Source organism: Sphaerisporangium sp. NPDC004334 (assembly GCF_053602655.1).
This window is the reverse complement of record NZ_JBSGDZ010000001.1, coordinates 453861-498500: the sequence shown is the minus strand read 5'-3', so window position 1 is coordinate 498500 and position 44640 is coordinate 453861. Positions and strand designations below refer to the sequence as shown.

Sequence of the window (44640 nt, the reverse complement as noted above, 5' to 3'; positions counted from 1 at the left end):
CAGCCCTATCTCCACGGTCACCTTCGGCCCCGACGGACGGACCCTCGCCACCATCGGCGACGGCCTGACCCGATTATGGGACGTACAGACCCGCAGCCTCATCGACGCCCCTCTGCCCGGGTACAAAGGCTGGGTCTCCTCGGTGGCCTTCAGCCCCGACCGGCGGACACTGGCCGTCGGCGACGACGGCACCGTGCGATTGTGGGACATCACCACACGCACTACCGTCGGTGCTCCACTGACCGCCCACAAGAACGCTGTCACCGCCCTGGCCTTCAGCCCCGACGGCAAGACACTGGCCACCGGCGGTTTCGACGGCACCATGCGACTGTGGGACACCGCGACCCGCACCCCCATCGGCACTCCGCTCACCGGCCACACCAAAGCGGTCACCGCCATCTCCTTCAGCCCCGACAGCCAGATGCTGGCCACCGGCGGCTCCGACGGCACCATACAACTGTGGGACACCACGACACGCACCCCCATCGGCGACCCACTCCCCGCCCACGAACACGCCGTCACCGCCATCTCCTTCAGCCCCGACGGCCAGATGCTGGCCGGCAGCGGCCTGGACGGCGTGGCGCGACTGTGGCAGGTCAAAACGCACGCTTCGATCAAGCTTCCTCCCCCCGCCCGTCCCCGTGGCGACATTTCCGTCGCTTTCAGCCCCAAAGGGCAGGCGATCCTGGCCATCGGCAGTGGTGATGGCACCGTGCGATTGTGGGACGCCGCCACCCGGACACTCATCGGCGCGCCGCTCACCGGCCACACCGACAACCGGGTCACCTCGCTCGCCTTCAGCCCCGACGGACACACCTTGGCCACCGCCGGTGAGGACAACACCGTGCGGTTGTGGGACATCAGACTCCACACCTCCATCGGGACTCCGCGCACCGATCAGCCCAGCTGGGCCACCTCACTCGCCTTCAGCCCCGACGGACAGACCCTGGCCACCAGTGACAGAGGCGGCACCGTGCGGTTGTGGGACGCCGCCACCCGCGCACCCATCGGCGCGCCGCTCACCGGCCACACCAGGGCGATCACCTCAATCGCCTTCAGCCCCGACAGCCGAACCCTGGCCACCAGCAGCTTCGACGGCACGGCACGATTGTGGAATACAAGGACCGGCAAACTCATCGGCGCACCGTTCACCGGACACTCCTACGTGATCACCTCGGTCGCCTTCAGCCCCGACGGACAGACCCTGGCCACCAGCGGTGAAGACGGCAGCGCACGATTGTTGGATGCCCGTACGGGTGAACCCATCAGCATCCCGCTCGTCGGCAGCCGCGGATTAACTACCTGGTCCCTCTTGAGCCCTGACGGACAAATTCTGGCCGCCATCAACCGCAAAGGCACGGTGCGGCTATGGCGGATGAAAACGCGCACTCCCATCGGCGCCCCTCTCGCCGGCCACACCAACCCGCTCTACTCGCCCGCCTTCAGCCCTGATGGACAGACCCTGGCCACCGTCAACGAGGACGGCACAGTGCGGCTATGGCGAGTCGCTACCCGCACTCCCATCAGCGCCCCCTTCGCCGGCCACGCCAACGCGGTCGCCTCGCTCGCCTTCAGCCCCGACGGACAGACCCTGGCCACCAGCGGCGAGGATGGCACTGTGCGCCTGTGGGACACCGCGACCAGCGCCCCCATCGGCGCTCCCCGCGACGGCCACGCCAACGGATTCGCCTCACTCGCCTTCAGCCCCGACGGACAGACCCTGGCCACCAGCGGCGATGACGGCACGACACGGCTGTGGGAGGTGGGCATGCCCCAAGACCTGCTCGCAGCCGTGTGCGCGATCCCCGCACGCTCGTTCACCCGCGCCGAATGGGCCCAGTACGTATCGGAGGTGGACTACCGACCGGTATGCCGCTGACCTGACGCGGCCGGCGCCGTGAGCGAGCAACTCCACGACCGTCCCGGTCGGCGTGCGGATCCGCCCACCGGGCACGCGCGGACGATGCCGGACGGCCCGGTGATCGTGGCCCGGAAAGAATTCCCTCTGCCGGATGTAGAGAACGTCGCCACGGCTCCGACTCACCTGTGAAAGCGAAGGGCGAAGCCGCCCGAGAACAGGAGCCGGACATGCGTAAGATCATTTTTTGGGTGCACACCTCGATCGACGGCCACATCGACGGCCCGAACGGCGAGTTCGACTGGCCGGTGATGGGCGAGGAGCTGTCGGCGTACTCCGAGTCGCTGGCCGACCGTTGCGACACCTTCCTGTACGGGCGCGGCGTCTGGGAGGGCATGGTGGCCTTCTGGCCGAACGCCGAGTCGATGTCGGACCACCCGCACGTCCTGAAGTTCGCCCCCCGCTGGCGCGACACGCCCAAGATCGTCTTCTCGAGCACACTGAAGCAGGACGACTGGGCCGTCCGGATCATCGGCGACGACCTCGCCGCGCAGGTCGCCGAACTCAAGCGGCAGGACGGCAAGGACCTGCTGCTCACGGGCGGCTCCGGCCTGGCCGCCGCGCTCACCGACCACGGGCTCATCGACGAGTACCACATCGCGGTGCACCCGGTCGTGCTGGGCGGCGGCCGGCCACTGTTCGTCCCGCGCGACGAACGCCTGGGCCTGCGGCTGACCGAGTCGCGCACCTGCGATTCCCAGGTGGTGGTGATGCGGTACGACCGCGTCTAGAAGTGCTCGAAGCCGGTACATGCTCGCGCGGACGCGGTCCATCGGTGTACGGGACCTGCCGCGATCGACGTCTCATGTCCGAGTGTTCCGAGTGAGTCGCGAATCGGCTTCCGGCACGCGTCTCACAGCCGTCCCGCATACGGTGATCGTCTCCATGCTCACGGAGATGCCGAGAACGAACACAGGAGGCGACACTCGATGGACCGACTGCCTCGCGATCTGCCGATCGTGGAGCGAGACGTCGTGCGACTGGTCGTGCGGGACTCCCTCGACCGGATCCTGCTGTTCCACACCCACGAGATCACCGCCCCAGAACTCGGCCGATGGTGGGAACTGCCCGGTGGCGGCATCGACCCCGGTGAGGACTACCGCCAGGCCGCCCGGCGCGAACTGCGCGAGGAGACGGGCATCACGATCGGCGATGAACAGATCGGGCCGCCGACCTGGACCCGCGACGGCTCGTTCCGCCATCGCGACGTCCGTCATCTCCAGCACGAGGTCGTCGTCCAGATCCGCCTGGCCGGGCCAGGACCCGACATCGACGACCGCGACCGGCTTGACTACGAGAAAGAGGACTACTTCGACTTCCGCTGGTGGCCGATCGCCGAGGTGGTCGCCAGCGCCGACCAGTTCTATCCCCGCTCGCTTCCCCGCCTGCTGACCCGCTTTCTCGACGGTGAGACGATCGACGAGCCCCTGGAGATCTGGACGTGACCCGGTCGCTCGGGATGAGTCCGGTGACGTCGGTGGTCATCCCGCGATGATGGCCGACGTGGATGAGGTCGAGGTCGTCGTCGCCCATAACGAGCGCGCGACCCTGCGCGTCGGCGACGTGTACCTGAAGATCGACGCCGATCAGACGCGCACCGACGTCGAGGTCGAGGCGATGGCCATGGCGCCGATCCCGACTCCGGAGGTCCTGTGGCGCAAGCCGCCCGTGCTCGCGCTCGCCGCCCTCCCCGGGAAGGCGCTCGGCCGCCTCGGCGAGCCGTCGACCGCGTCGCCGGCGGCGTGGGCCGCGGCGGGTGCCGTCGCACGGACGCTGCACGACGCGCCGCTGCCGCCATGGCCCGGTCGCGGCCTCGACGAGATCGCAGCGCGCCTCGACGGCGAATGCGGATGGCTCGTCACGAACGGTGTCCTTCCCGCCGACCTGGTCACGCGCAACCGCCGGATCGCCGAGACCGCGCTCCGGCCGTGGACACCGGTGTTCACGCACGGCGACCTGCAGGTCACCCACGTGTTCGCTGACGGCGACGAGATCACCGGCGTGATCGACTGGTCCGAAGCGGCCCAGGGCGATGCCCTGTTCGACCTCGCCATCTTGACGCTCGGACACCAGGAGCACCTTGGCGACGTCGTCGCCGGCTACGGCACCGACGTCGACCTCGACGTGATCCGCGCGTGGTGGTCACTGCGAAGCCTGCTGGCGGTCCGCTGGCTGGCCGAGCACGGCTTCGACCCGTTCTCGCCAGGCTGCGAGGTCGACGTACTGAGATCCCTGGTGTAAGGCCGCACCAGCCCGACGGCGTGGGAGGCGTTCATCGACGGCGCCAAGAAGGGCGAGTTCAGCTTCTAGCACGGCCTCCCCTGAGCTTCACCAGGCTCCCGCCGCGCGGCGACGCTCCCTTCGAGCGGGCGTGCGGGGACGGAGCCCCTGCCTCGGGGTTTGGGGCGGAGTCCCAGAAGAACACTGTCCGAGCGCAGCGAGGGCCATTTCCCGGGGGACGCGGACGCTCCGAATGAAGACCGTCCGGGCGGAGTGAGGGTCGGATTGCCGGGGGATGGCGGCGGCTCCCGGCCGCGGGCTGGTGGGCGCGGGGGCGGGAGCCGCTTGTCGACGGGGCGTTCCGGCCGTTCGTCAGCGGGCGGGGGTGGCGGCGGGCACCTGCTCCTCGGGGGCCGGGCCGGGGCCGGGGTTGGGGAGTTCGGGCAGGAGGGTGACGACGCTGGGCTCCTTGGGGGCCTTGCCGAGGCGCTCGCGGAGCTTCATGGCCGGCTTCTCGATGAGGTAGAAGCTGACCGTGGCACAGGCGACGCTGCCGACCAGGGTGACCAGCAGCAGCACCCCGAAGTTCCCGGCGCGGAACAGGTTGCCGTGCCAGAAGTAGATGATCGCGATGTGCCACAGGTAGACGCCGTAGGAGATGCGGCCGAGGAACAGCATCACCTTGTTGGTCACCACGGCCTCGATGAACCGCGACCGCAGGTGCGGCAGGGTCAGCGGGGTCACGGCGAGGAAGCCGAAGAGCAGGTACATGACGTGCTCGAGGACGCCCTGGCCGAGGCCGGGGTAGTTGGCGCTGGCCGGGTCGCCGAACGGCGAGACGCAGGCGATCAGGTAGGCGACGAGCGCACCGGCCCAGCAGAGCAGCGGCCACTTGTAGGCGGCGCGGTAGGCGCCGGGCACGTGGTCCATCGACACCTGGGCGGCGGCCGACAGGGTGGCGAGCATCATGCCGGTGGCGATGAAGTCGATCCACCCGGGGGGCCAGTTGCCCTCGATGGGCCAGGCGCCGAAGGACGGCAGGTGCGTCCAGGCGGTCCAGGCGATGCTGATCGGGATGATCAGCGACAGCGAGATCAGGATGCGGCGCACCCGCGCCGCCGGGGTGGCGGCCCTGCGTGCGATCTTGTGCAGGATCCAGGCGATCACCGGCAGGGCGAAGTAGAACGCGATCTCGGTCGCGAGGCTCCAGGTCTGCTCACCGCCGAGGACCCAGGCGTTCTCCTGGTAAATCTGCAGCAGCAGGAACGGCCGCACGACGTCCCAGACCCCATGGATGTTGTCCCGGTTGAGCGTCACCAGGACGACCGCGATCAGCACCCAGTAGGCCGGAAGGCATCGCAGCGCGCGGCGCCACAGATAGGGCTTCACCCGGGGCGTCGGGGTGCCGGCGATGGTGGCCAGAGCGAAGGGGCGATAGAGCAGCATGCCCGACAATGTGAAGAAAATCGGCAGGCTCACCTGAAGCTGGTTGAGCAGGACGCTGAAGACGCCGTTCCCGGTCTCCTCCAGACCGGGGGCCTCGTTCCACCGCATCTGGCCCGCGCTGAAAGCGACGTGGAGAACGAGCACCCCCAGGGCCGCGAGCCCTCGCATTCCCTCAAGATGCGGGAAATACCGGCGCGCCGCGCTGGGGGCCGCTCCAGCGGGGTTTCCCGCCTTCTCTGACACGACCATAGAGTGCTCCTTACGAATTGGTCGACGCCACCAGCATCGTTCCGGCGGTTCCCCGGCGCATCTCACCAATTGCGCAATTTCGCCGCACCCTATTTCCGCGCGCCTTTCATGCCCATGCTCGCGCCGCGTGGGACGGCCGCCCGCCGCGGTGATGAGGGGGCCGGCGGGTCAGGCCGAGAAGGCGCCGGTGATCTCGGCGGCCACGGCGCGCCGGTTGGGCTCGTCGAGCAGGTAGAAGTGGCCGCCGGGGAAGACGCGCATGCGCGCTCCCGCCTCCGCGCGGTCCTGCCAGGCCACCAGCTCGCGCACGTTGACCAATTCGTCCCGGTCGCCGCCGAGCACGGTGAGCGGCATGGTGATGCGGCCGTCGAGGTTGCGCCGCACCAGGCGGGCCGCGAGGGTGAGGTCGGAGCGCAGCAGGCCGAGCACGTACGTGCGCCAGAAGGGGCTGTCCATGATCTCCTGCGGGGTGCCCCCGCCCAGCCTGACGACCTCGAGCAGGACGGCGTCGTTCCACGCCGCCTCCCGCTCGAACTTCACCCCGGCCGGCGGGTGGGCGCTCAGCACGAGCCTGGCGCACGCCCCCGGGTCGGCCAGCGCCACGGCGACCGCGACGGAGACCCCCATGCTGTGGCCGAAGTACACGGTCGGACAGGACGGCAGGCCGGTCAGTTCGGCCAGGACGCCGTCCACCACGGCTCCGGGGTCCTCCGGCGTGCTGTCGTAGCTCTCGCTGAAGCGCCGCTCCCTGCCGGGCAGGGTGACCCCGAGCACGTCGTAGGTGTCGGGGAGGGCCGCGAGCAGGGGCATCAGGGCGTTGGGCCCGGCCCCGGCGTGCGGGAACACCACGACGCGGCCCTCGGGCTCGCCCCTGGCGGCCCGCAGAGCGGCGGTCCACGCCCCTGCCTCGGCGCGCCGCGCCTGCTGCCGGACGCTCATCGGCCGTCCTCCCATCGGTGGTCGGAGATCATCGCCTGGCCACGCCCGCCGGGTGGTACATGCGGCTCACGCAGGCGGAGGCGAGCGCGTCCAGGCTGGAGATCATCATGTCCGGAGGCAGGGAGGCCGCCGCGTAGGCCAGCGGCAGCTCGGTGCAGGCGGCCAGCACCGGGAGCCTCTCCCGGTGCCACAGTCCGCGGGCCACCGTGCCGAGCAGCGCCCCTGCCTGGTGGGAGCGCCCGGCCTTGACCAGCGTGGCGGTGTGGTGGATGGCCTCCTGCGTGCCGCTGCCGGGCAGCAGCAGGCGGTAGCCGAGCGCCTCGGCGCGCCGCTGGTACAGGCCGCCGGCGACGGTTCCGGTGGTGGCGGCCAGCCAGCCGCCCTCCGGGCTGCGCCGCGCGGCCTCCTCCAGCGTCGCGTCCACGATGTGCACGACCGGCGCCGGGAGCGTCCCGGCGAGCCGGTCGAGGTAGACGTGCGCGGTGTTGCAGGGGACGGCCAGCAGGTCGGCCCCCCATTCCGCCAGCCTGGCCAGACCGTCCCTGATGGGCGGCAGCGGCGCGTCGCTGCCCGCGAGCACCGCCGCCGTCCGGTCGGGGATGGACGGGTCGGACAGCATCACGATCCTCGGGTGCTCCTGGTCGGTCGTCCCGGGGACCCGGGCGGCGAGCAGGCGCAGGAACTCGGCGGTCGCCAGCGGACCCATCCCGCCGAGGATGCCGAGGGTCGGCCGCAGTGGGGGCAGCGGGCGCGGTGGGCGCGGCACCCGGGTGCCCACGCCCTCGCCGTCCCGCGCGCCGGTCCTCATGTGACCTCGGTGCCGGCGCGCGACAGCAGCTCGGCCACGCGCCGGGGGATGTCGGCCTCGCGCAGCAGGCCGTGCAGCTTCGGGCCGCACCACCAGTCCAGGCGCAGCCGGCCGTCCTCGACGGCGGCGTTCACCGACAGCACGTACGGGCGGGTGGTGGGCGCGACGGTGTAGTCGGCCTCCTCCCGCGTGGCGAGCCTGAAGGGCGCGCCGGCGGGGAGCAGCCGGGACAGGTCGCCGAAGTGGTCGTACCTGATGCGGGCGGCGGGGCTGGTGCGCGGAGCGATGCCGCAGGGCCCGTCGACGGAGACGATCGCCTTGGTCACGGCGGTCAGCGGGCCCACCTGCCGCACGCCGAGGTCGCGGTCGCCGCCGGCGGTGTGGTCCTGCACGTCGATGGTGATGAACTCACCGCCGATCCACTCGGTCAGCACGGTGGCGATGGCCGACAATACCTTGCCGGCGGGCGGGGCGCCGTCGCCCGCCGGGTCGGGGGCGACGGCGCGGGTGCGGGTCGGGGTGCCGGCGGCGTCGGCCGAGCATCCGGGCAGGATGCAGTCGCCGGCGCTGGCCGTCCACCCGGCGGGCACCGCGGCGGGCGCGCCTTCGGGCTGGGCGGCGGCGGCGCCCAGGAAGGACGCGGCCGTGGGCAGCTCGACCGGCGTCCCGGCCTCCGTCTGGGCCCAGGCGGTGCACAGGTCGTCGAGGATGAGCCGCCACGAGGGGGTGTCGGCGACCAGTTCGTGGACGACCAGCAGCAGCCAGGCGGGGCGGGAGCCGCGGTCGGCGAGGGCGATCTGCAGCACGGGGCCGTCGGTGAGGCTGAGCCGGGCGCGCATCCGGTCGACGGCGGCGCGCAGCAGCCCCGGCTCGGCGGCCTCGTCCAGCCTGGACAGGTCCAGTCCGAGCACCGGCAGCGCCGCGCCGACGCCGCCGTCGCGCTGGCGGCGCTCGCCGTCGCGGTCGAGCAGGCGGGTGCGCAGCGCGTCGTGCTGCAGCAGCAGTTGCAGCACGACCTTGCGGACGCGGGCGGCGTCCGGCCGGCCGGGCAGCTCCAGCAGCAGCGCGCGGCCCCGCCGTTCGACGTCGGCGGAGTGCCGTTCGAGGTAGTCGCGCTGGACCGGCGTCAGCGGGACGGTCAGGTCACCGGCGAGCACCGGCTTGGGGGGCTCGGGCTCCTCGCCGATGTCGGTGCCGAACCGGGTGGGCCGCGGCGCGGCGAGCGCCTCGCGCTGGACGACCCCGGCGGCGCGCGGGATCTCCTCCACCGCCACCCACTGCTCGGGCACCAGGATGTCGGGCAGGGCGCCCGCCACCGAGGCGCGCAGCTCGTCGCCGTCGATCGGGCCGCGGGGGACGTAGTAGGCGACCAGCCGGCTGCCCAGCCGGTCGCGGTCGGCCGGGTCGGCGTACCCGATCTTGGCGAGCATCCGCTTGACCCGGGCGGTGTTGACCGGGGCGCGCAGCTCCTCGTCGGCCTCGGCGACCTCCAGGTGGCCGACGCGCACCTCCCACCGGGTGGGGGCCTCGTAGTTGTGGTAGCCGCGCTCCTGGTTGTGCACGTACACGCCCACGTCGTTGATCATGCAGTTGGAGCTGCAGAACCCGGTGTCCTGGGGCTGGGACCAGAAGGACGAGCGCCGCTGGAGGAACTCGCGGATGCCGGTCTTGGTGACATCGGAGTAGCGGAAGTAGTCGACGACCTCGACCGAGTCGACCGCCGCCGAGGCGATGGCGCTGCCGGTCTGGTGGTAGATCCGGCGGCCGATCGCGAGCTTCGGCTCGATCTCGGCGGGGTCGAACACGCCCTGCTGGTAGAACCACGACAGCCGCTCGTCGATGATCTGCCCGCGCGACAGGCCGGTGACGATGGTGGGGATGCCGCGCTCGTGGGCCAGCTCGGTGCTGAGGTCGAGCAGCGAGCGGAAGCAGCCGTTGCAGACGCTCTTGTGCTGCTCCAGGCTCTGCAGGAAGATCTTGTTCTGGTCGGCGCGGGTCATCGTGAGGTGCTCGATGCCCAGCTCGGCGGTGATCTCCTCGACGTTGTTCAGCGCCGTCTTGGAGATGAAGCCGTTGTCGAAGGTGAAGGTCATGACGCGCAGGCCGAGGTCGACGAGCTGGTGCAGGACGTAGGTGCTGTCCTTGCCGCCGCTGAACAGCAGCAGGCAGTCGTAGTCCGAGCCGCGCGCCCGCGAGCGCTCCTTGATGTGGCGCACCATGTCCCCGGGCTCGCCGAAGTAGGCGTGGATGCGCTCGCGGTTGCCGGCGTACATGGCGCACAGGTTGCACACGCCGTCCCCGTCGAAGACGATGCCGGGGTAGCGGCCGGTGATGCCGCAGCGCACGCACAGGCGCTCGCCGGCGTCGTCTCCGACGCCCTGGAACACCACCGCGCAGTCGGCGACGCCGTCCTGCCGCATGATCGCCGTCTCGACCTCCCGCTCCAGCAGCCGGGCCTGTTCGGGGCCGAGCTCCGCCGCGGCGGGCGGCGTGTCCTGGTCCGAGGGCGTCTCGGTGACGGAGGGCCTGAGGTGCGGCGCCGTCCATCGGATCGATCCGGCCATGTCAGCTCCCGCTCTCGCTCACGAGCACCTCGTGGGTGCCCTGCGCGCCGATGTCGGTCAGTGAGACGAACAGGTCGTCGAGCGGCGCGTCGCGGCCCAGGATGGCGTTCTCGATGAGCGCGGCCAGCGACTCGATGGTCGGCGAGGCGAGGAACTCCTGCAGCGGGACCTCGACGCCGAACTCGGTGCCGAGCCGGGACAGCAGCTCGAACACCACCAGGGAGCTGCCGCCGACCTCGAAGACGCTCTCGCGGACGTCGAGGTCGTCGACGGGCAGGATGCTCTGCCAGACCCGCGCGACGGCCTGCTCGGTGGGGGTGCGCGGCGGGATGTGGTCCTCGCCGGGAAGCTCGCGGCGCAGCACCGGCGTGGGCAGCGCCTTGCGGTCGATCTTGCCGCTAAGCGTGCGCGGCAGCTCGGCCAGCGGCACCAGGACGGCGGGGACGGCGCTGTCGGGCAGCCGGCCGCGCACGTGGTCGCGCAGTTCCTGCGGCTCGGCGGCGCCGGTCAGCTCGACGAACGCGCACAGGTAGGGCACGCCGCCCTCCTCCTCGGCGGCCACCACGGCGGCGTCGGCCACGGCCGGGTGCTCGCGCAGGACGCTCTCGACGCCGCCCAGCTCGACCCGGACCCCGCCGATCTTGACCTGGTGGTCCTTCCTGCCGAGGAACTCGTAGACGCCCTCGGGCAGCAGCCGGCCGTAGTCGCCGGTCCGGTAGACCACGTCGTCGGGGTCGCCGGTGAGCGGGTTGGTGACGAACGCCTTGGCGGTCGCCTCGGGCTGCCCGTGGTAGCCGAGCGAGCGGTAGGGGGTGCGCAGGTAGATCTCGCCGACGCTGCCCGGCGCGGCGGGTTGCCCCATGCCGTTCAGCAGCAGCACCTCGGCGCCCGGGATCGGCCGGCCGATCGGGATCGAGGGGCGTTCGGCGTCGGCCGGGGTGACGAAGTGGTAGGTCTTGGTCATCGTCGTCTCGGTCGGCCCGTACAGGTTGAGCAGCTTGATCCGCGAGCCGAAGCGGCCGAACAGCCGCGCGGCGTCGGCGGGCGGGAGCTTCTCCCCCGACATCGCGACGCAGCGCAGCGACGCCAGCTCGTAGTCGCCGGCGGCGGCCTCGCGGATGACCCCGCGCAGCAGCGAGGGCACGCAGTGCACCAGGTCGACGCGCTGCTCGTCGATCCAGCGGGTCAGCGCGGCGGGGTCGAGCAGCGTGTCCTGCGGCGGGACGCAGACGGTGCCGCCGGTGGTGAGCGGGACGAACACGTCGCGCAGCATGGCGTCGAACGCGGGCGAGGTCAGGTGGCTGACCCGCCACCCGGGCCCGACGCCCAGCAGTTCGGTCTCCCAGCGGACGAAGTGGTCCACGCCGGACAGCCGGCCGACGATGCCCTTGGGACGCCCGGTGGAGCCGGAGGTGAAGAACACATAGCAGGGGTCGTCGGGCCCGGGCTCGTGCGGCGTCACCGCCGCTCCTGTCTCACCGATCTCCGCCGCCGCGACCCGCACGGCGCCGGGCGCCGCGTCGGTGAGCACGGCGTCGGCCAGCGCCTCCGCGCCCGTCCCGACGACGGCGAAGCCGGGCGCGGTGTCCTCGACCATCTGGGTGAGGCGCACGCGCGGGGCGGCGGCGTCCAGCGGGACGAACACCCCTCCGATGCGGAGGATGCCGAGCAGCGCCGCGATGATCTCCCCGCGGTCCTCGGCGAGGACGGGAACGAGCGACTCGGGGCCTGCTCCCGCCGCCCGCAGCGCGCCGGCCAGGCCGTCCGCCCGGGCCGAGAGCTCCGCGTACGTCAGTCGCCCCTGCGGGGACTCGACGGCCACCTGGTCGGGGAACCGCTCGATCGCGCGTCCTACGAGCGAGTGGATCGCTTCGAAGGCCATCCTGCTTCCTTCCTCTCTGCCAGGGACGCTCGTCCGATCCGCCCCCCGGGGTTCATGCGTGGTCGGCCAGGCCGTAGGTGTCCAGCAGGATGCCGAACGTCAGGACGACCAGGAGCAGGTCGTCCCCCAGGTGGGGGTGGACGTCGAATCCCTCGCGCAGGTAACGGGCCTTGAGGTGGTCCACGACGGCCGGGTCGAAGAAGCCCTGCCGCCTGACGCGCTCGTGGGAGAGCGTGTCGTTGATCCACTCGACGTCGCGCCTCAGCAGGTGGGGGCTCCCCGGGGCCCGGAAGCCGAACTTCTCCCGGGCGATGATCTCCGGGGGCACGAGCCCCTGGGCCGCCTGCTTGACGACGTACTTCTCGCCCGCCTCGTTCACCTTCAGGTGCGCGGGCACCGAGGTGGCGAACTCCATGACGTCGATGTCGAGGAACGGGTACCTGGCCTCGACCGAGTTGGCCAGCGACATCCGGTCGCCGTGGTCGGAGAGCAGGTGGTCCGACAGCCGCAGCTTGAAGTCCAGGTAGGAGCGCTGGTTGAGGCGGTCGCGGCCGGCGAGCATGTCCTTGTCGACCAGCGGGTGGCGCAGGCAGTCGAAGTCGTCGAACCGCTCGCGCACGCCCTCGGAGAAGATGTCCATCTTCGACTCGCGCCAGGCGTTGTAGGAGCGCTCGTAGAACAGGCCCGGGTCGCCCCACAACTGCCTGCGCACGTCGTCCTCGAGCGCCTCGTCCAGGCCGCCGCCTCCGCCGCCGCCGCGGCCGAACCGGTCGAACCGGTAGCCGACGTACCCGCCGAACAGCTCGTCGGAGCCCTCACCGGTCAGGATGACCTTGACGCCGTTGCGCCGGGCGAGCGCCGACAGGGCCAGCGAGCAGGTGTTGTAGGTCTCCTTCACCGGGCACTCGGCGTGCCAGACCATCCGCTGGAGCTCGCCGGTGATGTCCTCGGCGTGGAACTCGGCCTCGTGGTGGCGGGAGGCCACCTTCTCGGCCATGAGCCGCTGGTAGGCCGACTCGTCGATGGCGGCGTCGGGGAAGGTGATGGAGAAGGAGTGCGAGGGCGGGGTCGTCCGCCCGACCAGCGCCGCGATCAGCGAGGAGTCCAGCCCGCCGCTGAGGTAGAACCCGACGGGGACGTCGGCCTGCAGGCGGCGCCGCACCGACTCGCCCAGCAGCTCGCGCAGCGTCTCGACGTAGTGCTCGTCCGGCCGGGCGGGCGGGGCGTCGCCCTTGAGGGGGAAGTCCAGGTCCCAGTAGCGCACCTCGCGGACCTCGTCGTCCTCGACCAGCAGGTAGTGGCCGGCGCGCACGCTGCTGACGCCGCGGAACATGGTCCGCGGGCTGACCAGACCGGGGAAGGTGAGCACCTGGTCAAGGCCGGTGAGGTCCACCTCGCGCCCGACGCCGGGGTGCGCAAGGACGGTCTTGGCCTCCGAGCCGAACACGAAGTGGCCGTCGGTGCGCGCGTAGTGCAGCGGGAGGATGCCGACGTGGTCCCTGGCCAGGAACAGCCGGCGCCGGCGCAGGTCGTAGATGGCGAAGGCGAACTGGCCGTTGAGCTTGCGCAGCAGGTCCGGGCCCTCCTCCTCGTAGAGGTGGACCAGGACCTCGACGTCGCAGTCGGTGCGGAAGCGGTGCCCCTTGGCCTGCAGCTCGGCGCGCAGCGCGCGGTGGTTGAAGATTTCGCCGTTGCACACCAGCGCGACCTGGCCGTCCTCGCTGAACATCGGCTGGTCGCCGCCGTGCAGGTCGATGATGCTCAGGCGCCGGAACCCCAGGGCGACGCCCCGATCGAAGAAGGTCCCGCCCGCGTCGGGCCCCCGGTGGGCCAGCGTCCCGGTCATCCGCGCGAGCTCCGGCTCGTCGATGGCACGGCCGTCACGGAGGGCCATGGACCCAGCGATTCCGCACATGTCTCGGGCGCTCCTTCCACGTAGGCAGCTACAGAACGGCAGGGACCGGGCTAGGCGTCGGCGACGGCGGGGACGACCTTCTTGCCGATGATCTCGACCTGGCGGACCGGCTCGGGGCCGCCGATGATGCCGATCGCGGTGTCCACGCCGAGCCCGGCGAGCCCGCGCAGAGTCTCGGCCAGGTCACCGGCCCCGGCGCCGTCGTCGCCGACGTCGAAGGGGAAGATCACCGTCTTCTCGATGGCGTCGTAGTCGCGTCCCTCGGCCTCGCAGTGCCCGCGCAGCACGTCCAGCTTGTGCGGCAGGTCGGGGCCGGGGTACAGGTTGCAGGCGTCGCCGTACTTGGCCACCAGGCGCAGGGTCTTCTTCTCCCCGCCGCCGCCGATGAGGATCGGCGGGTGCGGCCGGGTGATGCTCTGCGGCAGGTTCAGCGGCCGCGCGAGCCGGTAGTGCTCGCCCTCGTAGGGCCGCTCGTCGCCGCGCTCGCCGTCCCACATGCGGTGGCAGATCTGGATCGTCTCCTCCAGCATCGCGAAGCGGTCGGCGAGGGAGGGGTAGGGGATGCCGAGGCCGAGCGCCTCGTCCTCGTACCAGCCGACGCCGAGGCCGAGCATCGCCCGCCCGCCGGACAGGACGTCCAGGGACGTCACCGTCTTGGCCAGCACGCCCGGGTGCCGGAAGTGGACCCCGGCCACGATGGGGGCGAGCCGGCAGCGCCGGGTGTGCGCGGCGAGCAGAGTAAGGGTGGTGAAGCACTCGAGCATGGGCGCCTCGGGACCGCCCGCGTGCGGGCCCTGCCACACGTGGTCGCCCACGCCGAGGAGCGAGAACCCGGCGTCGTCGGCGGACTGCGCGATCTCCACCAGGGTGTCCGCCACCCGGGCGGAGCCGCCCTTCCAGGAGAAGTCCCCGATTTCCAAGCCAACCTTCACGCCGGTCTCCCTAGGTTCTGTGACAACGTTCTCGCGGGTGTTCTCGCGGGTGGTGCGGGCCGGCCGGCGGCCCGGGGTGGCTCACGCCGGCCGGTAGCGCAGGATGCAGACCCCGGTGTCGAAGACCCGGGTGCCGGCCAGCTTCAGGTCCACGCGGTCCTTGAAGTCCTCGAACAGGTGCCTGCCCTCGCCGAGGACGACGGGATGCACCCACAGCAGGTACTCGTCGATCAGGCCGCGCCGCATGAGGTCGCGCGCGAGCGCGGCGCTGCCGTAGATCAGCAGGTTCTTGCCGGGGAGCCGCTTGAGCCCGGCGATCTCCTCGGCGACGTCGCCGGCGGCGATCCGCGTGTTGCGCCAGGCGGCGCTCTGGAGGGTCCGCGAGAAGACGACCTTGGCGATGCCGTTCATCTTGTCCGCGACCCGGCCGGTCTCCGCGGGCCACGCCTGCGCGAACAGCTCGTAGGTCCTGCGCCCGAGCAGCAGGGTGTCGGCCGCGTCGAGTTGTTCCTCGACGTGGCGCTCCATCTCGTCGTCGAAGACGTCGATGTTCCAGTCCTGCTGGCCGGTCGCGTTCTCCACGTAGCCGTCGACGCTCACGAACATCGACAGGATCACTTCCCGCACGGCGTCCTCCGCCCCGTCAGACCTTGGTCTTGAGGTAGGCGTCCAGGCAGTTGAAGAAGCTGCCCCAGCCCTCGACGGCCAGCGGCACCGTCTCGGCCGGCAGGTAGCCGACCTGGAGGAAGCGCATCTCGGTGCCGCCGTCGCGCTCGGCGAAGGTGACGCTGACCAGCTCCTCGCCCTCGCCCTGCGCGCTGCGCTCCAGGAACTCCGGGTCCAGCGGGTCGCCGAGGGTGAACGACAGCTTCTCCGGGCGCACCAGGTCGCGGTACACCCCGAAGAAGGGCTGCTCGGCGCGCTCGGTCTCCTCGGTCGCCTCCATGACGATGAGGGCCTTCCAGTGGCCGCCCGGCCGCGCGTCGATGGCGATCTCCGACAGCGGGGCCGTGGTGCCCTCCGGACCCCACCAGTGCGTGAAGTGCTCGGCGACCGTCCACGCGTCGAACACCAGCTCGCGCGGCGCGTCGAAGACGCGGGTGATCGACACCTCCTGCAGAGTCGGCGTGGGGGTGGTCGTGGTCTCGGTCACGTGCTTTCCTTCCTGTCGCTGTGCGGAGGGCGGCCTGTCGCGGGGGGCGGGGCCGAAGCCCGCGGCCGGGAGGCCGGCCACGGGCGTGCGGTCGGTACGGTCAGTGCGGTGAGCCGGGTCAGTGCGCCTCGGCCGGCACCCGGGCGTGCAGGCGGACCGGCAGGCTGCGGTGGCCGTTCATGATGAACGTGGGCAGCGGCTGCAGCTCCTCGGCCGGGACGGCGAGGTTGATGTCGGGGAAGCGCTCGAACAGCGTGGACAGGCCGATGGCGCCGACCAGGCGCGCGATGCCGGCGCCCAGGCAGTAGTGCGGGCCGTAGCCGAAGGAGATGTGCTCCTTGTCGGCGCGGGTGATGTCGAACTCGCAGGCGCTCTCCCCGTGCAGCTTGGGGTCACGGCCGGCGGCGAGGTAGTTGACCAGGATCGGGTCGCCCTTGCGGATCAGAACGCCGTCCAGGTCGACGTCGGCGGCGGCGAAGCGCAGCGGCAGGCTGGCCAGCGGAGCCTCGGCCCGCAGCACCTCCTCCATCACGTCGTCCCAGGACTTCTCCCCCGACTTCACCAGTTCGAGCTGGTCGGGGTGGGTGAGCAGGTTGGTGACGGCGTTGCTGAGGAAGTTGATCGTGGTCTCCGACCCGGCGCCCAGGATGGCGAAGATGGTGTCGGTGAGCTCGCCCTCGGTCAGCTTGCCGCCGTCCTCGTCGTCCCGGGCGGCGATCAGGTCGCTGGTGATGTCCTCGCCCGGGTTGGCGCGCTTGGAGGCGATGAACTCCGACATCGCGTCCCGCCAGCCCATGAGGATGCCGTGCGCCACCTCCGGGCTGACCGTGGTGTCCACCATCATGTTGATGACCGGCGCGGTCTTGGCCAGCGCGGTCTCGTCCATCCCGATGATGTCGGCGACCAGGCGGGCGGGCAGCGGGTAGGCGAACTGCTGGCGCAGATCGACGACCTCACCCGGCGGCGTGGCGGCCAGCGCGTCGAGGATCTCGTTGGTCAGCTGCACGATGAGCGGCCGGACGGCCTCGATGCGGCGCGGGGTGAACGCCTTGCCGACCAGGCGGCGCAGCCGCTTGTGGTCGCTGCCCCACGAGGTCGAGATGTTGTCCATCGCGACCCAGCTGATCAGCTCCCAGTCGGGCCGGATCTCGCCGTTGGTGAAGGCCGGCCAGTGGGCGCGGGCGCTCTTGGTGACGCGCGTGTCGGTCAGGACCTTGCGCAGCGTCTCGTAGTCGGTGATCGCCCACGCCGTGACACCGCCCGGCAGCTCGATCAGCGTCGCGGGGCCGAGCGAGCGCAGGTGCTCGGCCTCGGCGTGGATGTCCTTGCCGGTGATGTCCAAGGCGACGGGGCAGCGACTCTCCATGAGTGACTCCAAGATCTGGTTCGAAAGAGCTGATCAGGGTGCGCGGGCACCCGTGGGCGGGACGGGCGGGAGCTTCCGGCCGCCGCGGGGACGGCCGGCCCGTCGCGCCCTTCCGGGAGCCGCGGGGCCCCGGCCTGGGAGGGAACGGCTATTCGGGGAGCCTGATGGACAGCGCGTGGCGGAACACGTTCCGCGGGTCGTAGCGCTTCTTGACCTGCTGGAGACGGGGGTAGTTGTCCTTGTAGTACAAGGTGTGCCAGGGGACGCCGGAGGTGTTCAGCTCCGGGTCCGCCAGATCGGCGTCGGGATAGTTGATGTAGGCGCCGTCGCTCAGCTCGTCCGGCCCCGGCACGCCGCCGCTGTGGGCGTAGATGTCGCGGAACAGGTCCCTGATCAGGCCCACGTTCGTGTCGTCGTCCGCCTCGCTCGCCCAGGCGCCGAGATAGGCCGCCTTGAGGATGGAGTCGCGCTGCGCGGTCGCCGTGGCGTCGGGGGCGACGGTGTTCACCTGGCCGCCGTAACCGACCAGCAGCACCTGCGCCGGGTTGTACACCTCGCCGGTGAAGTGCTTGTGGACGGCGGCGATCTGCGCATCGCTGTACCCCTTGCGCAGGTACGCCGCCTTGATCTTGAACCGGCGCACGCCCGGGTTGCCCGGGTCGCCGTAACCGGGGTAGGACGCCGCGTACAGCCAGGGCTGGACCTCCTGGAACCGCATCGCCGGCTCCACGCCGACCCCGGCCGCCACCTCGTCCAGGAAGGCCGTCATCAGCGCCTCGGCGTCGGGCACGCCTTCGTCGATGAGCGCGCCGACCATCAGGCCGGGCGGGGTGTCCTTGTGCGTGCCGTGGAAGTACGGGAACAGCTTCGCCTCAGGCGTGCCGGCGGCACTGTTGTTCTCCATCCAGGTGCCGAAGTTGCGCAGCAGCGTGGTGAAGCCCTCCTCCGACATCCCCTCCCACGACCAGATGGCCACGCCGCTGCGGGTCGCCGCCGGCGCCTTCGGCAGCAGTTCGGCCGGATCGGAGGAGACGGCGTCCGGGCTGCGCATCCAGTAACGGGTCACCACGCCGAAGTTGCCGCCGCCACCGCCGGTGTGCGCCCACCACAGGTCGCGGTGCGGATCACCGGGCTCGCGGGTGGCGATGACGGCCCGGGCCCGGCCGTCCTCGCCCACCACCACGACCTCCACGGCGTACAGGTAGTCGACCACCGCGCCGAGGCTGCGCGACAACGGGCCGAAGCCGCCGCCCGCGAAGTGCCCGCCGACGCCCACCTCGGGGCACATCCCGGCCGGGATCGTGACGCCCCACCCCTTGAACAGGACGCGGAAGACGTGCCCCAGGGTCGCGCCGGACTCGATGGCGAAGGCACGGCGGCCGCTGTCGTAGTAGACGGCCGTCATCTCCGAGATGTCCAGCAGAACCTTGACCTCGGGGTCGGCGACGAAGTTCTCCAGGCCGTGCCCGCCGCTGCGGACCGCGATGCGCCTGCCCGAGGCGACCGCCTCGTCCACCGCCTGCACCACCTGCTCGGTCGTCGTCACCACACGCACGTAGTCGGGGCTGCCGACGAACCGGTGGTTGGTGCCGCGCAGCATGCTGTCGTAGCGGGGGTCGTCCCGGGTGATGGTGGACGCGCCGAGAACGGTCTGGTGCTGTCCGCCGGCCGTGAACGCCTCGGAGGAGACGGCGGTGACGGCCCCGTTGGGATGGCCGTGACTCTGCAGGTCGGTCATTGTTCGTTCCTCCAGTGGCGGCCGGGCGGCATCGACGCCATCGCCCGGCCGAGTCATGGTCGGCTCGGCTTCCCCCAGCCTGCTATCCGCGAGAATGCCCATGCATCTTTGGATGTGCTGTGTTGTTCTCGCCTCGCTCCACTCGGCGGCTCGGGGCGCCCTTGAGGCGGCGCTCTTCGTCGTCATCCGGGCTCTCCACTCCCCGAATGCCCGAAAAACGGCTCGGCCGAAGTATCACCCCCGAGCGCTTCGGAACGGATCGGCCCCAAAACCGGCTTGGGGCGCGGCGGTGTTGTGAGGAGGAGAGAGCGAGTGCGAGGAACGAGCGCTCGTGAACGACGACGAACGGCGCCGCCTCAAAGGCGCCCCAAGCCCGCCGAGCGGAGCGAGGCCGATGAACACAGAAAGCGCAAGGGGCGAGATGCGGAGGTCTGGGGGTGGGGGCAGCATGGGGGTTTGGACGCCGACGCGCCGCGTTTGACGGAAAAGGCCGTCCCGACCCTTCGCACGACCCTGCCGCCGTTTGGAAGGCGGCCGGGCCGTTCAGGCTGCGCGGGTTCTCACCGCCGTTAATCCGACGAAAGGACGAGCACGTGAGTGAGGCGGACCGCTCCGGGAAAATCGTCATCGACGCCTGGTTCTCCGGATACACCTTCCCGAACTTCCTGGAGCCGATCAAACAGCGGGCACGGGAGTTCGAAGAGCTCTACCCGCGTTATCAGATCAACGTGGGCAGCTCCTACTTCCAGAACCTGGCCGCGGACGTCGCCCAGGCCGCGCAGGAGGGCCGCCCGCCGACCATCGCCTCCTATTACAGCGGCGCCACCCAGCTCGCCCGCGACACCCTGACGAAGGACGGCAGGCCGCTGTTCACCTCGGTGGAGAAGGCGATCGCCGGGCGCACGGAGATCCTCGGCCAGCCCGTCGTGCTGGACGACATGGTCATCGCCGGCCGGAACTTCTACACCATCGACGGAACCTTCGCGGCGATGCCGGTGACCCTGTCGACGATGCACATGTACACCAATCTCACTCTGCTGCGCGCCGCCGGGATCCAGGAGGTGCCGCGCACCTTCCAGGAGGTCGAGGCGGCCTGCGCGGCGATCGCCCGGATGGACGACGCCCCTCCGCACCGGATCAGCTGGGCCAACGACGGCAAGTTCTTCCAGCAGATGCTCGCCCACCAGGGCGGCCTGCTGACCGACGCCAACAACGGCCGCGACGGGCGGGCCACGTCCGTCGACCTGCTGTCGCCGCAGATGATGGCCTTCGTGCTGTGGTGGTCGCGCCTGCACCGGGACGGCCACTTCCTGCACAGCGGCAAGCTCGAGGACTGGGCCGGGTGCGCGCAGGCGTTCAGGGAGCAGCGGGTCGTCTTCCGGTTCAGCTCCTCCTTCGAGGCCCCGTACATGGTCAAGGCCGGCCAGGAGCACGGATTCGAGGTCGCGGTCACCCCGACGCCGTACAACGCCGACTACCCCTTCGCCGGCAACTGGATCGGCGGCGACGGCATCTGGCTGCGCGACGGCCTCGACGAGGAGACCCGGGACGGCGCGCTGGCCTTCATGCAGTACCTCAACAACCCGCGCAACGCCGCCGAGTGGCACAAGGTGTACGGCTCGGCGCCGGTCACCAACGCCGCGGCCGCGCTGCTGGAGGCCGAGGGCTGGTACGACGAGCACCCCTACCACCGGGTGACCACCGAGCAGCTGAACTCGACGACGGGGGTGCCGGGCGCGGAGACGCCGATCGTGGGGCACTTCGCGCAGATCCAGCACGCCATGATGTACGCCCTGGAGGACATCATGGCGCTCGGCGCGGACCCGGTCGAGCGCTTCACCCAGGCGGCCAAGGAGGCCGAGGAACTGCTGGCGGAGTACGGCCGGCGCTGCCTGGTGAACGGACCGCGGCCGGCGCACTGCACGCTCATCGACAGCTGAGATCCCCCCTTCGCTCCATCCGCCCCTCCCGCGGTGAGACGGCCGGCGGTCCGACGAGGACCGCCGGCCGTTCGGCGTCCGGGGCGTGCGAGCGCGAAGGCGTTCCGGCTCAGGTCGTCGATGCAGGGGCGTCCGGTTCAGGGCGTCCGGTTCAGAGGCGTTTCACCTCATGGGTGCCGGACGTGCGGAATGGCCGGCAGGAGGGTTCCCTGCCGGCCATTCGGCGGACGACGATCGCGGGTCAGGCCTCGTACTAGGAGCGCCCGGCCGGGACGCCGATCTTGCGGCCCTCGGTGTGGTACAGCCACATCTGCACCAGGATCAGGTTGAACACCCAACCGGTCCAGCGCGCCGCCTCCAGCATGTAGGTGAACCCGACCTCGAACGGAAGCCGCATCAGGACGTTGACGATCAGCACGCCCCAGATGTTGTTCATGATGATCGCGAAGCTGTAGAGCATGAACCGGCGGTGCAGGTCGATGCGGCCCTTGCGCGCCCAGATCACCGCCGTCACGGTGAAGATGATCCACAGGCTGGTCGCGGCGGCGACGCCGATCTGCCCGACCGGCGGCGCGAAGGGCACCAGGATCAGGCCGACGATGCCGCCGATGACCGCGCCCGCCAGGTACAGGCGGCCGCTCGCGCGGTGGACCGCCGGGTGCTTCTTGCGCAGCCACGGCCACACCTGGAAGCACGCGGTCAGGATGGCCACGGTGCCGCAGATCATGTGCACCACGAGCAGCGGGTAGTAGGCGGGGAAGCCGTCGTGCGGCGGCGTCGGCGCCTTGCTCTCGGGCACGTACGGCGAGATCTGGTAGACCAGGTAGGTCACGACGACGGCCAGCAGGGGAGCGATCCAGGGCCGGCGCCACCACGACGTGGGCGTGCGGGAAGCGGCGGCCGGGGCCTGCGGGCGGGGCGGCGGGTCGGCCAGCCCCGTGGGGACGCCGGCCTTGTCGGTATCCAGTGTCACGGTTGTATTCCTCCTGCTGACGAGGCCCGGCATCGAGCCGCTGAGGTTCTCCCCCCGATGTGGCCGCGCCGGCGCCGCGGTGGGTTTCTCCGCGGTCCCGCCGGCGCGGGGCGCGCCCTAGGGGCGAAGGACGTAGCCGAGGTCCGGCGGCTGCTTGCCGGCGAGCACGTCGCCGAAGACCTCGACGATCGCCTCGGGTCCCTGGGCGTGCTCGATGGTCAGCCACGACGCCGTGCTGGTGAGGAAGCGCTCCTCGGAGGCGGCGTAGCGGGCGTAGTAGTTCTCCGGGCCCTCGGCCTCGGCGACCGCCCACTCCACCGCCGGGGTGAAGAACACCTCGGCCGCGGGGCCGCGCAGGCCGGCCGGCGGGGGCACCTGCGCGCCGGGGTGGGTGAAGCCGATGAGCGTGGTGTTGACCAGTTTGTCGGCGAACCGGTCGGCGACCGCGAGCCGCCAGGTGGCCTCGCCGGTGAGGTCGACGAACACGGCCGGGCCGTCGATGGACACCGACGACAGGTCCTCGTAGGAGGCGACCGTGTCGTACAGGCCGAGGCCGCCGACGAACGCGGCGTTGCGCGCCGAGGTGAAGCCGACCGTCGTCAGGCCGAGGCCGCGCGCGGCGGCCTCCTCGACCAGGCCGACGGCCACCTTGCTGGAGGCGCTGGTCAGCACGACGGTGCCGACGCCCGCCCCGGCCTGGCGCTGGAGCATGTCGGCCAGGTTGTAGGCCGCCGGGTAGACCGGGTGGATGAGCGTGCGCCGCTCGTCCAGCGCGTCGGGCTCCGCGGCCAGCTCGAAGTGCCAGTACCAGGGGTGCAGGAAGTGCCGCTGCGGCGTCAGGTCGGCGAAGCCGCGCGGGGTGACCTGCGGGGCCACCACGTGGTGGGTGGACATCGGCAGGTAGCCGTAGTAGCGGGTGCCGACGGCGATCTCCGGGTGGCGGGACTCCTCGACCCTGGCGTGTCCCCAGACGGGCACGCGGCCGTATCCCTCCGGGCCGGGGAAGGCGTCGAAGAAGGGGATGTCGGATTCACCGAAGCGCGCGTAGGTGGCGTTGTTGGCCGTCAGGCCGAAATTCTCCAGCGCGAGCCGGACCTGGCCCGGCTCGAGGCCAGGAGAGGACGCGTCCCGGATCTCGCTCACCGTCAGATCGTCGCGTTTGTAGACCAGATCCCATCTGTCGGGGTGAGACACAGCCATCTCCTTCTTTCGTCGCGCGCGGGCCGGCGGTCGCCGATGGACCGGGGCACCGGGACACCGCGGGATGGGCACGCGGCCCACACCGCCACATCGTTCTCCGCGGGCTTCACACGGCGCATCTTCTGGATTGCGGCCTCCCTTTTCCGCCGCGCGCGGGCGGGCAACTGCGCAATACGGAATATGTGGGCGGGACCGCAGGACGCCACGCTATTGCTACCGGCTCGTGGATGGTGGCCGCCTGACCGTGGTGAGGCCGCTCGGCGCTACCGGTCGATCGAGTCCCAGTGAGCCCGAACGTCGAAAGGCACGTCCCATGGTTGATTCAACGTTGAAGCAGGGCGAGGCCCGCACCCCGGTCATTCAACCGCAGCTTCCCTCGCTCACCGGAATGCGGTTCGTGGCCTGTCTGTTCCCCTTCGCCTTCCACGTCCTCTGCACGACCATCTTCGCCGCCAAGGACTGGCACATGATGCCCGTGCCCGGCAACCTCGCGTCGTATTTCTGGGAGGGCAACTGGGCGAGCGTCAGCTTCTTCTTCCTGCTGAGCGGTTTCGTCCTCACCTGGTCGATGCGCCCCGGCGACACGACCGCGAAGTTCTGGCGGCGGCGCGTCTTCAAGATCTGGCCGAACCACCTGCTGACCTTCGTCGCCGCGGCCATCTTGTTCGGCACGGTGATGAAGATGACGTTCAGCCCCTTGGCCACCGTGCTCAACGTCACCCTGCTGCAGTCGTGGTTCGCGCCATTGGACATCTGGACCGCCTACAACTCGGTGTCCTGGTCGCTGTCCAATGAGGCGCTGTTCTACTTCCTGTTCCCGTTCTTGATCCGCTACATCGTCCGCATCCGGCCCGAGCGGCTGTGGGCGTGGGCGGCCGGCATCGTCGCGGTCATCTTCCTGGTTCCCCTCGTCGCCACCCTGCTGCCGGGCGCCGGCGGGATGTACCAGCCCTGGACGCAGTCGGCGCACCTGGAGTTCTGGTTCACCTCCAAGTTCCCGCCGGTGCGGCTGCTGGAGTTCGTCCTGGGCATCGTCATGGCCCGCATCGTCATCACCGGCCGGCGGGTGCCGCTCGGCGTCGGCGGCTCGGTCGCGCTGACCGTCTTCGCCTACTTCGTCGGCCCGCACCTGCCGCTGACCTACCCGCAGGCGGCGGCCACGGTGATCCCGCTCGCGCTCCTCATCGCCAACGGGGCCATCTCGGATGTCAACCGCCGGCCGAGCTGGCTGCGCAGCCGGGTCATGGTGTGGGCCGGCGAGGTGTCCTTCGCCTTCTACATGTGCCACCTGCTCGTGGTGATCTTCGGCACGATGTGGCTGACCGGCGGCAAGAGCTACAGCACGCCGGTGGGGCTCGGCATCGTCGCGCTGCTGTTCGTGATCTCGCTGGCGATCGCGGCGGCGATGTTCCACCTCGTGGAGACGCCGATCATGCGCCGCTTCGCCACCTCCCGCTCCCGCACCCGCCACGTCACGGCCGCCACCCCCGCGACCGCGCCGGCCGCCACCCCCGAGCCCCCCGCCCTCACCGGCGCGGGCGCCTCCTCCTCGCCCGACGCCTGACCACCCCTCGCGGACACCGGCGGCCCGTCACCGCGCGGCCGGCGCCACCCGCACCCTCACGACGACGCCCTCCTCCACCGGCTCGGTTTCCACGAGCCACCCGAGGAGGGCGTCGTCACCTTGTGAGTGCCCACCGCACACAGCCTGGGCCCGCCATCTTCTTGGAGTACCAGATCGGCGTTCCGATCGCGCGACGACGTAGTCTGAAGTAGTTCAGATACCATGCGAGTCATGGCGACGAAAAGCTTCCCGTACAGCGCCTTCCTGCGTGGGCCGTCGCAGGTCCTTCCGTCTCTTGATGACGCCGACGTCATCCTGGAGCGTCGAGACGACGAGAACCTCATCCTCATGCGCGCCGAACGATTCGAGGCGGGGGCTTCCACGCTGCGCATCGCGGCTCGTGCCCTTGCGATCCTCGCCCGCCGTAACAACGACCTCGCCGAAGAGGTGCTCACCGAGGAACTGCCGTGGACGACCTGGCTGCCCGACACCGAGCGGCATGTCTGCGTGGCAGAACTGCTCGGCCACCTGGTCGCCGGAGCGGACACGGGCGAGCTCGTTCCTTTCAGCCGCGCACTCACCTCCTGGCGATCCACCGCCATCGCCTGGAGTGATCCGGAAGTCGCCCACCATCTTCAAGGCCCCTTCCCCGGCGACGGCGGTGAGGCCACCCGCCCGGCCGCTCCTTCCCGATGACCGGCCGAGGAGACGAGGTGCTCCGCCCCAAACCCTGGGTGATGCGCTTCGCCGACCGCAAGGCGGCTGAAGGGTGGCAGCACCTCCTCCGCCAAGCGCTGGAGAATTTCGACCGGGCGTGGGTGGCCATAACCAGCGATCCCCGCCACGTCGACAGCCGCCAGCATCCCCCGAAAGGCGCTCTGGGTACCGTCAAGGTGGGAGGCGAGGCGCTGGAGCAGTGGCAGTACGAAGCCACCGCGGGTGGGCGGATCTGGTACGCCATCGACGATGCGCAGCGCACACCGTGGATCACACGTGCCGGCACCGGACATCCGAAGCCGACCGATAGAAGACGGCACTGACGCAACCGCCGCGCACGCTGTCACTGGGCGGGGGCCGGGGCACGCCCTGCGGATCGGCAAGCCGGACGCGATCTTCGGCGAGGCCTTGACGCTGATTCGGATGCACGACCACGCCGGGTGGTCGGGGACGACGAATCGCCGCGGCGTCCTTGGGGGCGCCGCGGCGATTCGCGTTCTTCGGGGGCCTTCCGCGCGTGGGGCGCGGCGGGGTGGTGAAGTCAGCCGAACAGGGGGCGGACCTCGATGCCGCCGCGCCAGGTGCCGGGGCTGAGCTTGGCGATCTCGACCGCGTGGTCGATGTCACGGGCCTCGATCACGGTGAAACCGCCGAGCACCTCCTTGGCGTCGATGAAGGCGCCGTCGGTGACGCCGTCGCTGCGGACGGCCTTGGCGGTGGTGCTGGGCTGGAGGGCGTACCCGGCGACGATGCTCGCGCCGAGCTCCTCGATCTTGCCGGCGTAGGCGCCGTGCGCCTCCAGCTCCTCCTGCGGGGCCTCCGACCAGTCGGCGGGGGTGGGCGCGTAAAGCAGAACTGCGAACTGAGCCATCTCAGGCTTCCTCTCGTTGTCGTTTCATCTACAACGAACCGGCTACCACCGCATGGTGATCACTTATTGGTCGATGGTACGGTCCGAGTCTTTCGGCGTCCGGCGATCGACCGGTTCGGCAGATCGCAGGACGGGATCGAGACGGCGTGGCGCGCGCCCGTGGGGCGCGCGGCGCGTCCCGGTGTCGCCGGGAGCCTCGCGGGCTGCCGCTCCGCCAGGCTCCCGGCGCGAGCGCTAGGACTCGTGTCCGGCCACGGCGACCTCGTCGCGCGACGCCCGCGCACTCGCGTGCGCCTCGCCGCCGGACGCGTCGTCGGACGCGCCGCCGGGCTGGGCCTCGCCGGCCGCCTGTGACGGGCCGCCGGCCTCGCCGCCGTCCTGACCGGCCGGAGGCTGCCCGAAGGCGGGCAGGTCCTTCAGCACGACCGCGTTGAGGATGGCGACGCCGAGGACGACCAGGGCGCTGATGGCGGCCACCACGTGCAGCCCGCTGGTGAAGGCCTCGCGGGCGGGCGCGAGCAGCGTCTCGGCGACCTGCCCCGGCAGGCCGCCGGCCGCGGCCGCGGCCCCGGAGACGCTCTCGCGCGCCGCTCCGGCCGCGGCGGCGGGGACGCCGGCGGGGATGGCGTCGGCGACCTGCGTGCGGTACACCAGGGTGCCGATGGTGCCGACCGTGGCGATGCCGAGCGCGTAGCCGAACTCGTTGGAGATCTGCGCCAGCGACGAGGCCGAACCGGCCTTCTCCGGCGGGACGGACCCGACGACCAGCCCCATGCCCAGGGTGAGCAGCGGGCCGCCGCCGAGGCACCAGACGGCGTAGCCGATGATCATGCCGGCCGCCGAGGTGGAGAAGCTGAGGATCGTCAGGCCGGCCACCACGATGACCAGGCCGCCCGCGATGAGGTGGGCGGGCTTGAAGCGGCCACCGAGCTGCGGGCCCACGGTGACGCTGACGATGCCGAGCAGCAGGCCGGGGAGCAGGCCGAGGCCGGCCTGCAGGGGCGTCATGCCCGCCACGGTCTGGAAGTACTGGGCGATGAACAGCATCGTGGTGCCGGTGAGCGCGCTGTAGAGCAGCATGCTGCCCAGCTCGGTGTTGAACATCTTGTTGGTGAACAGCCGCAGGTCGAGCAGCGGGTCGCTGAGCGCACGCTGACGGCGCAGGAACACCACCGCCATGACCAGGCCGAACACCAGGGCGACGAGCGGGATGGTGTTCCAGCCGGTGCGGGCGAGCTCCTTGATGCCGTAGATGACCGGCAGGACCGCCGCGAGGGACAGCGCCACGCTGGTGAAGTCGATCTTTCCTGCGCCGGGGTTGCGGTACTCGGGCAGCAGGATCGGGCCGGCGATGAGCAGCAGCACCATCGGCGGCACGCCCAGCAGGAAGACCGAGCCCCACCAGAAGTGCTCCAGCAGCACGCCGCCGACGACCGGGCCGATGATCGCGCCGATGGAGAAGGACCCGGCCCACACGCCGATCGCGGTCGCGCGCTGCTTGTCGTCGCGGAACATGTTGCTGATCAGCGAGAGCGTGGACGGGCCGAGGGTGGCGCCGGCGATGCCGAGCACGGCCCGCGCGATGATGAGCGTGATGGCGCTGGTGGAGTAGGCGGCCACGATGGAGGCCAGGCCGAACGCCGCCGCGCCGATGAGGAGCAGCTTGCGGCGGCCGATGCGGTCGCCGAGGTTGCCCGCGGTGATGAGGAAGCCCGCGACCATGAACCCGTAGATGTCCACGATCCAGAGCTGCTGGGTGCTGTTGGCGCCGAGCTTCGCGCTCACCTCGGGCAGCGCCAGGAGCACCACGAAAATGTCCAGGGCGACGAGGATGGCGGGCAGGGCCAGCACCGCCAGGCCCACCCACTCCCGTCGTCCGGCCTTCAGCCGCACTTCGTCGGTCACTATCTTGTCCTCTCTTCGTCGGCCGCACACCAGCGGCGTGGCCGCTTGAGCCGGGTGCTGCGCTTTACAGGGCTGTGCTCGCTATCGGACCGGTCTTCCTGCTCCCGGGGGACGGGACCGTCCCGGAGGACGAGGCGTACCGGCCATGGACTTCCAGCAGCGGCGCCCCCTTCCCCAGGGATCCGAGATCGGGTGATCACGCGGGCGGCGCCTGCGGGGTGGGAGGGACCCGGACGAACGGAGCGCCCAGGGAACGCCACCAGAGGACGCGGCGGGACACCGAGCGGCATTCCCGCACACCCCGCCTGAGAAGAGAGAAAGCGAGGAAATCACCGGACCGCCCTGCCGGCTTAACAAACCGGTCAGAGCGCGCTAGGAAAGGACACACCGACACCAGCCGACGCGATTCACTCCAAACTTGGCCACCGGTGGACGCCATAAGGCGAGACCTCCTCGGTAACTCCAAGTCAAGCCGTCTTGTCATGCTGGTCGGCACGCTCCTTTCCGCCGGCGGTGGCCGGGCCACGGCCATCCGCCCATGCTCTCCCCCAGCATTGTCTCCTCGCTCACCGGGCGGCACTTCTTCCAGAATGCTCTGTCATCGGAAACGTCATCGGAAACGCGCCGTTCACGCGGCCCGCAACGGCGCGGGGGCGGCGGGCCGGGCGGCCCGCAGGGGCACCGCGGGGGCGGCCTGGGCGGCGGGCTCGTGAGCGGAGGCCGCGGCCCGCGCACGGCTCGACGAAGCCGCCTCGACGATGCGTTCGCGCCCGAGGTTGCCCCGGACGAGCAGATCGGCCAGCACGCCGGACGCGGTGGCGCCGCCGGCGCGCAGGGCGCCCGCCGCCGCGGCCAGCTCGAGCGCCATCTCCTCCAGCACGGCGGCGACCGGCTCGGCGTTCTGCAGCAGGATGTCGCACCACAGGGACGGGGCGCCGCCGGCGATGCGGGTGGTGTCCCCGAGCCCCGCCCCGGCCAGCGACAACGTCGTGTCGTCCGCGGCGGCGAAGTGGGCGGCGAGCGCGGCCGAGACCACGTGCGGCGCGTGCGAGACGGCGGCCACCACCCGGTCGTGGGCGCCGGGGGCGACCACCTGGGCCTCAGCGCCGCAGATCGCCACCAGGCGGGCGACCAGCGCCACCGCCTCCGGCGAGGTACCGGCGTGCGGGCACAGGGCCCACGGGCGGCCGGCGAACAGCTCCGCGCGGGCGGCGGCGGGGCCCGACAGCTCGCGGCCCGCCATCGGGTGTCCCGGGACGAAGCTCGCCAGGTCGCAACCGGCGGGCTCCGCCTCGGCGGCGATGCGGCCCTTGGCGCTGGCCACGTCGGTGTAGGCGGCGCCGAGGCCACGGGCCTGCGCGTCGCGCAGGACGGGGACCACGGTGGACGGCGGAGTGGCGATGACCACGACGTCGGCGGGCGGGGCGCCCGGCCGAAGCGGCGCGCCCGCGCCCATGCGCACCGCCTGGGCCAGCGAGGCGGCGTCCCGGTCCGACAGCGCCACCTGCACGCCGGCGCCGCGCAGGGCGAGCGCGACCGAGGTGCCGATCACGCCGGTGCCGATGACCGTGACGCGGCGGACCGCGGGCGAGCCCGGTGTGCCGGCCGCCTTGACGTGCGATGGCGTGGCGCCCGCGATCGTGGTGATCACCATGACGTCGCTCCCCTTTTCCCTGTTCGTCTTCTCGCCGCTTCGGATGATCGGCCGGGCGGGATTTCCGGAGAACCGTCCCGCATCACCAACTGTGCGCCATCAGGGCGCCGGAGAAGGCGGAGAAGGAAGGCAGCAAGTTGCCGACCGCGATCCATTTCCTGTCACCGTCCCACTGGACCTCCACACCGAAACGCCTCCCGCGCCCGGCGGAAAAGCAAGACCCGCACAACGCCCCCATAACGGCCGAAGGCGCGCCACGGAGAGAGGGAAGGCGAGAGGAATGCCAGGTGCTCGGAGAAACGGACATGGGAAAGACCTCACCGGCGTCGTCCCGGTGAGGTCCCCTGTGGTCCCGTGAGCGCTACACGGCGGCGGGGGCGAATTGGCCGGGGGTGCGGCCGGCGCCCGCGGGGCCGCGGTAGCACTGGGCGATGTCCAGCCAGTGGTCGGCGTCGGGGCCGACGGCGGTGACGGCGAGGTCGTCGCGGTGGCGGCGCCGGGTGGCCAGCAGGCAGAAGTCCACGGCCGGGCCGGTGATGCGCTGCTCGGCGTTCTCGGGGCCGAAGGCCCACAGCTCGCCGGACGGGGCGGTGAGCTCCCAGCGGAACTCCACCGGCGGCGGGGTGAGCCCGCGCGCCTGGTAGCCGAAGTCCTTGGTGAGGATCGCGAAGACCACCAGGTGCTTGATGCGGTCGGTGCGCTCCAGGGTCGCCCCGACGGCGTCGGCGATGTCCTGTCCGTGGGCGAACTGCTCCATGATGCCCGCGCAGGTCAGGATGATCGGCGGCAGCGGGTTGACCAGCCACGGCACCACCTGGCCGGCGGGGACGCCCGCGAGCGCCTCGACGACGAACGCGCGTTCCGCGCGCCAGCGGGCCAGCAGCACCTCGGGGGTGTCGCCGGCGTAGTCGGCCAGCGCGGCGTTCACCGCGCCGTTGAAGTCGTGCTCGGCGCCCGCGGCGATGGCCTTGAACTTCTCGGGGTCGGCGGCCGCGGTGCCGGCGATGCGGAAGATGAACGCCAGGTGGGCGATCTGGTCGGCCACCGTCCATCCTTCGGCGGGGGTGGGCAGCCGCCACTGGTCGGGGGTGAGGCCGGCGACCAGGTCGTCGAGTTGCTCACCTTCCGCGGTCAGGTCTGCGAGCACGGCATCCAGTTCGGACACGTGTCTCTCCTCTCACTGGTCACTGGTCACTGGCGGTGGTCGTCGGTCACGGCGGAACACTGGTCACCGGACGTCGGTCAATCCGGATCACCGGTCACGGCGAAGGGGACGGCGTCGTGGTGCGGAGCCAGGCGCCGACGCGGCGGGCCGCGGCGAAGCTCGCCCAGGACGTCAGCTCGACCAGGGCGCGGTCGCCGGGCGTCTCGGCGCGGAAGTCGGCGACGACCGAGGGGTCGATCTGGTAGGACGCCTTGGCGGTCAGCAGCGCGAGCCGGCCGGCCGGGCGCAGGCCGGGCGGCAGGGCGGACACGGCGGCGCCCGCCCAGGCGCGGCTCGGCCCGGGCGGCTCGCCGTCCCAGGCCGAAAGCTCGGCGGTCACCAGCTCGCGGACCGGCTCGGGCACCGAGTGGCGGCCCGCACGGTCCATCGCGGCGGCGGCCCGCGCGAACGCGCCGGCGATGAACGCAGTGCCCTCCGCCCACGCCAGGTCGGCGGGCAGCGGCGCGGGAGGCAGCAGCACCAGCGACGCGCCCGGCGCGGCGGCCCTGCGGGCGGCCGGGCGCATGACCAGGCCGAACATCCTCATCAACGGGCCGCGCGCCCTGCGGGGCACCTGCGGCGGCAGCAGGGACTCGCCGAGGAAGACGTTGACCATGCGGTTGAGGTACTGGAAGGTCACCGCGACCGCGGCCAGCTCGCGGGTCCGCTCCGGCGGCTCGGGCGGGGCGTGCCGGGCGGCCCCGGCGCGGGTGCCGCCGGCGAGCGCCCACGCGGCCACCCGGCGCAGAGCCGGGTCGGCGATCGCCTCGGCGCGGGCGTCGGCGATCTCGCGCGCCGGCCCGCCCGCCACCAGGCCGTCCATGGTGGCGCGGTGCACGTCGACGCAGTAGGGGCAGGCGTTGGCGGCCGACACCGCGGTGGCGACCGCCTCCTTGACCGACCGTTCCACGGTCCCGGCGGCCAGGAGGGACTCGCGCAGGATCCCCCAGGCGGCGGCGAGCGGCTCGGGGGCGGGCGAGTGCAGGACGATCGGCGGGGCCAGCATGCCGAAGTCCCGCCCGGCCTGCGCGTACACGCGGGCGGTCAGGCCCTCGGCCGCGTCCGGGTGCACCGGCGTGACGTGCCGGATCTGCGCCAGCACCCCGGGCAGCGTCACCCGGGTCAGCAGCTTGCCCATCGCTCCCTCTCTCCGCCCGCCGGGACCCGCCCGTTCACCTGCGCATCAGTTCGGGGACGAGCGGGGCGGCGGCCTTGCGGGCGGCGACGCCGCCGTTGGGGGCCGGGGCGCCGTAGGTGACCTCGACGCCGCGCTCGCGGGCGGCGGCGACGATGCCGGGGATGGCCCGCTCGGCCAGGGCGGAGATGGTCATCGCCGGGTTGACGGTGAGCGCTCCGGGAACGGCCGAGCCGTCGGTGACGAAGATGCCGGGGTGTCCGCGCACCTCGTGGCGGTCGTCCAGCGCGGAGGTCGCCGGGTCGTCGCCGATGCGGCAGGACGACAGCGGGTGGACGGTGTAGGCGCCGACCACGTCGTTGGTCCACGCGGCGACCTCGGCCAGCCCGTCCCGCTCGAGGATGTCCTTGCACTCGGCGTCGGCCAGGGCCCAGGCGCGCAGCGTCTGCGGGGTCGGGTCGTAGCGCAGGCGGCCGACACCGAGCATCTGCTGCGACAGCCGGTCGGCGTTGCCGCGGGCCGGCGGCGGGCCGAAGACGCCCTCGTTGTTGTCCTCGATCATCTGGAAGATGATCAGCCAGGAGCGCCAGCGCTTGAGCACTTCCTTCTTGTCCACGCCGAACCAGCTCACGCCCTCGGCGCCGGGGACCTGGGCGAGGATGGTGCCAAGGCCCGGCGGGAAGTACAGCTGCTCCAGCGAGAAGCGCTCGAACTCGGGCAGCGAGCCGTCCAGGCGGTCCCAGTTGGCGACGACCGGCCCTCTGCCGATCTGGTTGGCCTCGTAGGCCAGGCCGTTGCCGCGCTCGAGGCCGAGGACGTCGCGCACCTTGTCCTCGTTGAGTATCGCGGTGTTGAGCCGCTCGCCGTTGCCGGAGAAGTACCGGCCGACCCCGTGCGGCATCGCGCCGAGGTGGGGCTCGCTGCGCTGGAGGATGACGGGGGTGGCGCCGGCCCCGGCCGCCAGGACGATGATCTTGGCGTCGATCGTGCCCTCGCCCGTGGTGAGCCGGTAGTCCTCGTCGTCGACGACCTGGTAGTGCACGCGGTAGCCGCCGTCGTCGGTGCGGGAGATGTGCTGCACCTCGTGCAGCGGGCGGATCTCGGCGCCGTGCGACAGCGCGGCGGGCAGGTAGGTGAACAGCAGCGACTTCTTGGCGTCGAAGCGGCACCCGGCCATCATCCAGTTGCAGTTCACGCACTGGGTCGGGTCGACGGCGACCGGCACCGGGTTGGCCGTGCGGCCGGCGTGGTCGCACGCCGCCGCCCACAGGCCGCCCGCGTAGGAGACGTCGTTCCACCCCTGCTGGTAGATCGGGATGGACTCCGCCACCCGGTCGTACCACGGCTCCAGGGTGTCGCGGCTGATGGCCGCCGGCCACATGCGCCGGCCGATGCTGCCATGGCGCTCGAACACGAAACGCGGCGCGCGGGGCATCGCGGCGAAGTACACGACGCTGCCGCCGCCCACGCAGTTGCCGCCGAGGATGCTCATGCCGTCGCCGACGACGAAGTCGAAGGCCCGGGTGTAGGACGAGCCGAGCTTGAAGTCCTGGTCGAAGTCCTTGCCGGTGAGCCACGGCCCCCGTTCGAGCACGACGACCTTGGCGCCGCCCGCGGCGAGGTGGTAGGCCGCGATCGCGCCGCCGAAGCCGCTGCCGACCACGAGGACGTCGGTGCGTTCGGTGCTGCTCATGCGGGGCTCCCTGAGGGGGTCGTGGCCGGGTGCAGGCGGGCCAGCGGCCGGCCGTAGGTGTACTCGTCGAACCGCCACAGGCCGTCGGGGCCGGGCTTCTCGATGCCCAGCGCGATCAGGCCGGGGTGCCCCTGGGCGAGCGCGTCGGCGGTGTGCATGTGCGCCGCCGAGTCGAAGGCCATGTTGCTGAACAGGGCCAGGCTGACCCACAGGGCCTTCTCGGGGTGGCCCGGCCGCGTCAGCTCCTGCACCAGGGCGGTGCGGTGCTCGAAGGGCAGCGCGACGAACGGCGGGACGGACTCGTCCAAGGTGAGGCCGTGCTCGGCGGCGTAGGCGCCGGCGTGGGCGTCGAGGGCGGAGGAGAAGCCGTCCAGGCTCTCGGACAGACCGGTCGCGTCCCACTCCAGCAGTTCGATGGCGCCGGCCTGCACCGCTCCGCCGCCCTTGGCGGCTCCGGCGATGGCCCGGTCGTCCGGCGAGCGCTTCTCGCCGGGGACGATCGTGTCCGCGAACGCTTCGAGCGTCATCGTCCTGGCGTCTTTCCCCTCGGGGGTTGGCGACGGCATACGGGTTCCCTTCGTCGGTCCCGGCGACGGCTGACCAGTTCAACGTTCAGGCACTCCCGTCCCCGTCGCATCTTCTGAGTTGCTTTCACATTTCCTCCCCGCAGGGGCCTCGGAAAGTGGATATCTGCAGGCAGGGGGGGCTTAGGGGTTGTCGCAGAAGGTTACGGACGCCAATTCTGATGACATGGCCGAGTGCCGTCGATGCATCGTCGTCGAGCGTCGTCTTTCCCGGAAATTCACACGGTGACCGGGTGGGGTCCATTCACTGCAGTGAGGTGTGAGCAGATGACGGAGACTCTCGAGGACGAGTTCTCCCGTGGCGATTCGGGGTCTATTCCGGCAACACCTCCAATGCACGGGAGGAGCAATGGATAGCGCAATCGAACAAGCCGTCCTTCGTGTCGTCAGGAGCATGCACGAAAACCTTGGCGAGCAACTGACCATCAACGACATGGCACGCACGGCGATGTTCAGCAAGTTTCATTTCTCCCGCGTGTTCCAGCGGGTCACCGGATTGTCGCCCGGCCGTTTCCTGTCCGCGGTGCGACTGCAGGAGGCCAAGCGACTGCTGGCGTCCACCTCGTTGACCGTCACCGACATCAGCCACCGGGTGGGGTACTCCAGTGTGGGGACCTTCAGCTCCCGGTTCACCAGCAGCGTCGGGGTCTCCCCGACCAAGTACCGCCAGCTCAAGATCGCCGCGCACGACACGCCGTTCGACGGCCTGGAGGAGCCGCCGGTGACCGAGCAGGTGACCACGACGATCAGAGGGGACATCTTCTCCCCGCTGGAGGACCAGCCGATCTTCGCCGGGCTGTTCCCCGACCGCATCCTCGAAGGCCGGCCCGTCCGCTTCACGGTCCTGCGCCGGCCGGGCCCGTACGTGCTGGAGGACGTCCCGCAGGGCGAGTGGCACGTGATGGCCCAGGCCATCGCGCCGGGCCACGAGGACGCCCTGGACCTCGCCCCCGGCGGGGATCCCGCCGTCTGCATCGGCCGCCACGGCCCGATCACCGTCCGCCCCGGAACCCACACCAAGGTCGCCGACCTGTCGCTGCGCCCGATGCGCCCCCTGGACCCGCCCGTGCTGCTCGCCCTGCGCGACCTGCTGCCGGTGCACGTCCCCCAGCTGATCCACTGATCCACTGATCCACCGAGATCCGGTGACCGAGAGCCAGAGAAAGGCGGGCGCCCCCTCCAAGGGGGCGCCCGCTTTCGTGCGTTCTCCGTCAGGCGGGGTGGACGGTCATCGGCAGGCCGCCCCGCACCCGCAGGGACAGCATGGGCTCGGCGACCACCTCGTGCCCGGGGAGCTGGGTGAGCCGCAGGTCGCGGGCGACCATGGCGATGACGAACGTGGCCTCCATCATCCCCAGGTGGTTGCCGACGCAGAACCGCGGACCGGCGCCGAAGGGGATGTAGGCGTACCGCGGCCGGTTCACCGGCCGGTCCGGGTCGAACCGCTCGGGGTCGAACCGGTCGGGCCGGTCCCAGAACGCCGGATGCCGGTGCAGCGTGTACGGGCTGATCAGCACGTCGGACCCGGCCGGCACGTGGTAGCCGCCGACCTCGTCGTCGCCCTGCGCCTCCCGGGGCAGCATCCACACCGGCGGGTAGAGTCGCATGACCTCCTCGACCACCATCGCGGTGTACCGCAGCCGGGTCAGGTCCTCGAAGACCGGCAGCCGGTCGCCGAGCACCTCGACCGCCTCGGCGCGCAGCCGCTCACGGACCTCGGGGTGCCGGTCGATGAGGTGGAAGGTCCAGGCCAGCGTGCTGGCCGTGGTCTCGTGCCCGGCGAGCAGCAGGGTGACCAGCTCGTCGCGCATGCGCTGCCTGCCGACGCGCGGGTCGGCCTCCTGCCGGGTGGAGCCGATCAGGCGGGAGACGACGTCGTCGCCGAGGCCCTCGGGGCGGGCCAGCCGGTCGGCGACCAGGTGGTCGACGATGCGCTGCAGCTCGGCGCGGGCGCGGCGGAAGCGCAGCTGCTTGGGCAGCGGCACCCACATCGGCACCTTGCTCAGCGTGATGAGCTCGAACATCGCCTGGTCCTGGACGGCCTCGAAGGAGTGGCCGATCGAGCTGAACGCGCCGAGGTCGGCGTCGAGCAGGGTGCGCCCGAGCACACCGAGGCTGAGCCAGGTCATCTCCTGCACGACGTCGACCGGATCGCCGCCGGTGTGCGAGCGCAGTCGCTCCACCAGCCCGGCCGCCTCCGCGGCGATGACCTGGTCCATCCGGGAGATCCGCTTGTTCTGGAACACCGGCTGGATCATGCGGCGCTGTTTGCGCCACAGCTCGCCCTCGCTGGTCAGCAGGCCGTCGCCGATGGCGCGCCGCGCCTGGACCAGTCCCACGCCCTTGTGGTAATTGCCGCTGTTGTCGGCCAGCACATGCTTGGCGTGGTCGGGATGGTTGAAGAAGTACAGAGTCTTCGGCCCGATGCGCAGCCGGGCCGCGTCCCCGTAGGTGGCGGCCAGGTTCATCAGCGCGAGCCGGTCGCCGGCGAGCTTCTTGAACAGCCCCGGCCCCGCCCACAGCGGGGGGCCCGGAGGCACCCGGCGGGCGGACGGCGCCCGCCCGGACGCCTCGCCGCCCTCGCGCGCCGGTCCGGCCTTGGGTCCGGTGAGGGTCACTGCGGCACCTCGCTCCAGTCGGGGCTCATCTGGCGCACCTTGCCCTTGAAGAAGAGCAGGCCGTCCCGGTCGGTCGGCTGCAGCAGGGTGATGACCCTGCCGATGAAGATGGTGTGGTCGCCGCCGTCGTAGGTGCGCCACACCTCGCACTCGAAGCTGGCGAGGGTGCCGGTGAGCAGCGGCGCGCCGGTCTCCTCGCCGGGGACCCAGTCGACCTTCTCGAACTGGGCCGCGCCCAGGGGACGCCAGCGGTTGGCGAAGTGCATCGCCTCGGGCTCCTGGTGCGCGGCCAGCACCGACACCCCGAAGTGGCCGGTGTCGGTGAGGCACTGGTGCATCATCGCGCCCCGGTCGACGCAGACCAGCAACAGGGGCGGGTCGAGCGAGACCGAGGTGAAGGAGTTGGCGGTCATGGCGTGCGGGACGGCGCCGCCCGTCGTCACCACGGTGACGCCGGTGGCGAACGTCCCGAACGCGCGCCGCAGCGACTTCGCGTCCGCCACCGGGCGGGTCCGCGTGGATTGTTCGACGTTCACGCTGTCCTCCTGGCTGACTGTCGGGGGCCGCGCCTATGAGGCATACGGTTCGAGCGCCCGTGCCAAGGCGTCGGGGACCCTGGACGGGACCGTGCGGGTGTTGGGCCCGCGCATGCAGGCGATCCGCTGGCGGCCCCGGGCGATCAGCACCTCGGATCCGTCGGGGTCGAGCCGGACGTAGTCGAAGCTGAACTCGACCTGGGTCTGGGCCAGCTCCTGCAGCCGCATCCTGATGGACAGCTCGCTGAAGGCCGTGATCTCGGCGAAGAACTCGCAGTCGACCTTCAGCGTGAACAGCTTCAGGTCGTCCTGGAGGTCGGCGAGCACCTCCGGCGCCCGCTCCTTGAGGAACATCTCCCGGCAGCGTCCCTGCCAGCGCAGGTAGTTGACGTAGTAGACGTTCCCCACGATGTTGGTCTCTTCGAAGCCGACCGTGTGCAGGTATTCGTAGTACTTGCCCATCGGGCTAGGACCGCCCTTCCGTGTGGGACCGGGCCGCCCGGTGAGGGCGGCCCTTCCGCGTCGAAACCCCCATGCCCTACGACCGTCCCTCGGTGAGGACGGCGAACACGACCGGGCCGGGGGCGTCCCTGAGGGTCGTGACGAGCGTCGAGACGTGACCGCCTCCGCAGGCGAGCACCGCCCAGGCGCCCCGCACCTCGGGGGTGAGGGTGACCGGCGCGCTCGGCAGGACGCCGGCGGCGCGCAGTGCCTCCGCGGCGGCGAGCACCCGCGTCGCGGCCGTGTCGTACCCTTCGCCGGTCGCGGCGGCGAGCCGCTCGGCGAGGGGCGCGTGCGCGCCCAGCAGTTCGGCCCACTCCTGCGGGGTCCGCTCGGCGACCGGCTCGACGGCGGCGCCGGTCAGGCCCTCCGACACCACGGCCAGGGTGACCCCGGCGCCGTGGGCGGCCGAGAGCGTGCGCCCGCCGTCGATCTCGGGCCGCCCGTCGGCGCCCTGGCGGACCTCGGCGGCGCGCCCGAGGGCGCGTCCCGCGGCCACGGCCGTCAGATCGTCGTCGGCGCCGGACGACGGCTCGACGGCGACCGCGGCGCGGGTCCCGGTGAGGTCCTCCAGCGTGCGCTCCAGGTAGGACCCGAGCAGCGGGGCGACCCACGGGCCACGGCCGTCCTTCTTACGGACCGCCTGCAGGCGCAGGCCCTCCCACCGCTCGACGACCTCGCCGGACGCGGTGCGCACGGCGATGTCGTAGATGTAGGTGTCACCCTCGTGGAACCGCTCGGTCGCGCAGTAGCGCAGCAGCCCCGCGTCGGCCAGGGCCGCGCCGCCGGGCCAGATGCGCTCGATGCCCACCGGCAGCAGGGTGGCTTCGGGGACGCAGACCTGGTTGCCGTGCATGAGCGCGTCGCGCATGCCGGGGTCGCCGAGCAGCAGCTCGCCGGACAGGTAACCGGCGAACCAGTCGCGCGCGTCCACGGCGGCCACGTCGGCGTCGACGTGGCGGGCGGCGGCCCGGTGGTAGCGGCGCAGCCGGTGGAACCGGCCGCCCTGGAACAGCGTGTCGCCGTACATCTCGGTCGCCGGGTCGAGCGGGACGGCCGGCAGCCCCTCGCCGATCTGGGCGGGCGGCCCGTCGGGGGCGCCCTGATCGGTGTAGCGCAGCCGGGCGCGGAAGTGGTCGACCTCGTACCCGGTCTCCGCGCTGCGGATGGCCACCTGCACCGTGTCGTCCTCGACGACGGTCGCGGCGACGCGGATGGTGGTGCTGCCCTCCGGCGGCACGATGATCGGCCGCAGGAACTCGGCCTCCTCGATGACCGGAGGCCGTTGCTCGCCGGTGACGGCGGAGGCGACCTGCGCCATGGCCTCCATGCCGAACACCGCCGGGAACAGCAGGTTGCCGTCCAGAAGGTGATCGGCCAGGTAGAGGTCGGTGCCCGCGCTCATCTCGGCCTCGGTGACGAGCTCGACGCCGTGGTAGCGGATGAGCGCCTTGTCGACGAAGCGCAGCAGCGGCAGCTCGGGCAGGTCGCGGCGGACGGTGTCGATGCCCTCGGTGCGCCCGCTGATCACCACGACCGGCGGGACGTCGGGGTCGGCGACGAGCCGCCGCATGATCCGCACGCCCTGGTCGGGGGTGATCGGGACGATGCCCTGGCGGGACAGGCCCTCGACGACCGAGAGCTTCTCGCCCATGCCGACCTCCGACCAGACCGACCACTCCATGCAGATGGCGCGGCAGCCCTGGTTGGCCTCCCCCACCTCGCGGGTGAGGCCGGCCATCCAGTCGTTGGCGGTGGAGTAGTGCGCCTCGCCGTGCAGCCCGGCGCGGCCGATGATGCTGCCGAAGGTCACCAGCAGGCGCAGCCGGCCCGGCTCGACGGCGTCCAGCACGTTGCGCAGGCCGTCGATCTTGGGGGCGAAGGTGCGCCGGAAGGCGGCCATGTCCAGCGTGGTCAGCCCGCTGGGCTCGTTGCGGCCGGCGCCGTGCAGCACGGCGGTGACCGGCCCGAGGGCGGCCTCCAGCTCGGCGATCCCGGCGCGCACCGCGGCGGCGTCGGTGACGTCGGCCCTGGCGTAGTGGACGGCGACCCCGGAGTCGGCCATCCTGCGCAGGTTGTCGCCGAGCTCGGCGTCGGCGGCCGGGTCCGAGCGGCCGAGGATGGCGAGCTTGGCCCCGCTGTCGGAGGCGACGGCCAGGGCGCACTCGGCGGTGATGCCCTTGCCTCCGCCGGTGACCAGCAGGACGTCGCCTTCGCCCAGCGGGTGCTCGGTGCGGGCCGGGCTCACCGGCATGGCCCGCAGGGTCGGCACCCGCCGCACGCCCTCGGCGTCGTAGAACGCCTCGGAGAAGCGCGTGGTGGCCGCCACCTCCTGCACGACCCAGCCGACCGCCTCGGGGGTCGCCGGCACGTGCGCGATGGTGGTGCGCAGGTGCGGGGCCTCCAGTTGCAGCGTCTTGGCCAGCCCGGCGGCGCCGCGGTCGTGCTCGACCAGGACGAACCGGGTGCCCGGGGCGGCTGCGACCGCCGACTTGGCGCCCAGCAGCGCCTGTTCCAGGTGCTCCTCCTGGCAGCCGGCCGGCAGCACCACCAGGATGCCGGAGCCGACCTTCCCGCGTTCGAGAGCCTCGCGCAGCGCCCCGGCGAGGGGTGCGTCCCCGGCCGTGTAGAGCTGCCAGGGGCCGTTCTCCTGCGGGGAGGTGCGCGCCGGGAGGGGAAGGACGTCCAGGTCGACGCTGAACGGCCGCGCCCAGGGCGCCGCGCCGGCCACCGCCGAGGCGGGGGCCGGCTGATCGCCGTCGGCGCCGGCGACCAGCGCGTCCAGCGCCTCCGACAGCTCGCGCAGGCTCGCGGTGGCGAGGTTGGTCGGGGCCTTGGAGGCGGGCACGCCGAGCCGCTGGGTGGCCTGGTCGATGATGTGCATGACGGTGACCGAGCTGAGGTGCAGCTCGTCCAGCGGCCTGCTGTCCTCGCCGACCATCTCCAGCGGCAGCTCGGCCCGCTCGGCGGCCAGGCGCCGCAGCAGGTCGATGCTCGACTCGCCGCCCTCGCCCACCGGCCCGGCGGTCTCGGAGGCCACCGGCGCCACCGGCTGGGCGACGCGCTGCTGGACGGTGCCGTTGATCTGCACCTTCGGCGCCTGCTCGGTCGGGTTCTGGAAGTAGGTGAACTCGGCGCCGACCTCCAGCGGCCGGACGAGCCGGCCGTGGAACAGCTCGTCGTGCACGATCGGCACGCCGGCGACGTACGCGGCGCCGGCGACCCTGAGCAGGCCGGTCAGCGACTCGTCGTCGGTGTCAAGCGCGAGCGCCGGCACCTCGGTCACCGACGCGGCCAGGCCGCTGAGCACCCGGCCGGGGCCGACCTCGACCAGCAGGTCCAGGTCCTTGGCCGCCGCCTCGACGGCCTGGGTGAACAGGACGGGGGCGGTGATCTGGTCGCGCAGCAGGGCGCGGACGTCGGCGTCGGGCTGGAGCGTCTCCCCGGTCACCGTGGAGACCACCGGACGGGCGACCGGTCCGAACTCCTCCTCGGCCAGGTAGGCGTCCAATGCCTCGGCGGCCGGCGCGACCAGCGGCGAGTGGAAGGCGTGGGACACCGCGAGCTTGGTCCACTTCAGCCCGGCGTCGGCGGCCTTGCGGCCGAACGCCTCGATGGCGTCGAGCGGACCGGCGATCACGGTCTGCTCCGGGCCGTTGTACCCGGCGATGACGACGGGCAGCTCGCCGGCCAGCTCGGTCACCGTGTCCGGCGTCGCGCGGACGCTGGCCATGGTGCCCGAGGCGCTGTGCTCGGTCATGGCCTTGCCGCGGACGCCGGCGACGCGCAGCAGGCCCTCCTCGTCCAGCGCCCCGGCCCAGTGCAGCGCCGAGATCTCGCCGAGGCTGTGCCCGACGGCGACGTCGGCCTCCACGCCGATCGTGGACAGGGCGCGCAGCCCGGCCATCGACCCGGTGACGATGCGCGGCTGTGCCACGGCCGTGGCGACCATGTCGCCGCTGGTCGGCAGCGCCGCCTGGAGGTAGATCTCCTCGACGTCGGGGAAGCGCCGGCGCAGCGCGCCGCCGCTGGTGCCCCGTCCCGACCCCTGCCCGGGGAACAGGAAGCCCACCCGGCCCGGCCCGTCGGCGTGGCCGAAGAAGGCCTTGCCCTCCGGGCTGAACAGGCGGGTCTCCCCCGCGTCCAGGGCGTCCAGCACGGTGCCCAGCCGCCGCTCGGCGTCCTCGGGAGAGGAGGCGATCACGGCGGCGCGGTAGGGCAGGTCGCGCAGGTCGCGCTGGAGGGTGGCGGCCAGGTCGGCGAGCTGGGCGTAGGACACCGTGATGACGAAGCCGGCCAGCTCGGCGACCCGCTCGCGCAGCGCCTCGGGCGAGGCGGCGTCGATGAGCAGCAGCTCGGCGTCCTGGAGGGAGGCGGCCAGGGTGCGGGTGCGCGTCGAGAGCGGCGCGCGCTTCCTCGGACCGGTCTTCTCCAGCACGACGTGGGTGTTGATGCCGCCGAAGCCCATGGCGGTGATGCCCGCGCGCACCGGGGCGCCGGCCGGCCAGGGCTCGGCCTTGCGCAGCGCGCGCAGCGTCGCCCCCTCGTCGGTCAGCACCTCGTGCGGCTCGACGCAGCCGATGGCCGGGGGCAGCACCTGCTCGTGCACGGCCATGGCGGCCTTGATGAGCCCGGCGACGCCGGCGGCGGCCTTGGCGTGGCCGATCATCCCCTTGATGGAGGTGACCGCCGCGCGGGTGGCCGAGGGGTCGGCCTCGGCCCTGGCCTCGGTGAGCGCCCGCAGCTCGGTGGCGTCGCCGACCGCGGTACCGGTGCCGTGGCCCTCGAACAGCTCGACGGTCTCGATGCCGAACCCGGCCCGCTCGTAGGCGCGCCTCAGCGCGAGCTTGTAGCCGCTGACCTCGGGCCGGGTCATGCCGCCCTTGCCGTCGGAGGAGATGCCGTACCCGGCGATCGTGGCGTAGACGCGGCGGCGGGCCTTGACGGCCTCCTCCTCGCGCATCAGCACGATCATGCCGCAGCCCTCGCCAGGCCAGAAGCCGTTGGAGTGCCGGTCGTACAGGCGGAACTCGCTCTTGGCCAGGGCGCCGGTCTTGGCGAAGCCGACGATCTCGAACGGGTCGATGGACAGGTCGACGCCGCCCGCGATCGCCACGTCGACGTCGCCGTCCTGCAGCGCCTTGCAGGCCGTCGTGACCGACAGCAGCGAGGAGGAGCAGGCGCCGTCGACGATGTAGCCGCCGCCGTTGAGGTCGAAGTAGTTGCAGATGCGGCCGGCGATGGTGTTGGCGAGACCGCCGGCCAGGGTGTCCTCGTCGATGCCGGGGAAGGGCGCCTTGTAGGTGACCTCCAGGTCGGCGAGGAAGGTGGCGATCCGGTCGTCGTCCCAGCCCTGCTCCTTGAGCTGGGCGGCGACGGTGCGCTTCACGTACGGCCAGCGCAGCCGCATCACGTTGGCGCGGGTGAACTCGCCGGTCAGGGTGTTGCCGACGACCACGCCGGTGCGCTCCCGCGGCAGTCCCTCCGCCGCGGGGAAGCCCGCGTCCGCCAGCGCCCGGCCCGCCGTGTCAAGTGCGAGCCAGTGCGTCAGGTCGGTCGAGCGGTACGTGCTGCCGCCGATCTTGTAGCCGACGCGGTCGAACTCGTACCCCTCGATGACCGCCGCCGTGCGGGCGTAGAAGGTGTCCGGATGCGCCGGGTCGGCGTTCCAGTAGTCCTCCAGCCGCATCCGCACGTCGGGCAGTCTGCGGAAGGCACGGCGACCGGCGATGGCGTTCTCCCAGAGGTCTCTGGGCGACGCGGCGTCCGGGTATCGGCACGCCATGCCGACGATCGCGATCCTGGTCATACCGTGGCGACCTTCTTGTCCGGGGCGGGCACCTGGTCGACGGGGAACTCCGCCACCGCCTTGAGCGCCGCCTGGGCCTCGCGCTCGTCGCGCGCCTTGTGTACGAAGTGGGCCGCCCAGAAGAACCCGCCGCGGATGGCGCAGACGCCGGCCGTGGCGAAGAACAGGGCGTAGGAGATGTGGATCGCGGTCAGCAGGCCGTACAGCGCGGCGACGCTGCCGCCGAAGAGCACCTGCATGGCGGGCCTGGAGGGGCTGGTGCCGGGGTCGGTGATCATGTAGTTGCTGAACAGCACGAACGCGACGCCGGTCATCATGCCGAGCGCGGCGGGGATGGAGGTGCCGAAGATCAGTCCGCGCACGATCGACTGGAGGGCGAAGACGCCGACCCACCCCATGATCAACGGCATCCTGTTGGTCAGCTTGCCGTTCAGCATCGTGCCGCCGAGGATGATGATGCAGGGGATGATCCAGTCGAACCACGTGTCGGTGTGCTCGGTGAAGTGGTACGGCGGGGCGATGCTGGCCCAGGGGAACAGCAGCAGGATCACCGCGATGCCGAAGTTCGACGGGTTCATGTAGTGCCGCAGCCGGCCCTTGACCGGC

The 44640-nt window shown here is 71.7% G+C and carries 34 protein-coding genes (1 of these 34 cut by a window edge); 9 read left to right on the top strand and 25 right to left on the bottom strand.

Annotated elements, in window-relative coordinates; translation table 11 throughout:
- The 4 genes from ACWEN6_RS02010 to ACWEN6_RS01995 all read left to right on the top strand — a co-directional run.
- Positions 1-1879 (top strand): WD40 repeat domain-containing protein (locus ACWEN6_RS02010; protein WP_452568510.1); only part of this gene is annotated, 1879 nt, incomplete at its 5' end.
- Positions 1880-2088: 209 nt separating this feature from the next.
- Entirely contained in the window at positions 2089-2649 is a 561-nt protein-coding gene (locus tag ACWEN6_RS02005; protein WP_452568509.1) for a dihydrofolate reductase family protein, read from the top strand.
- Between the two features lie 198 nt (positions 2650-2847).
- Complete coding sequence (locus ACWEN6_RS02000) at positions 2848-3363, top strand: NUDIX hydrolase (protein ID WP_452568508.1); 516 nt, start codon at positions 2848-2850, stop codon at positions 3361-3363.
- 58 nt (positions 3364-3421) lie between these two features.
- A complete protein-coding gene (locus ACWEN6_RS01995; RefSeq protein WP_452568507.1) occupies positions 3422-4159 on the top strand; it encodes a phosphotransferase family protein in 738 nt (245 codons plus the stop codon).
- Positions 4160-4510: 351 nt separating this feature from the next.
- On the opposite strand, the gene ACWEN6_RS01990 is transcribed toward ACWEN6_RS01995, so the two are convergent.
- From ACWEN6_RS01990 to ACWEN6_RS01940, 11 genes are all read right to left on the bottom strand, one after another.
- Positions 4511-5752, bottom strand: a complete 1242-nt coding sequence (locus tag ACWEN6_RS01990) for an acyltransferase family protein (RefSeq protein WP_452568506.1) — start codon at positions 5750-5752, stop codon at positions 4511-4513.
- 249 nt (positions 5753-6001) lie between these two features.
- Positions 6002-6772: a thioesterase II family protein gene (locus tag ACWEN6_RS01985; RefSeq protein ID WP_452568505.1), complete on the bottom strand. Its 771-nt coding sequence runs from the start codon at positions 6770-6772 to the stop codon at positions 6002-6004.
- Positions 6773-6800: 28 nt separating this feature from the next.
- Positions 6801-7580: an aspartate/glutamate racemase family protein gene (locus tag ACWEN6_RS01980; protein ID WP_452568504.1), complete on the bottom strand. Its 780-nt coding sequence runs from the start codon at positions 7578-7580 to the stop codon at positions 6801-6803.
- Entirely contained in the window at positions 7577-10144 is a 2568-nt protein-coding gene (locus ACWEN6_RS01975) for a condensation domain-containing protein (protein ID WP_452568503.1), read from the bottom strand. Before ACWEN6_RS01975 ends, ACWEN6_RS01980 begins: the two co-directional genes overlap by 4 nt.
- Position 10145: 1 nt before the next feature.
- The gene (locus ACWEN6_RS01970) at positions 10146-12026 is read right to left on the bottom strand and encodes a non-ribosomal peptide synthetase (protein WP_452568502.1); all 1881 of its coding nucleotides are present in this window, start codon (positions 12024-12026) and stop codon (positions 10146-10148) included.
- 52 nt (positions 12027-12078) lie between these two features.
- On the bottom strand, positions 12079-13941 hold the full coding sequence (asnB, locus tag ACWEN6_RS01965; RefSeq protein WP_452568501.1) for an asparagine synthase (glutamine-hydrolyzing): 1863 nt from the start codon (positions 13939-13941) through the stop codon (positions 12079-12081).
- A 50-nt stretch (positions 13942-13991) separates the two neighbouring features.
- Positions 13992-14873 carry an LLM class F420-dependent oxidoreductase gene (locus ACWEN6_RS01960; protein ID WP_354851729.1) on the bottom strand — a complete coding sequence of 294 codons (882 nt, stop codon included), beginning with the start codon at positions 14871-14873 and terminating at the stop codon, positions 13992-13994.
- Positions 14874-14954: 81 nt separating this feature from the next.
- The gene (locus tag ACWEN6_RS01955; RefSeq protein ID WP_452568500.1) at positions 14955-15500 is read right to left on the bottom strand and encodes a dihydrofolate reductase family protein; all 546 of its coding nucleotides are present in this window, start codon (positions 15498-15500) and stop codon (positions 14955-14957) included.
- Positions 15501-15516: 16 nt separating this feature from the next.
- The gene (locus tag ACWEN6_RS01950) at positions 15517-16026 is read right to left on the bottom strand and encodes an SRPBCC family protein (RefSeq protein WP_354851733.1); all 510 of its coding nucleotides are present in this window, start codon (positions 16024-16026) and stop codon (positions 15517-15519) included.
- A 118-nt stretch (positions 16027-16144) separates the two neighbouring features.
- Positions 16145-17392 carry a cytochrome P450 family protein gene (locus tag ACWEN6_RS01945; protein ID WP_452568499.1) on the bottom strand — a complete coding sequence of 416 codons (1248 nt, stop codon included), beginning with the start codon at positions 17390-17392 and terminating at the stop codon, positions 16145-16147.
- A gap of 148 nt (positions 17393-17540) precedes the next feature.
- Entirely contained in the window at positions 17541-19130 is a 1590-nt protein-coding gene (locus ACWEN6_RS01940; protein WP_452568498.1) for a BBE domain-containing protein, read from the bottom strand.
- A gap of 593 nt (positions 19131-19723) precedes the next feature.
- On the opposite strand from ACWEN6_RS01940, the gene ACWEN6_RS01935 reads away from it, so the two are divergent.
- Positions 19724-21070 carry an extracellular solute-binding protein gene (locus ACWEN6_RS01935; RefSeq protein ID WP_452568497.1) on the top strand — a complete coding sequence of 449 codons (1347 nt, stop codon included), beginning with the start codon at positions 19724-19726 and terminating at the stop codon, positions 21068-21070.
- Between the two features lie 253 nt (positions 21071-21323).
- Here the strand turns inward: ACWEN6_RS01935 and ACWEN6_RS01930 are convergent, their stop codons facing one another.
- The gene (locus ACWEN6_RS01930; RefSeq protein WP_354851740.1) at positions 21324-22043 is read right to left on the bottom strand and encodes a DUF2306 domain-containing protein; all 720 of its coding nucleotides are present in this window, start codon (positions 22041-22043) and stop codon (positions 21324-21326) included.
- A gap of 117 nt (positions 22044-22160) precedes the next feature.
- Positions 22161-23237 (bottom strand): DUF2855 family protein, encoded by a 1077-nt coding sequence (locus ACWEN6_RS01925; RefSeq protein ID WP_354927827.1) that lies wholly within the window; start codon positions 23235-23237, stop codon positions 22161-22163.
- 319 nt (positions 23238-23556) lie between these two features.
- Here ACWEN6_RS01925 and ACWEN6_RS01920 point away from each other — a divergent pair, with 319 nt between their 5' ends.
- The 3 genes from ACWEN6_RS01920 to ACWEN6_RS01910 all read left to right on the top strand — a co-directional run bounded on the left by ACWEN6_RS01920 (position 23557) and on the right by ACWEN6_RS01910 (position 25847).
- Entirely contained in the window at positions 23557-24807 is a 1251-nt protein-coding gene (locus tag ACWEN6_RS01920) for an acyltransferase family protein (RefSeq protein WP_452568496.1), read from the top strand.
- Positions 24808-25038: 231 nt separating this feature from the next.
- Positions 25039-25503 carry a hypothetical protein gene (locus ACWEN6_RS01915; protein ID WP_452568495.1) on the top strand — a complete coding sequence of 155 codons (465 nt, stop codon included), beginning with the start codon at positions 25039-25041 and terminating at the stop codon, positions 25501-25503.
- Between the two features lie 17 nt (positions 25504-25520).
- Entirely contained in the window at positions 25521-25847 is a 327-nt protein-coding gene (locus ACWEN6_RS01910; RefSeq protein ID WP_452568494.1) for a hypothetical protein, read from the top strand.
- 218 nt (positions 25848-26065) lie between these two features.
- Here the strand turns inward: ACWEN6_RS01910 and ACWEN6_RS01905 are convergent, their stop codons facing one another.
- The 7 genes from ACWEN6_RS01905 to ACWEN6_RS01875 all read right to left on the bottom strand — a co-directional run bounded on the left by ACWEN6_RS01905 (position 26066) and on the right by ACWEN6_RS01875 (position 34552).
- A complete protein-coding gene (locus ACWEN6_RS01905) occupies positions 26066-26395 on the bottom strand; it encodes a YciI family protein (RefSeq protein WP_380842640.1) in 330 nt (109 codons plus the stop codon).
- Positions 26396-26629: 234 nt separating this feature from the next.
- Positions 26630-28300 carry an MFS transporter gene (locus tag ACWEN6_RS01900; RefSeq protein WP_452568493.1) on the bottom strand — a complete coding sequence of 557 codons (1671 nt, stop codon included), beginning with the start codon at positions 28298-28300 and terminating at the stop codon, positions 26630-26632.
- Between the two features lie 628 nt (positions 28301-28928).
- Positions 28929-29954: a prephenate dehydrogenase gene (locus ACWEN6_RS01895; protein ID WP_452568492.1), complete on the bottom strand. Its 1026-nt coding sequence runs from the start codon at positions 29952-29954 to the stop codon at positions 28929-28931.
- 361 nt (positions 29955-30315) lie between these two features.
- Positions 30316-31119 carry a TIGR03084 family metal-binding protein gene (locus ACWEN6_RS01890; RefSeq protein WP_452568491.1) on the bottom strand — a complete coding sequence of 268 codons (804 nt, stop codon included), beginning with the start codon at positions 31117-31119 and terminating at the stop codon, positions 30316-30318.
- A gap of 94 nt (positions 31120-31213) precedes the next feature.
- Complete coding sequence (locus ACWEN6_RS01885) at positions 31214-32296, bottom strand: carboxymuconolactone decarboxylase family protein (RefSeq protein ID WP_452568490.1); 1083 nt, start codon at positions 32294-32296, stop codon at positions 31214-31216.
- Positions 32297-32330: 34 nt separating this feature from the next.
- On the bottom strand, positions 32331-33986 hold the full coding sequence (locus tag ACWEN6_RS01880) for a GMC family oxidoreductase N-terminal domain-containing protein (protein ID WP_452568489.1): 1656 nt from the start codon (positions 33984-33986) through the stop codon (positions 32331-32333).
- Entirely contained in the window at positions 33983-34552 is a 570-nt protein-coding gene (locus tag ACWEN6_RS01875) for a DUF5987 family protein (RefSeq protein WP_452568488.1), read from the bottom strand. Before ACWEN6_RS01875 ends, ACWEN6_RS01880 begins: the two co-directional genes overlap by 4 nt.
- Before the next feature lie 412 nt (positions 34553-34964).
- Here ACWEN6_RS01875 and ACWEN6_RS01870 point away from each other — a divergent pair, with 412 nt between their 5' ends.
- The gene (locus ACWEN6_RS01870; RefSeq protein WP_452568487.1) at positions 34965-35693 is read left to right on the top strand and encodes a helix-turn-helix transcriptional regulator; all 729 of its coding nucleotides are present in this window, start codon (positions 34965-34967) and stop codon (positions 35691-35693) included.
- Between the two features lie 88 nt (positions 35694-35781).
- On the opposite strand, the gene ACWEN6_RS01865 is transcribed toward ACWEN6_RS01870, so the two are convergent.
- The 5 genes from ACWEN6_RS01865 to ACWEN6_RS01845 form a co-directional block, all read right to left on the bottom strand.
- Positions 35782-37188, bottom strand: coding sequence for a cytochrome P450 (locus ACWEN6_RS01865; RefSeq protein ID WP_354851764.1), 1407 nt, complete (start codon positions 37186-37188; stop codon positions 35782-35784).
- Positions 37185-37724: a flavin reductase family protein gene (locus ACWEN6_RS01860; protein ID WP_354851765.1), complete on the bottom strand. Its 540-nt coding sequence runs from the start codon at positions 37722-37724 to the stop codon at positions 37185-37187. The genes ACWEN6_RS01865 and ACWEN6_RS01860 overlap by 4 nt, the downstream gene beginning before the upstream one ends.
- A gap of 33 nt (positions 37725-37757) precedes the next feature.
- Entirely contained in the window at positions 37758-38186 is a 429-nt protein-coding gene (locus ACWEN6_RS01855) for an acyl-CoA thioesterase (protein ID WP_354851767.1), read from the bottom strand.
- A 76-nt stretch (positions 38187-38262) separates the two neighbouring features.
- Positions 38263-44034 carry a type I polyketide synthase gene (locus ACWEN6_RS01850; RefSeq protein ID WP_452568486.1) on the bottom strand — a complete coding sequence of 1924 codons (5772 nt, stop codon included), beginning with the start codon at positions 44032-44034 and terminating at the stop codon, positions 38263-38265.
- A protein-coding gene (locus ACWEN6_RS01845; RefSeq protein ID WP_452568485.1) for an enediyne biosynthesis protein crosses the window boundary here: on the bottom strand, positions 44031-44640 show its 3' portion. It continues 398 nt past the right edge of the window; only the last 610 of its 1008 coding nucleotides appear in the window; the start codon falls outside the window, past its right edge; it ends in the stop codon at positions 44031-44033. The genes ACWEN6_RS01850 and ACWEN6_RS01845 overlap by 4 nt, the downstream gene beginning before the upstream one ends.

Bases quoted from the DNA above. Each gene is read 5' to 3' on its own strand.
- asnB (WP_452568501.1), bottom strand. From the start codon at position 13,941: ATGTGCGGAATCGCTGGGTCCATGGCCCTCCGTGACGGCCGTGCCATC.
- ACWEN6_RS01945 (WP_452568499.1), bottom strand. From the start codon at position 17,392: ATGGAGAGTCGCTGCCCCGTCGCCTTGGACATCACCGGCAAGGACATC.
- ACWEN6_RS01885 (WP_452568490.1), bottom strand. From the start codon at position 32,296: ATGGGCAAGCTGCTGACCCGGGTGACGCTGCCCGGGGTGCTGGCGCAG.
- ACWEN6_RS01970 (WP_452568502.1), bottom strand. From the start codon at position 12,026: ATGGCCTTCGAAGCGATCCACTCGCTCGTAGGACGCGCGATCGAGCGG.
- ACWEN6_RS02000 (WP_452568508.1), top strand. From the start codon at position 2,848: ATGGACCGACTGCCTCGCGATCTGCCGATCGTGGAGCGAGACGTCGTG.
- ACWEN6_RS01975 (WP_452568503.1), bottom strand. From the start codon at position 10,144: ATGGCCGGATCGATCCGATGGACGGCGCCGCACCTCAGGCCCTCCGTC.
- ACWEN6_RS01915 (WP_452568495.1), top strand. From the start codon at position 25,039: ATGGCGACGAAAAGCTTCCCGTACAGCGCCTTCCTGCGTGGGCCGTCG.
- ACWEN6_RS01870 (WP_452568487.1), top strand. From the start codon at position 34,965: ATGCACGAAAACCTTGGCGAGCAACTGACCATCAACGACATGGCACGC.
- ACWEN6_RS01875 (WP_452568488.1), bottom strand. From the start codon at position 34,552: ATGCCGTCGCCAACCCCCGAGGGGAAAGACGCCAGGACGATGACGCTC.
- ACWEN6_RS01940 (WP_452568498.1), bottom strand. From the start codon at position 19,130: ATGACCGACCTGCAGAGTCACGGCCATCCCAACGGGGCCGTCACCGCC.
- ACWEN6_RS01980 (WP_452568504.1), bottom strand. From the start codon at position 7,580: ATGAGGACCGGCGCGCGGGACGGCGAGGGCGTGGGCACCCGGGTGCCG.
- ACWEN6_RS01985 (WP_452568505.1), bottom strand. From the start codon at position 6,772: ATGAGCGTCCGGCAGCAGGCGCGGCGCGCCGAGGCAGGGGCGTGGACC.
- ACWEN6_RS01920 (WP_452568496.1), top strand. From the start codon at position 23,557: ATGGTTGATTCAACGTTGAAGCAGGGCGAGGCCCGCACCCCGGTCATT.
- ACWEN6_RS01905 (WP_380842640.1), bottom strand. From the start codon at position 26,395: ATGGCTCAGTTCGCAGTTCTGCTTTACGCGCCCACCCCCGCCGACTGG.
- ACWEN6_RS01850 (WP_452568486.1), bottom strand. From the start codon at position 44,034: ATGACCAGGATCGCGATCGTCGGCATGGCGTGCCGATACCCGGACGCC.
- ACWEN6_RS01855 (WP_354851767.1), bottom strand. From the start codon at position 38,186: ATGGGCAAGTACTACGAATACCTGCACACGGTCGGCTTCGAAGAGACC.
- ACWEN6_RS01880 (WP_452568489.1), bottom strand. From the start codon at position 33,986: ATGAGCAGCACCGAACGCACCGACGTCCTCGTGGTCGGCAGCGGCTTC.
- ACWEN6_RS01895 (WP_452568492.1), bottom strand. From the start codon at position 29,954: ATGGTGATCACCACGATCGCGGGCGCCACGCCATCGCACGTCAAGGCG.
- ACWEN6_RS02005 (WP_452568509.1), top strand. From the start codon at position 2,089: ATGCGTAAGATCATTTTTTGGGTGCACACCTCGATCGACGGCCACATC.
- ACWEN6_RS01990 (WP_452568506.1), bottom strand. From the start codon at position 5,752: ATGCGAGGGCTCGCGGCCCTGGGGGTGCTCGTTCTCCACGTCGCTTTC.